Source organism: Paenibacillus sp. FW104-T2 (assembly GCF_058789975.1).
This window is the reverse complement of record NZ_JBYTCE010000005.1, coordinates 57672-115342: the sequence shown is the minus strand read 5'-3', so window position 1 is coordinate 115342 and position 57671 is coordinate 57672. Positions and strand designations below refer to the sequence as shown.

The following is a 57671-nucleotide window of genomic DNA, read 5'->3' as shown; positions in this document are numbered from 1 at the left end:
AAGGCACTGGGTGAGGTTCATGATCCAGGGCACCTTACGATCCGCACCTCCATAATTGGGCCGGAAATCCGGAAGGGCGGCATCGGACTGATGCATTGGTTTATGTCACGCACAGGTGAAGTGGGTGGATATACGCGTGTGTTCTGGAACGGTGTAACTACACTGGAGCTGGCAAAATGGGTGGATCATTATCTGGCGTCACCTGTCAGCGGCCTGATTCATCTGGCGCATCCTGAACCGGTTAGCAAGCACGATCTGCTGCTTCTTTTCCAGCAGACCTGGAATAAGCAAGATGTGAATATTGTGCCTGATGACAGTCTTGTGCAGGATCGCACCCTCGTTTCCACACGCGAGGATGTGAAGACAGACCTTCCGGATTATTCTACGATGCTGAAGGAGCTGGCATTATGGATGGAGCAGAGCTAACGGGCAAGAAGGTGTTGATTACAGGTGCCTCCGGTTTTACCGGACGGCATGCTGTAGCATATTTTAAGAGCATCGGTGCTAAGGTTGCCGCCGTGGTCCGGCGAGCAGGCGTGCATTCGTTTGGTGAAGGCGTAGCTGTGCATGTGTGTGATCTTAATGATAAACAGCAGGTGCGTCAACTGATTGATGAGGTGCAGCCGGATTACGCGCTGCATCTCGCAGGGAAAAACTCAGTCCCTGACTCTTGGTCAGACCCGCTGCTTGTACTGGAAACGAATGTGATGGCTGTCCTGTATTTACTGGATGCTCTTCGAAGCTGTCCATCAGCACGGACAGTTATCGTGGGATCCCGGTTGAAATACACCGTCGAACCAGGCCGAAAACCAGAGCCTCCTCATCCTTACAGTCTCAGCAAGGCGCTGGAAGAAATGGTGTCATTGTCATGGATGTCCCTGTTTGGGCAGCAGATCATGCTGGCTGAGCCGGGGAATTTGATCGGGGCCGGTCCTTCTACAGGGATCTGTTCGCTGCTCGCACGGCATGTGGTTGCCTGTGAGCAAGAGGGCAAACGCGAAGCTTTCCGTCTATCCGGGCGGGATAATACACGGGATTTCCTGGATGTACGGGATGCGGTCAGAGCCTATGCCACACTTCTTGTGCATGGAACTACGGGAACTGTCTATCCGGTGGTTTCCGGGACGGAGCGCAGTCTGGGCGAAATCGCAGATACCTTGCTCTCCATGTCAGAAGCAGAAGTGCCTGTCCGCTGGGACGGAGCCTCTTCAGGACCGGATGGGGCTGGCAAGGAGGAGGAACTATCGCTGCTGCGTAAACTGGGATGGCAGCCTCAGATTCCATTTGCCCAATCCCTTCAGGATATTCTGAGCGATGTTCGGAAGCAAGGGGGAGGGGCCAAATGAATCCAAAAGTATCCGTGGTCATTCCATTCTACAATTGCCCTTATGTGCAGCAGGCGATTCAAAGCGCGATAAACCAGACGTATACCAACGTGGAGATCATTGTGGTGGACGACGGCTCGACAAGGTATGCGGAGCTTCTCCAGCCTTACCTGCCTCATATCTATGTGCTTGGCAAAAGCAACGGCGGCACAGCCTCGGCTCTTAATCACGGCATTCGTCATGCTTCGGGTGATTATGTGGTCTGGCTAAGCTCGGATGATCTTCTCTATCCGGATAAAATACGTTACCAGGTCGAGTTCATGCAGCGGGAAAATGTGCTTGCCTCACATACCAACTTTCATTACATCAATGAACATTCGGCGGTTACCAAGCTGCATGGTGGAGCAGAACCGATGGCTGACGTTGAATGGCTGCGCCGTTTTGTGGGTGGCAATCCTGTCAATGGTTGTACCGTCATGATTCGCAAGGATCTGTTCGGAGCTGTAGGCCTCTTCGATGAGCTGCTTCCATATACGCATGATCTGGATCTCTGGCTGCGTATCCTGCTGAATGGATATCGTTTTCCATACCTGAATGAACCCCTTACGGCATATCGCTGGCACGGCGGGATGGGGTCGGTGCGTCATGCGGAGACGATTGGCAGGGAAGCCTCCATGGTCTGGTCCAGATATCGTGAACCTTTGCTGCAGCGAATTGCTGCCATGGGTGGTTGAACCTTATGAAGGGATTGAGGGGTTATGGGAGCAAGTCGCCATAATACCCTCTTTCTATGTATCCGCTCATGAGTAATTCTTAATCTTTCCCTCACAGATGCCCGCGAACCGGAGACAGTTCCATCATATGATAAGGGTAGGAGTTTTATAGAGACAGGCGAGGAAAGGGGAGGCCCGAATGGAACCCAAAGTTTCAATTGTCATCCCGTTTTACAACTGTGCTTATATTGAGCAGGCTGTTCACAGTGCTCTGAACCAGACATATCCTCATATCGAGGTTATCGTGGTGGATGACGGCTCTACGAAGCACGTGGAGAAGCTGAAACCATTTATGGATCGTATCACCTATGTTCGAAAGGAGAATGGGGGGACGGCTACAGCTCTGAATGAAGGGATCAAGCGTTCGTCGGGGGACTATTTCGTCTGGCTCAGCTCGGATGACGTAATGCTGCTGGACCGTGTGGAAAAACAGCTGAAATTTATGCTGAAAGTTAAGGCATCGTTCTGTCATGGAGCCTACCACTATGTGAATGAAAACAGTGAATGGATGGATACGGTGCGGCCGGAAGTAGGCAGCCGTCTCGAAATGCTGCAGGTGCTGCTCGAAGGCTGTCCCATTAACGGCTGTACCGTGATGCTGGAGATGGATGCATTTCGGAAGTTCGGCATGTTTGACACCGAGTTCCGCTATACCCATGACTATGAGATGTGGCTGAGATTATTTCCGGTCTATGAGCTTTTTTATTTCAACGAGCCTTTGATGTGTTACCGGGTTCATGATTCAATGGGAACCAAAAAACACTTTGAGGCCTTAAAAGCCGAGATGGAAATGGTTCAGGCCAAACATCGGCCCATTTTGCTGAATTTGCTTCAGATCGGCGGTTATTGGCAGTAATTATGGGTACAATCCGACGTTTGAAAGATAAAAAGCACGTAAAGAGAGGGCAATTCTTCTGGTTCTCCTGAGTTGTGGACCAGTGGGATGCTCTCTTTTTTGCTTTTTCATGATTCAGATCGTCTTTCAATGGAAATAACCCTCTTGCAGCAAGAGGGTCAGCATCCCCAATATGATTAATCATTAGAGCACATAATAGCCATTGCCTCCGGATCAGGCAGGGTATACTCCTTGGGGAGTGTTTCTACCAAGGCATTCATAATCTCGTAACTCACTTCAATGTGGGGGGTAGAGACAGGGACGGAAAACCAGCCATTATATAAATCACTCGGTACGAGCAGGGTCATATCGGGTGCCCTCCTTTTTGAATTGCTTCCTGATACACCTGTAGTGTGCGCATACCCATTTCCTCCAGAGAGCGGTGCTTCTCTGCCCAAGCCTTAGCCTGTGCGCCAACCCGCAGACGAGTGGCGTCATCCTGCAGCAGGGCGTTCAATAGTGCGCTCAGGGAATCCACATCCTGCGGGGGAACGACCCAACCGGTATGTGCAGGCTCCACCATCTCTGGCATACCTGCCGTACCGCTTACGATGACGGGGAGTCCGGCAAGCTGGGCTTCCGTAACCGAGAAGGGCTGCGTGTCCTGCAGGCTGGGCTGTACATAAATATCGGCACGGCGCAGGAACGAAGGGATGTTGTCCAATTTGCCCCAAAATACGATATCTCCTCCAACACCAAGATCTTTAGCCTGGGAACGCAGGTCTTCCATCAGATTGCCTTCTCCCGCAATCCAGCAGACCCAATCGGAACGTACTTGTTTCAGGCTGGCCAAAGCCTTGATCAGAACATGAACCCCTTTGATAAACTCCAGTCTGCCTGTGAAGGCAATGACTTTTTTGCCTGACGGCGGGCGCTGACGGAACTTGACCGCGGCCTGAGCGCGGTAGGCAGGAAGGTCGACTGCATAAGGAATAAGGCGGAACTTCTCTTCAGGAACCTGCAGTGATGTCAGTGTACTCTTGATCCAGCGGCTGGAGACCAGAATCAGCTCGGACTGTGCGGCGCTGCGCTGCTCCAATGAGAGGAAATAGCGTCCGCGTCTGGACTGCAAATACGCTGGAAGAGTGAGCTGCGGATTGGAATTCTGCTCATCATAAAAGGCTTCTCGTGCAAGTGCACCGTGATAGCTGGTTATCAGGGGGGTGTTATTCTTCAGAATCCGTTTCATCGCCACCGCTGCAACGGGATCCTGTGCGTGAATGATATCGTACTGATCTACACCCAGACAGGCAGCAGCCATTTCAAATGCATATCGGTTCAGTTCGTAGTACGCCAAAAGAGAGTCGGCTGTGAATTGCGGCAGAGCGGTTGGATTGAGCTTGGCTTGCAGCATAGGCCATACGTTTTCTTTGGAAAAGGTCCGATTCAGGTTACGGATGTAAACCTCATTTTTCGCGCCGTTTGTTCCCATAATATCGACTTCGACGCCAAGTGCCATCAACCTGTCAGCGAGCTGTTTTACATAGGTCCAGATACCTCCCATATGTGTAAGCTCCCAGTAGGTAACGAGCAGAACTTTCATAAGTACCTCCTTGTCACGGCCTGCACAGGCGGTTCTGCTATCCTTGTATTCTATGAAATAATCTGTGCCAAAGGCCGGGCAAGGCGGTACATCTGTCAAAAATGGGTGAATACAACTGGCATAGGATAGGAGAAAGCATAAACTACATACAGGTGTACAGAGCAGAAGGAGGCGCTAGCTGTGGGTGCATATGTAATGGAAGTTCATGAGGGCATGCTTCAAACTGCTGTTCCGATTAAGTACGTAGATGTGGAGGTCGCATTTGTAGGGAACGACGGGGCGGATGTATATGTGGGCGGGATCAGCCCAACCAATGGAGAATTATATCGGCATATCTTTCATATTGGAGCTGAGTCAACCGGTAGCAGCCGTAACCACATCATTCATAACCTGGACGTTTCATCCTCCATGTGGGAACTGCGAATTATCAGCAATAAGAGCAGGCCCTATCATCTGGAGATTAGGGTGTATTGCAGAAGTGCTTGTGGACAGACATTGGGTGTGCTCTCTGAACACCAGATGATTAAGCTGGCAGATTAGTTAGGCAAAACGCATGATGGAAAACTAGCCAAATCGGCGGAGCAGGAGAGAGCCTGTTCCCTTTTTTTGTGTTTGCTTATAGTGAATTTTACATAAGAAAATAGCTTGACAGCAAAGGTATTTTCATTAGAATAAAACCATGGTTAAAACAAAAGTTTAAAACGATGGTTTAAAACAAATGTTTGAATCTGTCATGATTATAAGGCTGTACGTGAGGGTAAATTCCTCCAAGCCGGAAAAGAGAGTGGTCAATGAAACAACAAACAGCAGTTAACCAGAATCCGGAGGAGTTCTCGATCAAAACGATTATTTTTCCGCTCTTAGCCATCATCGTTGGTATGATTATGGTCATTCTGGACAGTACGGTCGTGAACGTCGCCATTCCGAATCTGGTACAGTACTTCGAGACGGATTTGAAGACAATCCAATGGACCGTAACGGGTTATACCTTGGCTTTATCTGCAGTTATCCCATTAGCCGGATGGCTCACGGATCGTTTCGGTGCCAAAAGAGTCTTTCTGTTCACAATAGCGATGTTTACCCTCGGATCGGTATTATGCTCGATTGCACAGTCTCCTGAGCAATTGATTGTATATCGGATTATCCAGGGACTTGGCGGAGGAATGGTGGCTCCTATTGGGATGGCTATGGTTTTTCGTCTGGCTCCACCCGAAAGAAGGGGCTCCATCATGGGCATGCTCGGGATTCCAATGCTGCTGGCTCCTGCGCTAGGACCGGTATTGTCCGGCTGGTTTATTCAGTCCCTCAGCTGGCACTGGATCTTTCTGATCAATCTGCCAATAGGTATTGCTGCTTTTATTCTATGTATCAAATTTCTGCCTGATACGGACCGTGGAAGAACACCCGCGCTTGACCTGCTTGGCATGATTCTCGCACCGATCGCATTCTCTATGCTCGCCTATGGTGTAAGTGAGGGAGGCACAAGCTGGACCTCCACTTCAACACTGACAGGTGTAATCGTTGGAGGAGTAGCGTTGATCCTGTTCATCATTGTGGAGCTGCGTCACCAAAATCCATTGCTGGAACTGCGGGTCTTCAAATCTTCTGATTTCACACGAGGCATTATTTTGGCGTGGGTTTCACAAATCGCTTTGTTTGGGGCCATGATTTTGATTCCGCTCTACCTGCAGCAGATCAAAGGCTACACAGCTTTGGAAACAGGGTTAATCCTACTACCACAAGCCTTGGCATCCGGTGTAGGCATGCCGCTTGGTGGCCGTTTGTTTGATAGAATCGGGGCGAGACCCCTCGCATTCGTGGGTCTGGGTATCATCTCGGGGGCACTCTTTATCCTGTCTTCCATTACATCCGAGACGGGTCTGGGTCTAATTATTCTTAGTCTCGTGATGATGGGACTCGGTATGGGTCTATCCATGATGCCGCTGAATACGCATGTGCTAAACGCTGCTCCGCGCAAATTGGTTGGTCGGGTCACACCGCTTACCGCTGCTGCGCAACAAGTCGTTGTATCTTTTGCGGTTGCTGGTTTGACCGGGTTCCTGACTTCCCGAATTGCGATCAATACAAGTGGTACGGACGTTGCATCTGTCATTAAGGGTCTCGTGTCTGGTTTCAACGACACGTTTTTCCTGGCCGCGTGTATTGCATTGTTCGGTTGTTTACTGAGTCTTATCCTCCGTAAACCAAAACGAATGCAGGTAGAAACGCTCCAGAGCGGGGATGAACCTGATCCAGCCATGATGATGGGGCACTAATGGAGCATCCTATTGAATGGATAGGTGCTTAATCTCTTTAATCCGAGGCAGTTCAGATATGTTCTGAACTGCCTTTTTGCATTGCTCATGAGAAGATGCTCAGGGCGGTCATCATTTCCCGGAAGGAAATAGCGTACCGATCCGGAGAGAAAGAGGCTGTCATATGCTCTCTGCCCTGTTCACGGATATATTTACGCAACTTTTGGTTACGCATGAGTTCGACCGCTTCATCTACTGCTGCATTTACATTGCCCAGAGGATAGAATTTGCCTGTCTTGTTATGGGTTATGAACGAACGTACACCATCCGAATCGGTGCTGAGTACCGGGCAGCCGCAGCTGATGGCTTCGGCAACCGCATAACCAAACCCTTCAAGAAGGGATGTCGAGAGCATGATTCCTCCAGAAGCTGCAATCATGGAATAGAACGTAGGCATCTGCGAGTGAGGAACATTGACAAAGATGCCGATGCGGTCCTCCAAACCATATTCAGCCAGCATATGACGGAACATCACTTCGTCTTCGGGATTGGCCAAGCTGGGATCATGAAACAGCCATAGTCTGGCTTTGGGAATTTTTTTGATGATTTGGCTGGATATGCTCAAGTATTCTCGCCAGTTTTTGTTGTGTTCCAGCCGCCCGACCCAAGCCAGAACGGGGTAGGGTGGAGTGTCTACGGGAACTGGAGCAAACGTATCGGTGTCCAGCATATTGGGGATAACAAACCGGTGCAGCCAAGGGCAGATATGAATAAACATATCCAGCAAGTGATCGGTAGGAGGCAGAACAGCAGCGTCACAATGTGCCTGGAGGTAAGGAATTGCCATCTGGATCGTTTCCAGTGCCTGATCTCTCGTTCCGAGACCCTGGGCTTCAAATATAATTCGTCCTGTATAGCCGAGTCCTCTCAATCTACCAGGCATGGAAATATCCGAAGTCACAATAATGGCGTCATAACGCTGGCTGTGAATCAAAAAACGTATTTCTTCATCATTGGACGCGGTGAAGACCGGAGTGCCGGTGCTGTTCTGCAAACCCGATCCTGTATAAAGGTACAATAGATGCGCTTCAATGCCATGACGTTGCAGAACTGCTGTCCGCAATCGGTTCAAGGTATCCACGCCACCGCTTGGTACAAAAAACGTGAATAATACTTTCACACGGTTCACCCTCTGACTTTTGTGCAGGATCTCATACTCCTGAGCATTTTGCATAAATCCAATAAGCGACTTCCAATCCTCAATATATAGATCGAAATGGTCCTATTCGTCTATAATATTGTCCCTTGGAGCGAGTGAAATCGAATGATGCAAAATGCTGACTCCTGTACTGTATGGTACGTTTCCCCAATGCACAGGGTGTGGGTGAAACCCAAGTTGTTCACATTTTGGACATATATTTTTAATCTTTCTTTTAAGTGTCATTAAGCTGGATTTAGGATAGACCCCGTAAGATACAAGGAACTTCCCGTGTAGACCATCTGGATTGCTTGATGGCACACGGGTATTTTAACGGGAAAGGATGAATGATGTGCTCGAAGTGAAACAGGTCAGCAAAGTGTATGATGGACGGCGCGGCGTGCATCAACTGGATTTCACAATGGAGCGCGGTGAGATTGTTGGTTTTCTGGGGCCCAATGGTGCCGGTAAAACGACAACGATGCGCATGATCACCGGTTACCTGCAACCCACCGCCGGTTCGATTGTGGTTGATGGACAATCTGTGCATGATCAGGGCAGAGCTGTTCGTTCCAAAATCGGTTATCTTCCGGAAACACCGCCGCTATATCCGGACATGACGGTTCAGTCCTATTTGAAATTCGTCGCGAACCTGAGGGATGTTCCGGCACGCGAGATTAAACTGCGGGTCAGTGAGATGGTCAGCAGGCTGGGGCTTCAGGAACGGGAAAAACAACTGGTGCGTGGACTATCCAAAGGTTATAAACAGCGTCTGGGACTGGCGGGAGCCATTATCCACAAGCCTGATCTGCTCGTCCTTGATGAACCTACATCGGGGCTGGACCCGAATCAGATTATGGAGATTCGTGATCTGATCCGGGAACTCGGCGAAAATCATACGGTGCTGCTCAGTACGCATATTTTGCCTGAAGTGAGCACGCTATGTAACCGGATGTTGATTATTAACCAGGGACAGCTCGTACTCGACGGTTCACCACAACACTTTGGTTCTTCGATGGGTGATCAGTTTAAGGTGTCCATTGAAGTTAAGGCAACCGAGCAGCAGCTACATAACTTGCTCACACCTTGGGAGAAGGTGCGGAGTGAAGTCATACAACCAACGGATGGAAATCGCGGTACGGAGCAGCAGGACACGGTTAAAATGCTGCTTACCGGAGAATCATCCGAAGATTTCCGGGAAGAGCTGTTTTATCTTTTATCTGGAGCGGGTCTGCCCATCCTGGAAATGAAGAAGGAAAATCTCAGTCTGGAGCAGATCTTCCTGAAGCTGACTACAACGGAACTAGACAATGAGTCATCTGATAAAGGTACACCTGACCTGGTTAGTGAAGACTCTGCGGATTCGCCAACAGAGGAGGAATCCAAATGAGACGAATGATGGCTATTTGCAATAAGGAACTTCAGGCGTATTTTTTGTCACCCACATCCTATTTCGCCTTCGCGGTCTATGTGCTGATGACAAGTTTATTGTTTTACTCCAGTTTCGTGTATTACCAGCCCAGTATTGTGGATTATCGCCTTGTGCTCGGTGATACCTTATCCATGCTGCTGTTTGTGGTGCCTTTATTAACCATGAGACTGGTTGCTGAGGAATTCAGGCAGGGTACAGATGAGCTGCTGCTGACCTCCCCGGCACGGGTAACGGAAGTTATATTTGGTAAGTATCTGGCCTCTCTGGCCATTCTGATCGTGCTTATTCTGTGCAGTCTGGTCTATCCGTTCATCATGTCGTTCTTTGGAACGTTGGATGTGACTTCGGTTTGGCTGTCGGCGCTGGGACTCTTCTTCCTGGGCGGCAGTATGATGGCGATCGGATTGTTTGCTTCTACATTATCTCAGCATCAGATGGTGTCTGCGGTGGCCGGGTTTATTATTTTGCTCGTATTGTGGATGCTTGATTCATTCGCAGGCAATACCGGTTCTGCGCTGCAGAACTGGCTTGATCCCTTTGCGCTGACGAACCGTTTTGACAGCTTCACGAAGGGTGTGCTCAGTGGACCGGATATCTTGTATTATGTGACGTTATCGGGCGTATTTCTGCTACTGAGCATTCAAATCGTGGAACGGAAGCGGTGGAGGTGAGAAGATGAAAAAATGGTTAAGTCATACGAATAGTACGGTGCTGTCTGTAGCGGTCATCGGCATTTTTATTTTACTTACGCTGTTTCTGAATTCACTTGGCGGATTCCAGCTGGATCTGACGGCAAACAAACAATACACCTTATCGGACCAGTCACTGACCGCGATCAAAAATGTAAAGAATGATGTGAGCATTAAGGTATTAACGGTGGAGAACGCCAACAATACCGTCTTGAATCGCGAAGTGACGGACATGGTTCAAGAGTATACCAAGCGAAACAGCAAGCTGAAGATGGAACAGTATAATCTGACACAGGAACCAACGCTGGCCTCCAAATACGGCATCACAGGCAGTTCCATCGTCCTGGAGCAGGGGGATCAATATAAAGTGATTGATATCGCCAGTCTGTTTACAGCAGTCGGGGATGGCAGTGATGGGTCAGGGTCATACCAGTTCACGGGGGAGGAAAAATTAACGCAGGCTCTGATGAATCTGTCTTCCACCGAAAAGAAGAAAATGGTATTCCTGACAGGGCATGAGGAACTTGGTCTGGATCAGTTGACCACACTTCGTTCGTCCCTGGAGCAAAACAACATTACAACAGAAGAACTGCAGCTCAATCAGGCCGGAGTGGTTCCCGAAGATGCGGACGTACTCGCGATTATTGGCCCGCAGCGTGATCTCAGTGATGCTGAATTAAAAGCCATTCGAACCTATCTGAGCAATGGTGGCAAACTGATGCTGTCCCTTGGTTTTGTGGAAAAGAATATGAAATCCAGTTGGAAAAATATCGACAAGCTCATGTCCGATTATGGAGTGGTTGATGAGCATGCCGTGATGGTGGACAACCAGCAGGCCAGCACGATGGGGCCGCTATGGGTCGTCCCGGAATACGGTACACATGCAATAACGGACAAACTGGCTGACAGCAAGCTGTACCCGATGTTATCCCTGTCCATTGCCCTGACAAGCAAGGAACAGGAGAAATATGCACTGTCGCCTCTCATTCAATCTTCGGATGATAGTTACGGCGAGACGAATATTGAAGGCTTGCTGCAAAACGAAACAGCGAATGATCCGGATCAGGATATCCAGGGACCTGTCGAGCTAGGATATGCAGCAGATACAACCGAAGGCAAACCAAAAGCCGTGATCCTTGGATCTTCCATCTTCATGCAGGATTCGGAAATCGGGAATGGCGGCAACCGTGACTTCATTTTGAATACCATCAATTATTTAAGTGAAAAAGAGGACGGGTTAACCATTCGCCCGCGGGTGCAGGCTGGTTATGAAGTGGCTTACCTGAATGGTGAGCAGGCCAGAACGATTTTCTTCGTTGCGATTGTGGGTTTCCCGCTTATCTTTGTTATCATAGGTGTATTCTTATGGTGGAGGCGCAGACGCGTATGAAGAAATGGATTCCGACGATTCTGGTCGTGTTGGTACTGATTGTGGGCTGGATTTATGCGGCCAATCAGAATTATTTTCGCGAAGAAGAAGCGGTGAAGGTCCAGCTGCTTGGCATTCAGTCTGATGATATCCAGTCCATCACCATTCATGACCCGAGTACAGTTAAGACGGAAGGCGAGGCTTCTTCCTCTGTATCTGCTCAATTGGAGCTGAAAGACGGTGTGTGGAGCATGGTGGAACCCAAAGGGTATCCGCTTAACGGTTACACGATCAGCAGCTGGCTTGACGCGCTAAGTGGAGCAGAACAGGAATTGGTTGTGGAAGAGACGCCGACGGATCTGGAGAAGTATGGACTGGGTTCGACTGCTTCCCGTCTGGATATCAAAACCAAGGACAGCCGTGACATCACATTAAAGATCGGCGGACAGCTTCCGGCAGATGACGCCCGTTATGTGCAGGTGAATTCCGGGCCCATTGTTGCTGTGCAGTCTGAGTCGATCAGCAATATGGAGCTGACAAGGCATGATCTGCTCGATACGACACCGTTTAATCTCGATGATACGAATGTGGCTTCTCTGGATTGGGAAGGAGAAGCAGCGACATGGGTATTGAAGTCGGCATCGGAAGACGGTGCGTCCGAGCGGACATGGACGCTAAATGGTGAGACGGTTGAATCCACGGATGCTGTATCTCTCATCGGCAAGATTAAAAATCTCTCCACTGCGGACGACGTTCGCAAAGCTTCCGAGCTCAAGCATGCTGTGCCACGATTCACACTTTCTGTTGAGCAGAAGGTAAATGGAGAGAATGTAACCGACGTCTACCGGGGGCTTACCGTTGCATCGGAACCCGGTATCATCTACGTGATTACACCCGATGGTCAGTGGGCATATTCCCTTCAGGCAGATGCCTTGCAGGATGCGGAGAAATTTCCTGATACGGTGAAAGCAGCTGACGTATCGACGGATGCAGGAAGTGGAAGTGAAGATTCAACCTCATCCGCTGAGTAGTCTTGGAAATGTGAATATAACTGGTTTAGGTAAACCCAACCCATATGCTATTTTTGGAAAGAAGCGGTGTCGCACATAACGTGCTGGCGCCGCTCTTTTGTTGTGCAGGACAGGTTCCATATCCTTTCAGCATATCGGGTCCACCAGAAGCGCATCCTATCCTTGTGACCTAAACCATACACATTGGAGGATGAGACATGCCAGCAGCCAAAAAGGCGAAAGCAATCAGCTTATCATTGTCTACTGCAATTTTTGTAATGGCCGGACTGACAGGGTGTGGTGATGGCCGGGATAACAACAATATGCAAACCAATAATGCGGGTCAGGAAGTTCGAGGGCTCAACCGTTATGGTGTGGAGACCAATGGAATGGATGGCATTCGTGCCAAGAGTTATCGCATGCACAATGTCACTGACCTGAAATCCAGTGATGAACTGGCAAAACGCATTACCGAAATGAAAGAGATCAAGTCGGCCAATGTACTGTTAACCGATCGCAATGCATATGTTGCTGTCCGTTTGACAGATGGTCATGCCGGCAAGATGGATAGCCAGGCGAATGGTAACGGTAACGGTGGTCGCAACAGCACAATGAATGGTAACCTGCGTAATCGTGCGAGCGGAACCATGCGCAGCGAGAGCATGAATCAGGATCTGGGTGGTATGCGTGTGCATGCAGGCGACGGAACGATGTCTCCGTACACGACGAGCGGTATTGCGCCAGGGTTGAACACCGGTTCCGCTACAGACCGCAGCCATATGGGGAATGACCGCAGCATTTACGGAACGATGGGTACCGGAACCTTCGGCATGATGCGTGGGCTCACGAACACGGGCAGAGAACGTACGATGAGTGATGGTCATTACGGAATGCAAAGCGAAGGGCAAGGCGTAGGACAACGTCAGGACAGCTCGGACGATAATACTTCTGAAGAGATCAAAGGGAAAGTTGCTGCAAAAATCAAGCAATTTGCTCCAAACGTGGAGAATGTCTATGTATCGGCAAACCCGGATTTCGTTGATCATGTGCAGACATATGCCGACGATATTCGTAACGGCAAGCCGGTTAGCGGCATGATCGACACATTCCAGTCCATGGTTGAGCGCATCTTCCCGACGAATGCCATGGATCAGCGTCGTGATGGAATCCTCGGCGATGGCATGATGAACCGCAACAATAATAATAATGATGGCATTATGAATCCTAATCGTCGGTAGAAACAGCTAAACAAATATGCCTTTGCGCGGATGGGTACATCAGTGGCAAAGGCATATTTTTTTATCGCAACATCTAAGAAAAAGCAGAACTACATAACGGTGTGTATCTTCCATTACCAAGGATCAACAAATGACTGCCCATTTTTTTCATAAAACTGAACCATCGCCCTTGACCTGACATAAGATGAGTTGACTGTATCCCCTTAACCTTGTTACACCAACACAACCCGAGCAAGGAGGGGTGAACATTGAAGGGTATCGATCATAAAAGCAAATTTTTGTTGACCCACCGTGAACGCGAAGTATTCGAATTGCTGGTTCAGGACAAAACGACGCGTGACATCGCAGGGCAGTTATTCATCAGCGAGAAAACGGTGCGTAACCATATTTCGAATGTGATGCAGAAACTCAATGTTAAGGGTCGTTCGCAAGCAGTTGTAGAGCTGATTAAGCTCGGAGAACTGAAGATCTGACGCGAATAACAGTTAGGAAGTTGAAGCAGCATGAAAGCCTTTCTCTATTCTTTAAATGATGAAGAATGGGGCAAGGCTTTTTTGCTTTTTAGCCGAGGAAAGCAAGCATAAAGTAACAAGTCAAAGTCAGTGAGAACAGTTGCTCCTAATGTTAAAATCAACCATAATAAGCTTATAGATCATGATTACATAAGAAATGAGAGGAAAGAAAAATGAATCACTTCTTAAAGGAATTTGAGGACAAGTTTAGAGCCGGCTTTCTTCCCGATCTGGAGCAAACACTGCAAGAGATGCAGCATGAAAAGGTATATGCTTGCGCGTTTGGAACAGACAGTGACTGGATTACCCTGTTTATGGCGGCAAATACGGAGGAATCGCTAGCGAGGCATATTGCCAGGATGAAAAAAGAAGGACTGTGTGACAGTGAGCAGGACGAAATCTACTATCGATGGGGCTGCTCCGAATATCAGTATGGCGAAGATACACATTTTAATCATATTAGCCGATTGTTGTATGCAACGGAAGATGTTCAGCATTATAAGGATGAGATGATTAATATTATTGCCAAGGTTGTGAGTGAAACACCGAATGAAGTTTTTGCCCGGTACGGACAATCCAAAGCAGACATTACGTTCTTCATGTCGATGACCGATGATGATGAGGCTGAAGAACTGGAGAATCAATCGGTTATATTGATGACAGAAAGTAGCCTGGCCAGTGAGTTTTTGAAGCGGTATGATGGTCTGGAGTAGTTTGTTGATTGGAGACAAGATAGCCTTGCCACACAATGTATAAGATGAGTTAACGGAATGGAATGAAGTATATTTGAGTTCATTTCAAAGTCTTTCCCTGTTCTTCATCGGATTAGGGAGAGGCTTTTTTTGTTATATCCTGAAAAGAAATGAACTCCCTACATAACGCTGTTTTCTCGAATAAACAATCTCCATGAGCTCTTCGAAAAAGGCTGATAAAAGAGCTGCTCCAACGCCTCGTACCGGGCCTCATCCAGATGTAGATAGAGCGCCTTTTTGGCGATTTTGGCAGCTGGTTGCGAAGCAGACTTCCGACTTCCCGCTTTTCGCCTGACCGGAATATGAAACTGCAACAAATCCTCCAGGCGGTCCCAGCCTTCCCAGCTCATTCTTCCGCCACGTTTCCAGTCGACTGCATACAGGGCATAATAGTCCCGACCACCGCTTTGCTTGACAGCAATAACCCAGAAGGAAGGGATTATCTTTTGTTGTTGTCGTTGATTCACTTGAGGGTGCTCCTTCGTTGATCCATAGACTGCATTCTCTTTACTATAAGCCTTATGTCTTGTCTGCTTCAAGAAGCGTTGATGTAAACTTTCATTTTGAACATGGAGTAAATTCCCTTGATTTGCAGATGGAGCTTGATTAAAATGAAATTATAAAAATTATTTTCTTTATTTCTTTTAAAAATATAAAAATTATTTTCAGAGGAGAAGACTTATGGCAGCCATCATACATGCGTTACAGCAAGAGCTGGATGGACTTCCATCGCAGGAACGGCGGATTGCAGAGGTTATTTTGCAATCTCCGTCGGATATCCCCGGCTGGACGATTAATTATCTTGCTGAACAAAGCGGAACCAGTCCGGCAACGGTCACCCGCTTCTGTAAGTCCTTTCACTTCAAGGGTTTCCCGGATTTCAAAATGAAGCTGGCCGCAGAGCTGTCTCATTCGACGGACAAAACGGCTTATCAGGATATCGTGGCAGGCAATCCGTTGTCCAAAATTGTGGAGGCCATCGAAGCCAACCACCTTGCCTCCATTGCGGATACCACCCGGCTGCTGGATTTGGGCAGATTGGAGCATGCAGTTCAGCTATTATGCCATGCTCGTCGCATTGACCTGTACGGTGTTGCGACCTCATCCATCGTGACACAGGATTTCTATCAGAAACTCGTGCGAATTGGCAAAAGCTGTACGGCCTTTTCGGATTCACATATGCAGATTACGTCAGCTTCCTCGCTAAGTGAAGGAGATGTGGCCATGGCCGTGTCCTACTCGGGGGAAACGCCAGAGACCATCGATGCCCTGCATTGCGCCAAACAGGCGGGAGCTGCAACAATCTCACTTACTTCCTACGGTAACAACAAGCTGGCCGGCGTATCCGATATTCCTTTATTTACGTCTTCACTGGAAGAGGGCATGAGACGGGGAGATATGGCTTCCCGGATTGCGCTGCTGCATGTCATTGATATTTTGTTTACAGGCATGATGAGTGCCGATTTTGACCGCTTTATCCCCAAACTGGAACAATCGTATCACAATGTGCAGTCCTATCGAGTTCAAAAACATGGAGGTGCGTGAGATGAATATACGTATTTTTGAAAATGAAGAAGACCTTAATGCTACAGGTGCTGGCCTGATTGCCAGCTTGCTGCAAACGAAACCACGGGCTGTGCTCGGACTCGCAACGGGAAGTTCTCCGGTGGGCATTTATAAACAGCTCATTAGCTTGTATCAGAAGGGTCTGGTGAGCTTCGCGCAGGCTTCTTCCTTCAATCTGGATGAGTATGTCGGGCTTCCGGTGGAGCATCAGGAGAGCTATCGCAGCTTCATGAATGAGCAGCTCTTTCATCATATTGATATCGATCTGGCGAAAACGCATGTACCAAACGGGCAAGCAGCCGACCTGGACCAGGAATGTGCCATGTATGAACAGCGGCTGGATGACCTGGGACCTGTAGATCTTCAGCTGCTGGGTATCGGACATAATGGACACATTGGCTTTAACGAACCGGGGAATGAGTTGACCGGACGCACGCATGTGGTGGATCTGAAAGAAGAGACTCGCAAGGCCAATGCCCGTTTTTTTGCAAGTATCGATGAAGTCCCGGCTCAGGCCATAACGATGGGTGTAGGTACGATTCTGAAAGCCAAACAAATTTTGCTGATCGCCCGCGGTGAGGAAAAGGCCGAAATCATTCGCGAAGCCTTCATGGGGCCGATTACAACCCAGTGTCCTGCGTCCTTGCTGCAATGCCATCCGAATGTGGTTGTCCTGCTGGATCGTGCTGCCGGGAGGTTGGTAAAATGAACGGAAATGACATAGCCCAATCCAAAAAAGAGAACGGCAGCCCCATTTATCTTCTTCGCGGTAAAATGGTACTGCCTGAAGGTCTGGCGCAGGATGGCCTGCTCGCCTGGACCGAAGGGAAAATCATATATGCCGGGTCACCGGAAGGTCTGCCGGCATCTATTCGTAATCAGGCGGTCTCCGTGCCTGTACCCGCTGGGGGCGTTATCGTCCCCGGGTTTATTGATATCCATGTCCACGGTGGCTATGGAGAGGATTTCATGGATGCGAGCCAAGAAGTGTTGGACAAGATTACTTTATTTCACAGTACGCAGGGTACGACTGCCATGCTTGCAACATCCATGACTGCTCCGAAGGACAGACTGGATCGGGTGCTCGCTGAAGTGGACCGTTATCGTTCCAAGCCCATGCCATACGCCCAGCTTGAGGGGGTGCATCTGGAAGGACCGTTTTTCAGTCCAAAATGGCCTGGTGCGCAGAATCCGGAACATATTGTACTGCCCAATGTATCCTGGCTCGCAGAATGGGAAAAAGAGTATCCCGGCCTGATTCGCCAGGTCACGCTGGCGCCGGAACGGGAAGGGGCACTTGAAGTCATTGCATGGCTGCGTCAGCAGCGGATTACAGCAGCGCTCGGTCACACGGATGCGACCTACGAAGAGGTGGAGCGAGCGGTTGAAGCCGGGCTGCATCACGCCGTACATACCTACAATGCAATGACTCCGCTGCATCATCGTAATCCCGGAGCTGCGGGAGCCGTGCTGAGTGATCCAAGAATCAGTGCTGAAGTGATTGCTGATGGCATTCATGTGCACCCTGCGGCGATCTCCATCCTTGCCCAGCTGAAGCAGTCTGACGATCAGCTCGTGCTGATCACAGATGCCATGTCCGCTGCCGGGTTGGAAGACGGGGAATACAAAATCGGCGACCTGCCCGTGATTGTGAAGGAGAGCGTAGCCAGATTGAAGGACGGCGGTGCCCTCGCTGGAAGTACACTGACGATGATTCGTGGCTTCCGCTATTTGGTACAGGACGTGGGCATGAGCCTGAACGCTGGATCTCGCGCAGCCAGTCTCACCCCGGCACGCCTGCTCGGAATCGACCATCGCACCGGTTCCCTGGCTGCAGGGAAACAGGCAGATATCGTTTTGCTTAACCAGAAATTGGGTATTGAGGGTGTATGGATTAAAGGCAGAGCGATTGACGGTTAGGCAGCAAGGTGAAAGGTTTTGGTCAATGAATGATTCGAAAATTTAGAAAGATGGATATCGTGCTAATTGTTGCCGTTGTTGCTGCATTAATAGTTAGCATCGGGTACTGGATCAAAGCTAACAAATCGATTAATAAAGCAGATGTAGAGGCATTTATTCAGGATCAAAATCTGGATCAGGTCCTCATACATCAGGTCGATAAGTCCCTATACTATATCTTCGGTGAGGACGTCATTTATGCGTTCAAAGACAAACAGCACTTTTCCAAATCGGGATATGATCACAAGGATGACGTGGTGTTTGGTGGGCTAACCAAGGGGGCTATGGGACTTGTAATTAACGATCCGGAGATTATGAAGCAGGCCAACTTGTATACACTTACGATAGACGGGACGACCCGCAAGTATAATTATGGTGGTGAGAAGTATGTGGTCATCGCCGATGAACGCATATGGAATCCTTCTCCGCAATTTCAGTTGAGCTTTTATGATGCAGAGGGTACAGAACTTTATCATCAGGAGTAAGATCAGAAGCATGACGGTTTTCCGCTGGAGAGGCAATCGGGTGAGTAATGTGTTAAAATAGTCTCAAAAAAAGACGGGATCTGCGGATCACGCATAACGGAGGCGTGAAACATGGAACGTAACGCTATGCTCGAGTTCGATCCATTCCTCACAGAGCTGGCGGAAAAACTGCACGTGCACGGATATTATGCCTTTTATGGTGAGCATTACAATGAAGCCGATATGGAGCAGTACCGCAGACACCTGTTTAACTCATTCCGCAATATCGTATGGGTAGAGCTGGATGCACGCAAAAAATATATGATTGTCGATCATCGTGGACGAAACACCGTCATGAAATTGATCGATGGCATGCTGAATACCCGTAGAACACTGCGGGCCAATCAGGCGATGGCGGGGACGGATACGTCCAATGTTCAGCAGGAGATTACCCATCTGACGCAGATGGTGCACAAGCTAAGATTTACGACGTTTAGAACATAAGTGATGTAAACCAAGAGAGACTTCCCTAAGGGGAGTCTCTTTTCCTGTATTCCACCACTTCTAACGAATCCATACCACCTTATCGCAAGGCTCCGTACAGAATGCCAAAGATAACGAACTCCAGTCATCTTAATGCAACGTTTACCTATTCGAGATACGTCCACAGCCAGGAATAACACGTCTCTGATTCGTTAAACCAACCATTTCATAGTAATCAGCCTAATAACGCTCGCTCAGTTCGTTAAATGGTCCAGGTGTCAGATTAAACATTAACTTCTAACCTCGCGCTACTAATTCAACGACAAAAAGAGTGTCCCGTCATAAAACAAACGGGACACTCTTCTTTTTAAATTGCACTTTACCTCTATCCACATGTAAAGGTAGCCTCAATCGTAAAATAAGTTTGGGCAATTGCTGCAAAAGTAGTGAAGGGAACGAAATCGACTCAAATAAAAGCGACAGCCGTTAGGGCCATCGCTTTTATTTGTTATTCCTCTATCTATACTTAAGTTGGATAACTATTTACACGATTAACGGAGCGGGGAGAAAAAAGCTGAAGAAGCGGAGCGTTTGTGTTTATCACCGGGATTTCTCCCTTTAACAAAGGGAATCAAAGAAATCCGGGGATAACAGCGATCGGAAGCTTATTCTCCCAGCGTAGTGTCCTCGTGTAACGAGTTTTTTAACTTTACAAGCTCTTCAAAAATTGTACAATCGTCAACAACCCTTTATCAAAGTTCTCCAGGTTGAAGTGTTCATTTGGTGCGTGCAGGTTCTCGTCCGGCAAACCAAAGCCCATCATCACGGCAGGAACGCCGAGAACACGGGAGAGCTTCTCAACGATCGGGATGGAACCGCCATCTTTGGTAAACAGGGCACGAACGCCATACACCTGCTCGTAAGCGTCAGCCGCTTTTTGAAGGATCGGATCGGTCGGATCGGTATTGAACGCAAAGGCTTTCTCAATTTGTTTCACATGCAGCGTGGCACCTGGCTGTACGTGTGCACGCAGGTGTGCTTCAATGCGATCCAGCACCTGTTGCGGGTCTTGGTCGGCAACTAGGCGGCAGGTAATTTTGGCATGAGCCTCTTTTGGGATGACGGTTTTGGTACCTTCACCCTGGAAGCCTCCCCATACACCGTTAAGCTCCAGTGTTGGGCGTGCGCCAACACGTTCCACGAACGAGTAGCCTTCCTCGCCATACAATTGCTCCAGTCCAAGATCCTGGCGAAGCTGCTCTTCATTGAAGCCTTGCTTCACGAACTCTTCTCTCATTTCCGGAGAGAGGGGGAGAACGCCATCATAGAAACCATCCACGCTTACGCGGCCTTGCTCATCATGCAGTGAAGCGAGCAGGGATACGAGCGCATGCAGTGCGTTCGGTACACCACCGCCGAAGGAGCCGGAGTGCAGGTCGGTGTTAGCTGTGTTCAGATCCACTTCAAGCGAGCAAAGGCCGCGCAGACCTGTGGAGATCGCCGGTTTTCCTTTTTCGAGCAGGGAAGTATCGGAGATCAATACCATGTCTGCACGAAGCTTGTCCGTATTGTCATTCAGGTAGATCGGCAGGTTCGGGCTGGAGATTTCCTCTTCGCCTTCGATGCAGAACTTCACGTTAACCGGAAGTTCCTTGTTTTCAGCCAGCAGGGCTTCTACGGCTTTGATATGTAAGAAGATCTGTCCTTTGTCATCTGTCGCTCCACGTGCGAACAGTTTTCCGTCCCGAACAGTAGGTTCGAAGGGAGGCGTTTCCCATAGGTTAAGCGGATCGACAGGTTGTACATCATAGTGTCCATAGATCAGTGCTGTTGGTTTGCCAGGAGCATGCAGGTGGTCTGCATAGACAATCGGATGTCCAGCGGTTTGAATAACCTCTACATTTTCCATGCCTGCACGTGTCAGTGCATCTGCCGCCCATTGTGCAGCACGGTTAATATCCTCTTTATGAGCCGAAATGGCCGAAATGCTGGGAATGGACAGCCATTCATTCAGTTCTGCCAGATGTTTTTCTCTATTCTCTTGAAAATAAGTCTGTTCTTTCATTAAAAAAGCCTCCTTCATGTTTTGCTTTATCCTATTGTAATCCATTTTGGCATCTTAATAAAACATTGGTTAAAAAATGATCGGCTGTGTACCGTTCCATTCCGCCGGAAATTGTGAGTATAATACAGGAAACGGATTTCATCCATATTTTCTCAGCAGGGGAGTTGGGGAAGTTCCCATGATAGTCAGACCACATGCAAGCAGGCAGGTGAATGATGATGGAAACGACTAAAAGAGAGAGAGCGCCAGGTCGATTGGTGCGTTTACCGAGGTTTACTCCTGGACGCCATAAAGGACGTTTTTACCGGAATAGCCTGATGATTATTTTGCTCATTGCCAGCATCCCCGGATTGATTACAGGTATCGTGATGTACCAGCTGGTGGTTGGCAGAATGGAAAATGAATTCAATCGCATGCATCAAAGCCAGATCGAGAATCGGGCACGCAATGTGGACGACCAGCTGGCTTACCTGGAGATGACCCTGTCGCATTGGGCCTTTGAACCAAGGTTTGGCAATGCACTGCGAACCCTGGACTTTGTCTATTATTTTAATGAAACGCAGGAGATCGTTACCACATTATATGTACTGGAAGGGTCACATCCCCTGATTAAGTCTGCACAGCTGTATTTGCAGGAACCGAAGCCGATCCTGTTTAACCGGGAGTATAACGAATTATTAGATGATGCGAAAATAAAAGCCTATGACCGCTACCTAGCCATGGGCAATCATGTGTACTGGACAGACTGGGTATCAAATGCAAGCATTGAACCAGCAGCTGCCATGAATAGCAGCCTGCTGCATACCGATGCAGGCAACGCGCTGGTTCTGGTACATAAAATCCCGGGCGAACATAATAACCCGTTTGGTGCACTCATCATTACTCTGGACAACGAGAAAGTCGCCAGTTTATTGAAAACGCTTACTCCTTATGACGAAGGCCTAACCTTTCTTATGGATCAGGAAGGCAATACGCTGGTCACCGGTAATCCGGGAGGGGGTCAGCAGAATTCCACCTTTGAACAGCAGCTTAAGGAAGAGGTTGCACAGCATGCTGACAGCGCGTCTTTTTTGTTCAAATATGAAGATCAGACCTACTCCGTATCCTACGGCTCCTTAAGCCGAATTGATTCCGACTGGACCTACGTCTCCGCTGCACCGCTGACATCTGTGACATCACCGGTGAAGCTGGTATCCAAAATTATTGTCATTGCGAGCGCAGGTAGCCTGCTGCTGGGGCTCATGTTATCCTGGCTTGCTTCCCGGCGGATTTACTCCCCTGTGGCGAGAATGCTTCATCTTCTGACACCAGGCAAACATGAGGCTCATGCCAATCCGAGGCTGGACGAATTCCAGCTGCTGGAACAGCAGTGGAATGAGCTGACTTCCCGGAGCCTTACCGCACATCGTCAATTGCAGGAGCAGCTGCCGCATTTGCGTGACAGCTTTGTATTGCAGCTGGTTCAAGGACACTTATATGCCTACAACGAGGAAGACCTCCAGAAGCGCATGAAGAATCTCGGATTCGAAGTGGAGGGCCAGCAGTTTTTGCTGCTGCAAATGTATTTTACGGGTTATGCCCGGCTGCAGGGACGATTTGGAAGCCAGGATACCGGCCTGGTGACCTTTGCAGCTGTAAACATCATTGAAGAGGTGGCCAAAAGCTATTTTAACCAAGTCAGTATGATGAACTTTCATGACCTCTCTTCAGCCATGCTTGTCATTGCACCGAAGAATGAACAGCTCAAGCCGCAGGCATTGCTCTGGGGTCAGGAACTGGTAGAGGTTATCGGGAAGACGCTAAAAATGAATGTCACGGTCATGATTAGTCACTCCGCTGATTCCTTGCATGAGCTGCCCGGCATCTTTGTTGAGATGGAACAGGCGGTTGCTTATCGCAGCATAGAGGAAGGGAGTCAGATACTCGATCTGGAAGATGAGCAGTGTTTCCGCAGAGCGGAAGAAGCAGCTTATCCGCTGGGCTTGGAACGTGAGATGATTCAGGCAATCAGGCTCGGTAAGCAGGAGGAAGCGGATCGGGTGCTGGAACAATTTATGGGCGAAATCGCCCGGACGGGCAGTACCGAGTTTCAGGTACAGCAGATGATGCTGCAGCTGCTCGGAAGTGTTCAGCATATGATGCTGCAGACGGGGGTAACACCTTATAAGCTGTTCGGAGGCAGCAATATGTACGAACGATTGTCTGCAATTCGCGAACCTGCACAGATGAAGCAGTGGATGATGAGTAAAGTACTGGTGCCATATATACAGGAAATCGAGATGAGATCGCAGGAGCCGTTGAAACAGGTGGTGGAACGGACGATGCTGTATATGGATGAGCATTATCGTAACGAAATCTCACTGGAAGGCTGCGCAGATGCAGAACAGATGACTCCCTATGCCCTTAGCAAAGCCTTCAAGCAAGTATCGGGCATGAACTTTATTGATTATTTGACAAAGGTCCGAATGGAGGCGGCCAAACAGCTGCTGCGTGAGACAACGATGAAAATTAATGACATCGCAGCTGCTGTTGGCTATCAGCACAGTTATTTTAATCGCATCTTCAAAAAACAGGAGGGGGTAACGCCAAGCCAGTATCGGGATCAGTGGTTTGGTAAATGACCTGTGTACCACCTTGCTGTCTCACCGGGATCCGAACCATCGGATTCCGGTTTTTCTTGTTGAGAAGAATGCAAACAAAGAAGGATAAGGCTGCAAAAATGTGCAATGGAGTACAATGCAAAATGTCCAAATAGAAGCGAAAGTGGCGTCATAGCGGGCTTTGTGGCCTCGCCCAGTATGTAAGCAAAAAATGAAGGTTACCGGAAAAGGGGGCTCTGTATAGTCTGAATTACAAGCTCAATTGATAACGCTTACATAAATGAGGGAGGGGAGAGATTATGAACGGGAAGACCAAATGGAATGGAAGTACCACAGCGGCAGCCCAGGCGGAAATGGCCACCATGCCGATGAAGCGGGAGTCCAACTGGAAGAGGCAGATCAAGCGCAACAAATGGCTGTACGTGCTTGTGCTTCCCGGATTTCTGTACTTTGTTATCTTTAAATATTTGCCCATGTGGGGAATCGTCATTGCCTTTCAGGACTATCAGCCTTTTCTCGGTATCAAGGACAGTGAATGGGTGGGCATGGAGAACTTTACGACCTTTTTCTCCAATCCAGACTTTTTCCGGTTATTGCGTAACACGCTGGTCCTTGCCATATATGATCTCATATTCTTTTTCCCGGCACCGATCATTATTGCCCTTTTATTAAATGAAATTAGGGTGGCGTTCTTCAAAAGAACGATTCAAACGCTGGTGTATGTACCCCATTTCGTGTCCATGGTGATTATCGCCAGTATCACTTACGTCTTCCTGACCCCTCAAGGCGGGGTGCTGTACGACCTGATTGCCTGGATAACGGGAAAGCCAATTGATGTATTATCCAGTCCGGGTTCAATTCGTCCACTGATTATCATTCAGATGATGTGGAAGGAGATGGGCTGGGGAACAATCATCTTCCTGGCCGCACTCGCAGGCGTGGACACCGAGCAGTATGAAGCCTCTATTGTGGATGGTGCGGGACGATTACGACGCATGTGGCACATTACGCTGCCGGCGATTCGCACAACCATTGTCATTTTGCTAATCCTTAGACTGGGGAACTTTTTGGATACGGGATTCGAACAGATTTATCTGATGACCAATTCGCTTAACCGCGACGTGGCCGATGTATTTGATACCTATGTCTATACGGTAGGGATTACGCAAGGGGCATTCAGCTACAGTACTGCGGTAGGATTATTCAAATCGGTCGTGGGTATCATCCTAGTGCTCGGCAGCAATAAACTTGCCAAAAAATTTGGCCATCCGGGGATTTATTAAGCAGGCATTCTGCATGAATTCATAAGGAGGAAAGCCCATGAACAGCCGTCTCTACAACAGCCCTGCCGGCAAAGTATTTGATATTTTCAATTACATCATGCTGGGTATCCTGGGCATACTGACTGTCCTTCCTTTCCTGTATATTATAGGAAATTCGTTCGCGACCGAAGCCGAGATTACGGAACGAAGTTTCTTTCTCATTCCGAAAGTCTTCTCCTTCAGCGCGTATGAGTATATTTTTTCTTCGTCTACCATCTTCCGCAGCATTGGCGTCTCCGTATTTGTGACGGTAGCAGGCACGCTGGTCAATCTGTTCTTCACGCTGACGATGGCTTATCCGCTATCCAGAAGCGACTTCTGGGGACGCAACGTCATGATGAACATGGTGATCTTCTCCATGCTGTTCGGCGGAGGAATGATCCCGACGTATCTTGTCATCCGTGGACTGGGATTGCTCGATTCTTACTGGGCCCTTATGCTTCCTGGCGCAATCAGCGCTTTTAATTTAATCGTTGTCAAAAACTTTTTTCAGCAAATGCCGCCCGGGCTGGAGGAAGCGGCCCGTATCGACGGCTGCTCGGATCTCGGGGTACTCTGGCGAATTGTCCTGCCATTATCCAAACCGGTGATTGCCACGTTTGCGTTATTTTATGCCGTAGGGCATTGGAATAACTTCTTCTCGGCACTCCTGTACATTTCCGACAGTGGCAAATGGCCGCTGCAGGTGATGCTGAGGCAGATTGTTCTGCTCTCGCAGGCAAGCGTTGGGGATATGGCCAATATGGATCCCAATTTCGTACAGCCACCGGAACAGTCCATTAAAATGGCCGTCATCGTGGTAGGTACCATTCCGATTTTGCTCGTGTATCCGTTTTTGCAAAAGCATTTTGCCAAAGGTGTCATGTTAGGCTCAATCAAAGGCTAAAAGCCAAGGGGGAGAACGTATGGGACAAAAAGCAGGAATCAAAAAAACAGCACTTGTACTTTCGGCAGCATTGTTACTGAGCACGGCTCTGGGAGCTTGCTCCACGGACAAAACCAACGATACGGGCGAAGCGGCTGCAGGTGGAACTGATCAGATTACCATCATGCTTCCGAACTTTGAAGCCGAAAATCCGCCTGAAAACAGCCCGGTCATCCAGAAGCTTGAGGAATTAACCAAAGTGGATGTGAATCTGCAGTGGGTGCCGAGCAGCTCCTATGAGGACAAATTCAACATTACTCTGGCCTCCGGCAAGCTGCCCGACGTGATGGTCGTGCTTGGCAAATCCCCAAGCTTCATTAACGCTGCACGTACCGGGGCTTTCTGGGAGCTGGGGCCTTATCTGAAAGACTACCCGAATTTGAGCCAGATGAATGAAATTATTACGAACAATGCCTCCATTGACGGCAAAACCTACGGCATCTACCGGGGAAGACCGCTGGGACGTAACGGGATAACGATCCGGAAGGATTGGCTGGAAAATCTGGGTCTGGAAGCACCCAAAAATCTGGACGATCTTTATAATGTGCTAAAAGCATTCACTACAGATGATCCGGATGGCAACGGCAAGGATGATACGTACGGTTTGGTAGCGAGCAAATTTAACGGGCCATGGGACAATATGCAGATCTGGTTTGGTGCGCCCAACAAATGGGGCGATGATGGCAGCGGTAATTTGATTCCGGCACACGAAACACCCGAGTATATGGAAGCACTGAAGTTTTTCCGTCAGATCTACAGTGAAGGTTTGGTGAACAAGGACTTTGCCGTGATGGATGCGACCAAGCTGCCTGATCCGTTTGTCAACGGGCAGGCGGGTGCCATGATCGATGTAGCGGATAACGCACAGCGGATGGATCAGAAAATTCTGGAGAAGGACCCATCGGCCACAGGGCGGGTGGATGTGCTTCAGGCGGTGGAAGGGCCCAAAGGGCTGCGTGACATGCCTACCTCAGGCTACTCCGGTATGATTGCCGTCTCCAAAAGTGGTGTGAAAACGGAAGAAGATCTGAAAAAGGTGCTCGCATTCCTGGATCAATTGAACGAGCCGGAGCTCCAGGCTTTGCTGTCCAATGGTCTGGAAGGTAAACAATATGAGAAAAAAGGGGAATATGTTGTTCCAACCACCGACAAGCTTGCACTGCGAGATCTGCAGGGTCTGAACCAAATTTTGATGTTCCTTCCGGAAGACCGCGCCTTCCGGGTTGAGCCGACGCCGGTGCGTGAGAAGGTAGCAGAGGTACAAAAGGCCAACGAGGAGATCGTTGTTCCGAATCCGGGTGAACCCTTGATCTCTGATGTTTATGCACAGAAAGGGCCCCAGCTGGATAACATCATCAACGATGCCCGTATCAAATTCATTGTGGGACAGATTGATGAGAAGGGATTCCAGGACGCAATCGCACTGTGGAAGAGCAGCGGCGGTGATGAGTACGTGAAGGAAGTCAACGAATTGTACGCTGCATTGAAGTAGTCAAAATCCAGAGCCCGGCAGCCGTACGTAAGTACAACAGAAGCTGTCGGGCATTTCCATCTATATCAATTTTTTAAAACATTTTGTATTTACAGGCTCCCTAACCGCTTTTTTTAAGGTATAATCTTAGCCAAACAAACGTACATGAACATAAATGAACCGTAATGGAAGAAGAAAAGACTCTTTTTAACAGGGAGGAAAGCGACATGTGGAACGGGGAGGCATTTGCGAATCCCGCCGCGCAGTACCGGATTCATCCGTTCTGGTTTTGGAATGGGGATATGGAGGAAGAGCAGATCCAACGGCAAGTGAAAGAAATGTCAGCACAAGGTGTGGGCGGTTTTTTCATTTGTCCGCGTCAGGGGCTGCAGATCCCCTATCTGTCGGATGCTTGGTTTGATAAGGTTCGGATTGCGGTGGAAGCAGCCGAGACCTGCGGCATGGAAGTCTGGCTGTATGACGAATACCCTTATCCTAGCGGCATGGCAGGCGGTGAGGTCACCCTGGATTTCCCTGAAGCCAAGCAGCGCCAGCTCGTGCATCAGCGGTTACATGTGCAGGGCGGAGAAGCTGTGAACCATGAGTTACCGTGGGGGCGAATTTTGGTCGCCAAAGCCATACCAAAAGACGCAGAGGGTAGACGGTTATGGGATAAGTCTATCGATCTGCGGCACCACATCGGTAATATCCAGACCGATCAGGTATATCAGGAGACGGGTCTCACGTCGTATAATCGCAAGCGATTTTTTACATATCGGACGGCTTTCCGCCTGGTTTGGGACCCCCCGGCAGGGAATTGGGATGTAATCCTGTTTCAGGAAGTGGAGATGGATGATTTCAAATATTACGGCCATTTTGTTGACCCGTGCCACAGGGAAGCGATGAGCCGTTTTATTGAACTTACCCATGACCGATATGCGGCGGCTGTTGGAACACATTTTGACAGCGTTATCAAAGGCATGTTTTCGGATGAAATTGCACCGCTCGGACGTATTCCCTGGTCTCCTCAGCTGCCTGCATATTTCCGTGAACGCTGCGGATACAGTCTCGTTGATTCGCTTCCTGCCCTGTTATACGGTGATGTTCCGGACTCGGCCCGTATTCGGTATGACTATTATCAATCGCTGCATCTGCTTCTCAGGGAGTCATACCATCAGCAGGTGCATGACTGGTGCGAGGATGCGGGAATCCAGTATGCCGCAGAGGTTCCTGGCGTACGGATGACGACTCAGTTGTTCAGCCATATGCCCGGGGGAGACTCCGCACATGAGAAGATCGGACGCCCCTTATCCTGGATTCTGGAACGGTACGGCAAGAGAATGCGTGATAATCCGAAGATGGTGAGCTCCCTGGCGAGACAGCTGGGACGCAGCCGCAATTTGATCGAGTGTTTTCATAGTGTGGGCTGGTCGATGACGCTTCAGGATGCGAAATGGATGATTGACCGGATGGCAGCCATGGGCACGAATTTCTATAATTTCCACGCTTTTTTCTATACAATTGGCGGGTTAACGAAGCATGATGCACCGCCATCCCAGTTTCTGCAAAATCCATACTGGAAGCATTTCCGCAAGCTTGGAGATTACACGGGACGAATAAGTTATCTCATGAGCACGGGGACAGCCGATATTCGGATTGCTGTTCTTGATCCGACGACCACTTTCTGGAGCCTGATGGGAAATCCGCTGCATGGGTTTGAATACAGCGGTGAGGATGAAGCCGAACGGGCGAGACTGGAGCGGCTTACGAATGATTGGATGCGAATTGGTGTACATCTGCTAGAGAACAGACGTGACTATGACCATCTGGACCCTGAGCTGCTGGCCGAAGCCGAACTTGCGGATGGAACGATTCGGATTGGTGCTGCCAGATACGAAGTACTTATCCTTCCGCCGATGCTAAACCTGGAGGCAGATGCCTGGAAGCAGGTTAGACGTTTTGCTGAGCAAGGAGGAACCGTCATATCAGTCGGACTGCCTCCGTACATCTCGATTCAGGAAGGAAGTCCAGAAGGCAATGAAGCAGCAGACTTCTTCGGTGCAGGGGATCAACCCGAGGAAGAGTATTGGGGTCATGCCGGGGATTTCAGACAAGGCAGCTGTGAATTAATGTGGCAGCAAGGGGAGGGAGAAGCCTACTTCCTTCCGGTTGGTGCAGGTCAGGGGGATGATTCAACGCTTGAATTAATCTCGCTGCTGCTGGACCAGGTGCTGCCAGAGCCTATCTGTTGGATTATGGAGGAAGAGAGTGCCTCCTTGTTAATGCAGACCCGTCAATTATCGGATGGTGAATATATGGTGTTCCTGTCCAATCAGGAGGGTAGGCAATTAAAGGGACAATTGAAGGTTGTTGCCAAGCAGTTATGGAGCAGTACGGATGTCTCATCGGATAAACGTGTGCTGGCAGAGCGGCTTAATCTGGAGACAGGAGAACGGGAAGTCTTGCCGCTGACCAGCAGCGGGGGCGAATGGTGTATTTCACTCGGGTTTGCCGGGTATGAAGCACACGCTGTGCGGCTGACTCTGCAAGCAAAATCTTCTGAGGATATACCGGGTAACATCGCTCAGACCGAAGTGGCTGCACCATTCAAGCCTGATGCTGCACATATGCCATCTGCGCCCCTTATTTTACCTGTAGAAGGGCCATGGCGACTGGAGACCATTCAGCCCAATACCCTTCGGATTGGACAGTTCCATCTTACGGCAACGAATGACAATGGCGTGATCTTGGAAAACAAGCATGCAGGCGTTAAGCCTTTTATCGATCAAGCGGCTGAATTGTCAGGACATCATCACTTGCCTGTTCAGTTTAATCAGGTATTTGGCACGCCCAAGAAAGCGGCAATTGCCTATCCGATTCAATGCCGGTACACCACAGCTTTTGAACTGGGAACGGCTTTGCCGGAGTGCAGCCTATTTATGGATCAGGCAGCCATTGCAGGGGCATGGATCATGGAGATCAACGGCAAAACAATTGGGCCTGATCAATTCGAGTCCGTGGAGATCACAGATTATACCAACATTAGCTGTGATATCAATGAGTGGCTGCGCACAGGCTTGAATGAAATAACGATTACGGTACAGGTCACGAAGGATGAGGAAGGAATCCTCGATCCACTGTATCTGCAGGGACGGTTTGGCGTGGAGTTTCATCACGAAGGGATGGTCTCCTTGGTCCGTGAGCTGGATACGGCCATTCGGATCACGCCTGAGCCACAGCCCCTGTACCCGTATTATGCAGGAGAGATGAGCTATAAACGCAGCTTCTGGCTGGATCAGCCTGATGCGGATGCCGAATCCTTTGAACTCGAATTCAGTGAATGGCTTGTGCAGGATGTGGCGGAGGTTCTGGTCAACGGTCATAGCCTTGGCGTGCGCTGCTGGTCTCCGTATCGCTGGAGTGGAGATACTTCATGGCTCCGTTCAGGAGACAACGAGATCGAAGTACGCATCACCAATACGTTGATTGGTCTGCTCGAAGGTACCTATTTTGATTCGGATAGCCATAGTTTGCAAGAGGCTGGTATTGGATTAGTTGAAGAATAAATTTGGAAATGTGGAGGAGACGCATATGAGTACAACCCATTCAGAACAGGAAAAAATGGCTGCCGTCTGGGTCGCGGATCAGGGAGACGGGACGTATCGCAACCCCATATTGCATGCCGATTATTCTGACCCTGACGTCATTCGTGTCGGCGATGATTTTTATATGACTGCTTCAAGTTTCTCGCACATACCCGGGCTGCCCATTTTGCATTCGAAGGATCTGGTGAACTGGAAGCTGGTGCAGTACGCCATTCAGCGGCTGGATCTGGAAGGGTATGATGTACCGCTTCATGGCAAGGGCGTATGGGCACCAAGCATCCGGTATCATGACGGGAAGTACTGGATTTTCTTCAGCACGCCGGATGATGGCATCTTCATGACAACAGCCGATCACCCCGAGGGCGAATGGTCGCCTCTTCATCTGGTCCATGAGGTGAAGGGCTGGATTGATCCTTGCCCGTTATGGGATGAAGATGGTCAAGCCTATTTGGTTCACGCCTTTGCTAAGAGCCGCGCTGGCATAAAAAGCAAGATTAAGGTGTGCCGCATGGCTCCGGATGGAAGCAGGCTCCTGGATGAAGGGCTGATTGTTTTTGACGGTACAGCTCATCACCCTACGATTGAGGGGCCGAAGTTTTATAAGCGGGACGGGTACTACTACATCTTTGCCCCTGCCGGGGGTGTGAAGCCTGGATGGCAGACCGTTTTGCGTTCCAAGCAGGTGTTTGGTCCCTATGAGGATCGGATCGTGATGCATCAGGGAGCTTCCAATGTTAATGGTCCTCATCAGGGGGGATACGTGGAACTGGAATCAGGAGAGTCATGGTTCATTCATTTTCAGGATCGGGATGCATATGGCCGAATCGTTCATCTTCAGCCCATGAAGTGGAACGAGGACGGATGGCCTGTCATTGGCGTAGATCGTGAAGGAAATGGAACAGGTGAGCCTGTGGATGCGTACACCAAACCCGATGTGGGTGCTGCCTACCCGATTGTTGTGCCTGATGTTTCAGATGATTTCCAAAATGAACGCATAGGAGTTCAGTGGCAGTGGCAGGCCAACTCCCGTCCCGAATGGGCAGAGGTTGTTCCGGACAAGGGACTTGTATTACATATGCATCCTTACCCGGAAGGCATACAATCCTTATTTGGCGTTCCGCAGCTGCTTATGCAGAAGCTTCCTGCCTCCGCCTTTGAAGCAACAACCAAGCTGACCTTTTTGCCGAAGCAGGAGGGTGACCGCGCGGGACTCATTGTATTTGGTGATGATTATGCTTGCCTGAGTCTCTATCAGACTGACACTGGAGCGGTCAGGTTGTCCCTGCTCCGCGGAGCCAAACAGCCAGACAACCATTTGCATGCGGATGAATCGGAAGAAGCCGGAATGGATTGGAGTGAGCATGGTTCACCGGAAACCGGTTGGACCATTCATCTCCGCTTTTCGCTGGAGGAACCTGCTCGCTGCCAGTTTAGCTGGAGTAAGAACGGAAAAGACTTCCAGCCCATTGGTGCACCGTTTACGGCGACAACTGCACTTTGGGTTGGTGCGAAGATGGGGGTATTTGCTCTAAACACGCAATCTGCGAATCGTGGAGGCCAAGGCGTTTTTCGATATTTTAAGGTGAACGAAACGGTGGAAGAACAGGGTAAGGAGGAGGTCCAAGATGGGACATCGCATTCAGTTTGATCGGTATCCTGGCGGTGTGATGAAGGCATTGACGCTCAGTTATGACGACGGTGTGGTTCACGACCGCAGGCTGGTGGAGATTTTTAATCGCTATGGGCTGCGAGGAACATTCAATCTGAACTCAGGGACGCTCGGGAAACCGGGGCGAATTGAGCCGGAGGAAGTCGCTGAACTGTATGCCGGGCATGAAGTGGCTGTGCATACGGTTACTCATCCTACATTGCCTTATGTACCGGATGAGCTATTGAACGAAGAAATTATGGAGGATCGCCGTGCACTGGAGCAGCTTGTTGGTTATCCAGTGAGGGGAATGGCCTATCCCAATGGAGGGTTTGATCGTGCACTGAGTACCAAACTGGAGTGGTTAGGCTTGGACTATGCCCGGACGGTTGAATCCCACGGCAGATATACGCTGCCTGAACGCCCGCTAGAATGGCACCCGACCTGTCATCATAAAAATGACCTGGCAGCGCATGCCGAGCGTTTTATCCAGCATTCCAAAACGGGTACACCGCTCCTGCTCTATGTTTGGGGACACAGTTATGAATTCAATGATAACGACAATTGGGAGATCATTGAGCAGTTTGGCGAGCAGATTGGTGGAAGAGACGATATCTGGTATGCGACGAATTTCGAGATCATTGCCTATTGGAAAGCGGTCAAACGACTCGAATGTTCAGCAGACCGATCCATTATCCATAATCCGTCGGCCATATCCGTCTGGTTCACGGCAGATCAGCAGGTCATTGAAGTGCGTGCAGGGGAGACATTGCGTTTAACCGAACGAATCAAGGTATAGGGAAGGGGCTGATGATCATTCGTTATTTTCATGCAAACGAGTCGATTGCAGGTAAGGTGCATCATTCAATTCCGGATATTCTGACGACGGTGGCCCAGCGTTATATCGGCGATCATCCCAAACATTCTTTTCTGTTCCGGGCCTACCACCGTGGAGGTTTCCGCAGACTGGGGGATTACCGTTACGATCTGAACCTGGACGACAAGTGGCCGGAAGCGAGTGCAGGGCAGTACGTATACGTATGGGGAAAATTATGGAGCCAGCAGGAGACTACGCTGAACACTGGCCTGAACTGCTACAGTCCAGTAACGATCTATGTCAACGGGGTAGAGACCTTCAAATCCGAGCTGCTGCAGGAGTTATTTCCCGAGCGAAGAACCCAGATTCCAATTCACGTAAAGGTTGGCTGGAATGACGTCTTGCTTTGTTTTGTCAAAACCGAGGTTGGATTCGGCGGCATTTATGGTACCGCTTCCTTCAAGAACTTCCCGCTTCATTTCCTCACTCCGGGAGTGGATCGGCAAGGTCAGGAAGGCTGGCTGTATTCCAAGCCTCTTGATGTACCTGTAACTTCGATTCCCCATGACGGAATGACGGAAGAAGAAACAGGGCTTTCCTGGTACCCACGAAGAGAATGGACAGAAGAAGAACGGAAGGCCGGCTCTTTCGCGAGGATCTTTGGTACAGAGCAACCGGGTGTTGCCTACGCGTGGACCAAGCTGGATGTAACATTGTCGGGATCATCTCCTGTAGTATTGCAAGGTCAGCATGAAGGTGCCCTTCATTTGTACCTGGACGGTAAGGAAGTATATACCTCAGACAAAAGTGGACCTTATCGCGTGGAACTGCCGCGCCGCTATGGATTATCCGATCTCGTGGCACGAGGGGAAACCAAGGCCGGGGAGGGCCATTGGGGGTTCACGCTGGAATCGCCCGGGCTCTCGGGTTCAGCTGGCTGGAGATTAAGCTCTCCGCATCCGGTTGCTGGCAGTTCTGACGTATGGTTGTATACCGGGAAATTTACTCCGGGTTCTGTACCTTCACCCACAGATATTGTCGTGACCGATACTGTGTTTGATGATGGATCGAAAGGTGTTTACTGGCAGGTAGATCAGCCGGATACAAGCGTTCGCCCATATCTCGAAAATACACATTACGGAAAATGGAACTATCCATTAGGGGTTACGCTGCTTGGACTTCTGCGTATCGGACAGGAGCTGAAACGTGACGATTACATCCAGTATGTTCGGGAGCATATTGGCCTGAGTACTTCATTCGACCGTTATGGTCTATGGGATCGGGAAACCTACGGTGCAGCGGGAATTAACAACCAGTTGTCTGCGATCGACAGTCTGGATGATTGTGGTTCGTTCGGATCAACGCTGCTGGCTGCGATGGAACTGGGTGACATTCGCGGGGGCCGAGATACGGCAGATCGGATTGCCCGTTACATTACGGATAAGCAGGAACGACTGGAGGATGGAGCCTTTTATCGTGTTCGCGGAAGCGGAGAGATGCGTCACGAAACGATGTGGTGTGATGATCTGTACATGAGTACACCATTCCTGATGCGTTATGGACAACTGACGGGCAATACGGCGTATTGGGATGATGCCATTAACCAGTTCCTGTTGTTCCGTCAGTATCTCTATATTCCTGAGCAGCAGATCATGTCGCATGTGTATGATTTTGTACGTGGACGGGCAACAGGCATCCCGTGGGGGCGTGGAAACGGTTGGGTTCTCTTCTCCCTGACCGAGCTATTAAGCATTCTGCCTCCGGATCATGCAAGGCGTTCGGAATTGCTGAGTTTCTACCGTGATCTGTGTCAGGGATATTTGGCGCTGCAAGGGGAAAATGGTCTGTGGCATCAGGTGCTGAACCGTCCGGACTCCTATGAGGAAACCTCATGCACGTCGATGTTCATCTACGCTTATGCCCGTGGAATTCGCGAGGGATGGCTTGAGACACCTGCGCCATATCTGGAAGCTGTCCGCAAAGGATGGGAAGGCATGACAAGGCTGTCCATTGACTACAAAGGCAATATATATGGTGTATGCCGTGGGTCGGGTTATTCCTTTACCGCGCTCTATTATCGTGACGATCTGGGCTGGATTCTGAACGATACTCACGGGATCGGAATTGTACTCCTGGCAGGAATTGAAGCGCATAAAATGAACCTGCAGCTGAGCGAGATGGACGTTACTGAAGAAGAGGGTACGATGCAGAAGGCTTGAGGAGTTAACATAAGCTTCAGAGTGGATGGAGGCTATTTTAGGGATTTCCTAAAATAGTCTTTTTCTTTCTCAACTATTAAACATTCAGCTATGTGAATTTTTGAAACGAATAGAGGGGATTTGATTATAAGCTCACAGAATATATGTAGAAATACTTACAGTACCCTGGACTAAGGTGCTTGAAGGGTAGAAGGAGGGATTTTTATAGAACTAAAGAAGAAGATGAGTGCTTTAATTCAAGAGTTGAACTTTGAAAAGGTTATTGTAAATGGTAGCACATTGTTATTTCACTCTGGTATCTATTACAAAATAACCCTCGTTAAAGGACTGAACTCTTATGTCCTGGAATTCGCAACTAGTTACGATGAGGCGGTAAAGAATATGTTTGAGGATGGTGACGTCTATCCTATTTCATTAGGTGAAGATCAACTAATCAATGAGTTACGTCATGATTTATTAAAATATTATATAAACATGTGGTTTACTGCGTAATTATATTTTGTGAAAGTTCCAAAGCGGCTGGGGCTCAATATAAAGAGAATGGTTCCAGAGAGCACATATCATTAATTTGGAGGGGATCCGCATGTCTATTTCATCCTCTATAGAGATAGCTTTATCAAAGCCAGTCGCGAGAATGATCATTCTCCAAAAACTCGAAGAATTCGGCTGGTCATATAACGATCATGGAAAAGTAACCTTTCTGCCGGTTGGGGACGTAGATGACTTTGATTGGCAGCATGAATGTATTCCTTTAGAAGAACTGTTTAAGATATTAGCCGAAAAGGATAATCAAAAAGAGTTAATTGGAGTGGTTATGACTTGGAGAGATACAAATATAGGGGGGACATTTTTAGTTAGAGAGAATGGTACCATAATTATAAGTCCTGATATCAATCGAAGAATCCTTAATGTAGAGAGTTGCAACAGAATCACGGATATAAACTGGTATATGACTAAACTAGTACCTGTATTTGGTTCATTACTTGAGTCCATTTCTTACGAAGAACATGTTTAGAGATCAGGGGGATCAAAATATGGCTAGATTTCAGTGTAAATGTGGCGTAACGCTCTCTAACTCAAAAGCCCCAAATGATGTTGAGTTGACAGTATACACAGATAAGGAATGGGACGACATTATTAATCAAGGTGACTTCATTGATCCTATTTATATACCATTCCCTCGGTATGATGTGTGGAGATGTAATAGTTGTGAAAGGATTTATGTTTTTGATGGAAATACAGTAGTTAAAACCTATATTTTAGAACAGTAATCTAAAATAGTTTCACCTCCAATCTATATGTCACTGTATATAATGGTCGTGCCCAGATTTTTTAAAATAGCTCCAGCTGCTCAGGCCCATCCTCTTCCTCGTCAGGTGTGCGATCAGGGAATGGTCGGATCGGCATATCCAGCAGCTCCATCATCATTTGTGCATTGGCTGCTGCATCGCCACCTGAATTGTTATTGAAAATCACATAGACATCCTTACTCTGCTCGTGCAGCTGTTCCAGATATCCTTTCCATTCCATCAATTCTTCCTTGTTGTACCGGTACAAATAGCGGGTCTCCCGCCAGTTGGGTGCACCGTTCTGGTGCCAACCAGACACATTGCGTCCGTGCATCCGCACGAGCGTCATCTCCGAATCCGTCGCCTGCGGTACAATTGGAATGGAGCCTGAGCCCGCTTGCGGCTCGTCACAGACACTGTGAATCCAGCCTTGTTCCCGCAGAAAAGCAAGTGTCCGCTCACGCATGCCATCCTCGTACCAACTGCGATGGCGAAACTCAAGCGCACACGGAATGCCTTCCATTCGTAATCTCACCTCACGCAGCTCGTTAACATTATCACGATTGCAGTCAAACCACGGCGGATATTGGAACAGGGCCGCCTGCATTTTGCCGGCTTCCATTACCGGCTCCAACGACTCCCGAAAAGCCTTGTACATGTCTGAGGTACTGGTGAAATAAGGTTTGCCCCTTAGATGCCCGGTCATCCCCTGATATGCTTTGACGATAAACGAAAAGTCATCCGGTGTCTCAGCTGCCCAGCGTGCCATCCGGTCCCGAGGCTGTACAGCATAGAAGGAACTGTCGACCTCTACGGTTGAAAAGTACTGTCCATATAAATGAAGCTTGTCCTTGGCTTTGGTACGATCAGGATACAGATCATCATGATCTCCCCATCCTGTGAGTCCAATATGAATCATAAATAACACCTCCTGCTGTTCTGTCTCTAAAGCTTATATATAGTTAACCGGTTTGCGGGCACGTGACTATGTTTAACATTATATAGGGCGAATTCAGGTCGTTCAATGAACGGAAGCCGCTGGAAATCTTTGAGTTTGAAGAATAAAGAAGATACAATTACTACAAGCTTAGGTATGATCAGCCCTATATCAAGTACGTTACAGAGAGAACAGGGCCATTGACCATGTGGAGGGCGATACGAATGACGGAATGGTATGAAGATAGCTTTGGAGAAGACTACCTTCTCGTATACAAGCACAGGGATGTGCAGGGAGCATATGAAGAAGTACATAAAATGATCAATTGGTTAAAACTGGAGCCGCAGGCACGGGTCCTTGATCTATGCTGCGGTATGGGACGGCATTCCTTGGCTCTGGCAGACGCAGGCTTCCGGGTCACCGGAATTGACCTGTCGGATGTGCTTCTGCGTGAAGCGCGCCAGATGGACACCGAGAATCGGGTGGAATGGATTCATGCCGACATGCGTAATCTGCCGCTCCAAGGTGGATTTGATGCGGTAGTCAACCTGTTTACATCGTTCGGTTATTTTCGTGAGGATGGTGAGCAGCTCAAAGTGCTTCAGGGCATCCGTCATATGCTGAAGCCTGGCGGCAGCTACATTATTGATTTTATGAACACGGCTTACGTAACCCGTCATTTGGTTCCGCATTCCAAACGAGAGACGGAAGGGCATCGTATTGAGGAGTTCCGCCAGATCAAGGACGGATTTGTGCAGAAGGAAATTCATATTACCGATTCAGGGTCCAGTCAGAAACCCCGGATTCATGAGGAACGTGTCAAGCTATACACCCGTGAACAATTGAGTGACATGCTGCAGGAGGCGGGGCTTGTGGTAGATCAGGTTCATGGAGGTTATGACGAAGAGGAATATGAGGAGCAGGATTCCCCGCGCATGATTTTTGTTGGTCATCGGCCTGTGGAGTAAGACCAGCAGGGAGGAGAAGAAAATGAAACGAACGGAAGCAATCAGCATGCCAGAGGGCATGCATCGGCTTCAGATCACGATGTCTTTCCCGCTGCGATGGGTGAACAGTTATGTACTCTTTGAAGCCGATGGAAGGATAACCGTAGTTGATCCAGGCCCGCGCAACCAGGGAACAGAACAGGAATGGCAGGAAGCTCTAACCAATCTGGGATTGTCTTTTCAGGACATTTGCCAAATAGTATTGACCCACCATCATCCTGATCATCTTGGCTTGTCAGGCTGGATGCAGCAGAAGTCGGGCGCGCCTGTACGCATGTCTGCCAGGGCACGTCAAGAGGCAGATTACATGTGGGGCCCGAGTGCAACCATTGATGTGGTAATGCCTGAATATTATCGCCAACATGGAATGCCGGATGAGAAGACCATACAGATCCGTGAACATATGAAGGGATTTATCTCTCAGATCACCCCCTTGCCGGAAGTGACGTTCATTGAAGATGGGGACTGGCTGGATATGGGCGGCAAAAGGTGGATAGCCATCGAGACAGGTGGACATGCCCCAGGGCATCTATCCTTTTATGCACCAGAATCCAGAGAGATATTGTGCGGTGATGCCATACTGCCACAGATTTCGCCCAATATCAGCTTGCAGCCGGGAAGTGATGACCAGCCATTGTTATCTTATCTTCAGGGGCTGCAGCGTCTAGGGAGTTTGGCTGTCGAGAAGGCATATCCGGGGCATCGAAATCCATTCAGCCAATTTACGGAACGAACCTCTCATCTGCTAGCCCACCATGAGGAGCGGCTTCAGAAGATGGCTGAGCATATTGCTCAGCGCCCGTCGAACGGGTATGACGTTTGTGTTTCCTTGTTTGGTGATCGATTGGGCACACATCAGCTGCGCTTTGCCATGAGTGAAACGCTCGCTCATCTTCAGGAGTTGATTCGGCGGGGGCAAATTACGCAGGAACAGAGTGCGGATGGATCATTTTTTTTCAGAAAAGCATAACGGAGTTCGTTCGAAAATAGGAAAGCAAAAGCAATTATTCATAAGGCTAAGGCTCTGTAATGGGAGAACATTTCCCGTTCAGGGCCTATTTTGTGTATATGGAATCGGAGGAAATGGAAAGCTTTAGTCTTTCTTAACGGTTCATTCATCTGCTTTTAATCCAGGACCCCTAAGATAAGTGCATGAACTTCGCTAGAGAAAGTAGGGAAGAGCGATGAACAGAAAGAAACGAAATCAATGGAGAAAATGGCAAGCCTCAGCGATGGCAACTTTAACGGTGGCTGCACTCTTTCAATATGTAAGATCCTCTGATGCCTTTGATGTTGCATATGCAGCAGCAAATGGAATAGATACCAATAGTTTACCTGCAAGTCAGTCGAATCCCCGGGACGATGTGATGGATGAATGGACAGGCAGATTTGTCCCAAATCAGGAAGAGAAACAGCACGAACGGAGCAGATCCTATAGCCGGGATTTCAGTCAGTCTGATCGGGTATCTGACTCCGGAACCGGCAGTGGCAGTTACCAGTCACGCACAGGTGCATCATGAGCCCCGCTGCAGAGACTACGTGTCCTTTTAAGTTCAGATTTCGTGCCATGAATACGGATGTGGAGGTTCAGCTGGTAACTGCCGGACATGAGGGAGCTGAGCATGCAGCAGCACTTGTAAAAAACTGGTTTGAAACACAAGAACAGCGCTTCAGTCGGTTTATATTCAATAGTGAATTGAATCGTCTGAATCGTTCTGTGGGATGGATCCCAGTTTCCGCTGCCATGGATGAGGTATTGAGTTTGGCATACGGATATATAGGTCAGACGGAAGGGATTTTTCAACCGGGCATTTCAAAAGCTCTTCGGCAACAGGGATATGATGTCAGCTTCGAACAGATCGGGCAGCAGGAGCGAGGCATGACGCAGTCCCTGCAGCATACCTCAACCACGGTTGCTGCACTAATTTCGGAAGAGGAGCACGATTATACCTGTCCAGGATGGATGCACAGAGAGGGCAGCCGGATGGTACGTCTGGATCCCGGTATTGAACTGGATTTGGGCGGCATTGTGAAAGGCTGGGCAACGGAACGCATTGCCGATTGGCTGCAGCGCACGCTTCACATTCCTGCAGGCATGATTAATGCGGGAGGAGATATTCAGATGTGGGGTACACCTGCGTCTTCTGCATGGACTGTTTATATAAAGGACCCTTTGCTGGATAAACGCAATTTGATAGGAAGCATTCAGTTAGACTCTGGGGCAGTTGCGACTTCAGGAATTGCACGCAGACAGTGGCGGCAGGCTGATGGAAGCCTGTCCCATCATTTGATTGATCCGCGGACAATGAAGCCGGCTGATACGGATGTGGTACAATGCACCGCTGTAGGCCAGCATGTCTCGCAATGCGAGATTATCGCGAAGACCGTCTGTATCCTGGGAAGTGCTGAAGCGATGGGCTGGTTGAACAGGCATTATGACAGGCATGATGTTTTATGGATAACCCGGGAAGGCAAGCTCTGGTTCAGAGGGGATATGGACGCACTGGAAAAGCGGTGGCCAGGCTTTGAACCGGATCACTGCTTCAGCCTTATTTAAAGATGAGTATCCTGCATCCAGTTTTTTTATATTGACGCAAAGTGATGAAACGATAAGTCTATCAGATATGGGGGAGCCGGCTATGGCACAATGGATTGTTGATCATGTACCGACGTGGAATATTATTCGTATTAGCGGGATAGCCGCTTATCTGCTGCTCTTTGCAGGTGTCTTTCTGGGAATTGCCCAAGGGATGCCTACCGCCAAAGGCAAACCCAGAGCCACCATGTACCAGTGGCATACCCGGACGACCTGGCTTGCCTTTGGACTTGGTATCCTGCATGCACTAACCCTGTATATCGACCATTACAGTCCGTTTACCTGGAGTGAACTGCTTATTCCATTTAGTGCCTCAGTACATCCGGTTGGCAGTGGGCTTGGGACATTATCCTTTTACGCTTTGCTGATTGTGCTGCTCTCCAGTGATCTGCGTAATAAACTGGGCCGCAAATGGTGGTTTGCGTTCCACATGCTGTCTTATCCTGCTTTTATCGGTTTGCTGATGCATGGCATGATTACAGGTTCTGACTCGGGGAATGTACTGATGCGTTTAATGTACGTCTTTACCGGCTTGTCCATCCTTGGCATTACGGTGCTGCGGGGGCTTCTGCGTGAACGCAAAGGACCGCAAATCACGATTGGACCCAATCGTTCACAGTCACAGCCAACCATGGAACGGAACTGGGGCGAAGCATACGGACTTGTTGGAGCGGGAAGACAGGAAGGGTTAAAATAGATGTGATAACATCTGGTGTATATACGAAAAAGAAGCGGCCCAAGGGGCCGCTTTTTTCCATGAGCTCGTCCTGAATAGACATGTCTCATTTCCATATGACAAATGGGGGTTAAACGACATCATCACTGACCGGTTTCTCACCTAACGCTTCTTCCAGCTCCGACTGTTTGCGGTGCGCGATTCGGCTGCTTGCTGCCGAGGCTATGGCCCCGACAATATCATCCAGAAACGTATGTACAGGTCCCAGACTTTTATCGTTCAGCCGTTCAAGTACACCAGGCTTAAGCTTGTCTACATAACCGTAATTTGTGAACCCGATGCTGCCATATACATTGACGATGGAAAAGGCAAGAATCTCATCCACGCCGTACAGCCCTTCATCATTTTCGATCATCTCCTGCAGAGGCGAAATGAGTTGACCCTGCTCTGCGAGCAGATCCAGCTGAATGCCTGTCAGAACGGCGTTCTGCACTTCCCGCTTGCGAAGAACCTTCTCCACGTTATCGATACATTCTTCCATCGTAAGATCTGGATAGTACTTTTTCTGCAATAACATGACCAGTTCTGCGATCTCTGGGATCGTGACGCCCCGCTTGTGCAGCCACTCCCTTGTAGCGTCCGCGACTTTGCGGCTGTTCAGGCTGTAAGGGATTTTTTCTTGTTCTGGATGTTCCATGGGCGATTCCTCCTCTGAAGTTAGCAATGTCCCTACACTTGATTCCTAATACGTATTAACCCGTTTTGTGTTTCTTTCTTTCAATATTGTTTTTGCTTGGTGTATCAGGGCTTGTTTAAAAAGTAGTTATTTTTTGGACGAAGGCTCGTATACATGGTAGTACAAACTGTAAAAATGATGAGGGGGAACGTGATCATGAGTAAGATCCGATATATGCGTACAGCATCAGCAGCAGCGCTGCTGAGCATTCCGATGGTGTTGTCCGGCTGCGGCATGTTTAATGCACAGTCATCCGAGGCTATCGATCCACCGCCGCCCATTCAGGAGGCAGCCATGATTCAGGCTGCCGAGGGCAACGGGACACTCGCAACCCTTCCGCTCACAACAGTCTATTTGCAGGATCAGCAAGGATTGCTCGCTCCGGTATCACTGACGCTTCCGGCAGGTTCGGACGTTAGTAGTCCGAAGACTGCCCTGGATACACTAGTTACAGGTGGTGCTTATGCAGGTATGCTGCCTGAAGGATTCCAAGGTGTTCTTCCACAGGGCACGGTAGTACAGAATGTAACGGTTCATCCGGACGACAAGCTTGCAGTCGTGGAGTTCTCAGGTAACTTTGCCAAATACGACGCCAAGGATGAGCGCAAAATGTTGGAAGCCGTCACGTGGACGCTGACAGGTACACCGGATGTGGAGAACGTGCAGATTTGGGTGGATGGCAAAAAGCTGACGCAAATGCCGGTGAACAGCACGCCGCTGCCTGAACCGCTGAATCGGGCGGTAGGTATCAATCTTGATTTGGGAGACACGTTCACCACCAACAGCAGTCCAGTCACTGTGTATTTCTCAGCTGCTTCGCCTGCGGGCATTCAATATTATGTTCCTGTTACGCGCCTGGTCACACCAGGTACGGACCGGGTGCAAGCCGCACTCAATGAGCTGATTAAGGGGCCAGCCAAGGGTGGTGAACTGGAAGAGGTCATGACAGGCGGCACCGAACTGCAATCCGTCAAAACGGCAGAGGATGGAACTGTTACGGTCGCACTCAAAGACGATATGTTCGTCGAAGGAGACGCCGTGCCAAGCGAGCTGCTGCAATCGGTCGTATTGACAACGACAGAAAATACAGCGAGCAAGGATGCCAAGGTTCAAATCGAGTGGAACGGCCAAAAAACTGTCATGGGTGACGATAACCGGGATTATAGTTCGCCGGTCTCCAAGCCCGAGTATATCAATGAAATTCCGATCTAGGACTGGGACAAAATTGGGGACGGGTAACAGAGTCTTTGGCGGATAGATGCTTTTAACAGAACTCTTTGGTAAAATAAAAAGGATTAGTAAAGTGTGACTCAGTTCAACAATTACAGGATGCTTAAGTCGTAGGAGGCAGAAATGATGAGATCAAACGGACGAACCAGCGAACAGCTGCGGCCGATGAATTTAACAATTAACACAAATAAATACGCCGAAGGTTCTGTACTGATTGAAGTCGGGGATACCAAGGTTATCTGTACCGCAACGGTGGAGGAACGCGTTCCTCCTTTCATGAAAGGACAAGGCAAGGGATGGGTTACCGCAGAATATTCCATGCTTCCTCGTGCAACACATACTCGGAATCAGCGTGAAGCGAACCGCGGGAAGCTGACTGGACGTACGATGGAAATCCAGCGTCTGATCGGCCGTGCACTTCGCTCTGTGGTGAATCTGCAGGCGCTTGGCGAGCGGACCATTACCCTGGACTGTGACGTCATTCAAGCGGACGGAGGGACTCGTACAACGTCCATTACCGGCTCGTTTGTTGCGCTGGCACTGGCTGTGAACAAAATTGCCCAGCAGCACCGCCTGCAAACCTTCCCCATCACGGATTTCATTGCAGCTGTGAGTGTAGGTGTAGTCGGAGAACAGCCTGTTCTGGATCTGAATTATGATGAGGATTCCAAGGCAAAAGTAGACATGAACCTCGTCATGACAGGTGGCGGAAAATATGTAGAGCTGCAAGGAACAGGTGAAGAGGCCCCATTTGACCGCCGTGAGCTGAATGCCATGCTGGAACTGGGTGAGCAGGGAATTCTGGAGATGATTGAGCGGCAAAAAGAAGTGCTTGGACCAATTGCGCTCAAGATCGGCGCTAGTGGATTAGGAGAAGCCTAAGATGCATCTGGACAGCCCAATCATCATTGTTGCAACCCGGAATCAGGGTAAAGTAAGAGAGTTTGCCCATGCATTTGCACCTCTTGGCAAAGAGGTCAAAAGCATGTTCGATTACCCCGAACTTCCGGATGTCGTGGAGGACGGGGTAACCTTTGCCGAGAATGCATGGAAGAAAGCAAAAGCGGTAGGAGATGCTCTTGGTCTTCCTGTGCTGGCCGATGATTCAGGACTTTGTGTGGACCTACTGGATGGGGAGCCGGGTGTGTATTCGGCAAGATATGCTGGCGAAGGAGCAACGGATGCCCTGAATAATGCCAAGCTGCTTGCAGCGCTGGAATCCATCAAATCCGGTGAGGATACGCAGCAGCCGCTGCTCAGTCCGGCACGCTTTGTATGTGCCCTGGTTTTGTATGACCCGGCAACAGGGGACAAGTTTGAAGCGGAGGGTACAGCAGAAGGCTGGATTACGAGTGAGGCTGCCGGTGGTGGCGGCTTCGGGTACGATCCTCTGTTCTATGTACCTGAATACGAGATGACGATGGCCGAGCTTACGTTGGAACAAAAGCAGGCCATCAGTCATCGTGGTCATGCACTGCGAGCACTTGTATCCCGGCTTGAAGGCTGAATCCTGGTTAACAGGAGCCTTATGAATCAGGTATAACAACCTGAACAAATAAGAAGGCGTTAATAGAAGGAGTATCATTCCCGAGAATTGTGGAATGGACTCCGGCTAATAACGCCTTTTTTGATATTATCCAGACGGTCACAGAATCGAAGTGTATAGATCCAAGGTATACATTGGTGACCTTAATTTATATCCATCCATATACCTAACCGGAATCCCCCTTTCGAAACAATCCGAAAGAACATGTGTTCTCTTTCCTGGTTAATGAAGTATAGCCGTTTCGCGTTTGAGAATCATCTTGGGACTGGAGTTGGAAGAAGTTGCAAGCCCCGTGCAGGATGGGGTAACATTCAAATTAACGAATCAAGAATGAATTCAATCGGAGGGATTAACCAATGCAGGAAGTGAAGCTTACGGTATCTTTTGATGACTATGAGAATGGTATCCGTATGGAGAATTTGATCAGGGAATTGGCTGCCAAACCCGAAGCGGGTTCACTGGAAAGTCTGGTTATTGGAGACTGGGGACAAGCTTACGAGAGTTCTCCGGACGAATTCATGAAGGTTCTTATTGAATTGGCGCCAAGTTTTCCGTCATTAAAAAAGCTGTTCATTGGAGATATGGGCTTTGAAGAGTGTGAAGTTTCCTGGATTATTCAGACTGATCTGACCCCACTTTTGAAGGCTTTTCCAGAACTGAAGTCCTTTACGGTGAAAGGCAGTAGCGGATTAAGTCTCGAACCCTTGCAGCATGCCAAGCTTGAAGAGCTGGTCATTATCTGTGGTGGACTGCCTCAGGAGGTGCTCGCTTCCATTACCAATGCTCATTTGCCTGAGCTGCGCAAGCTCGAATTGTACCTGGGTGTAGATGATTATGGTTTTGACGGTTCACTTGAAGATGTGCTTCCGCTGCTGGAACAGGGACGATTCCCCAAGCTAGTGTACCTTGGCCTAAAAGACAGTGATATTCAAGATGACATCGCCAAAGCCGTGGCACAGGCTCCCATTGTAGATCAACTGGAAGTACTGGACCTTTCCCAAGGTACATTGTCGGATGAAGGGGCTGAGGCTCTGCTTGCCAGCGACAAGATTAAGAAGTTGAAGCATCTCGATCTCAGCTACCACTACATGACAGACGAAATGCTCATTCGCTGGAAACGTTCAGGCTTATCCGTTGATGTCAGCGATCAGCAGCAGAGTGATGAAGATGACTGGCGTTATCCGTCATTAACGGAATAAGAGATGTCAGGGGTTAGAGCGAACCAGACAGATCAGAGACTACAAATCCAGAGCAATGAGCGGCACATAGAACGGCCGTTTTGGTTGATCGGAAACCCGGATAATCGCAGAACCAAAGGCCTGCAGCAGGCAAGGCTGCAATGTGGCATGAGCCCTGCTGAAGTGATCCCCTATGCCGACGTGCTCAAGACCTGGAGACAGGGTGGATCCTTGGCTGACGTGGTCAATCCAGGTTTACAACGCAAACTTACATCGGAAGTGGCACCCCTGATTCGAATTGATGCACCTGGAGAGCAATGGGATGTGGAGCGTGAATTGTTATCTCTTGGGGCGAAGGATGGCGATCCCAGCACTGAACCACTGAGCAGAGAGTCGTTTACAGCAGAGGAGGCGCTTGAGCTGCGGCAGGATTGGGGGCGCATCTATGCCCCTGCTCAGTGGTTTAATGGCTGGAAAGGCTGTCTGAAGCGAATTGGAAGGGAAGCGGGTGAATTGTGGCCTTCTGCCAGATTCCTGAACGAACCAGAAGATATTGCTACCATGTTTGACAAAAGGAAGTGCCAACAGCATTTATCGGCTCATAGAGTTGATGTTCCTCCCGTTCTCCAGTCTCTTGAGCGAATCCTGGGTTATTCGGAACTGCGCGCGGCCATGCAGGCTTCAGGCATGTACCGGGTATTTGTTAAGCTTGCCTGTGGATCGGCGGCATCTGGTGTTGTTGCTTATCAGATTAACCCGCGAACGGGTGCCGAGATTGCTGTTACCACTGTGGGGATGGCAGTGGTTAAGGGCAGGCCGGTTTTCTACAACGAAGGCCGCATGCAGAGGTATACCCGCAGTGAGGAAATTAAGACTCTGCTGGACTGGTTATGTACAGAAGGGGCTCAAATTGAACGGTGGATGACCAAGGCCTCATATGGCTCGCGTGTATTTGATATTCGTCAGCTTGTAGCTGGAGGTCATGCAGGTCATGCCATTGTAAGGCTGAGCCAGACGCCTATAACAAATTTGCATTTACGCAACGAGCGGATGCTGCCAGAGGAAGCAGGGTTGGACGACTACAGGCTGGGTCTGGTCCAAACCGCTGCTCAAACAGCAATGGCAGCATTTCCGAAATCATGGTCTGCCGGCATTGATGTCATGCTCAGCGGCGGGGATAACCCGCGTGCCTATGTTCTGGATGTGAATCCGTTCGGTGATCTGCTGTACCACGTACAGTACAACGGACTTGGAACATATGAGTGGGAGATGGATATTCTGCGAAAGGAGCCTTACGAACATGCCTGATATGAACACCATTGTTGGCTCCCATGATCTGTTAATGATTACCCTTGATACGTTAAGATATGACGTAGCGAAGCAGGAGGAAGCGAATTGTCCCAATCTGTGCGGATCGGGTCCCTGGGAGAAACGCCATACCCCAGGAAGTTTTACATATGCAGCACATCATGCCTTCTTTGGTGGCTTCATGCCTACGCCCGCCAATACGGACAAGGCCTCGCATGTCCGGCTGTTTCATTCCCGTAATACGGGATTGAAGACTCATCCGCATACCTGGCTGTTTGATACACCGGATATCGTATCCGGTTTGGCGGAGGAAGGATACCGCACAATCTGTATAGGCGGAGTCATATTTTTTACGAAAAAAAATCCGCTGGCCAAAGTGCTGCCTGGTTACTTTCAGCAGAGTTATTGGCGAATGACCTTTGGCGTTACCAATCCTCGCTCGACAGAACATCAGGTCCAGCACGCATTGAAGCTGCTTGAACAGATACCACAGGATGAGAAAGTATTTCTATTTTTGAATGTGTCGGCCATTCATGGTCCCAATCGCTATTTTGTGGAAGGGGCAAGGGAGGACTCTGTTGAGACTCAACGGGCTGCCCTTCGGTATGTGGATCAGGCGCTGGGGCCGTTGTTTGATGCCATGCGAGAGCGTTCGCGGCCAACGTTCTGTCTTGCATTTTCGGATCATGGAACAGCTTATGGCGAAGATGGGTATCAGGGACACAGATTGGCGCATGAGGTTGTCTGGAATGTACCTTATCGTGAATTTGTTTTATAGCGTGCATTGCAACCATTTTATTGTAAGTGAAAACAACCGGAGACAGGAGGCAACCGATGGATCATCCGTCTGAGTTTACAACAACAGGTCATTCCGCAGCGTCCGGATCCAATACGACCACAGGTCTTAGGGAAATACTGACTTTACCTTATCGCTCTTATCTATACTCTTATCCGCATAAGACGGCATACCGGGAATTGGACCCCCCGCTGCCCTTGGGGCCGCTCTGGGAACGTGAAAATACAGACACGTATTTTTTATATATGCATATTCCGTTCTGCGCTGCCCGCTGCGGATTCTGCAATCTGTTCACTTTGCCTGACCGGCGTGACGATACACATGAACGTTATGTGGATGCACTGGAACGCCAGGCAAAGCAATGGGCTCCCCTGACCTCACGCAGACCGTATTCGAGGTTTGCCATTGGTGGCGGAACGCCAACCTTATTGAATGAGGTTCAGTTAAACCGTTTGTTTGACATTGCGGAAAATGTGATGGGACTTGATCCCGCCCATGCTTCCATCTCAATAGAAACCTCGCCTGACACCGTGACTGAAGGGAAGCTTGCGTTACTGAAGGAACGCATCGTGGACCGTGTCAGTATGGGGATTCAGAGCTTTATTGAAGCGGAGGCTGCAGCAATTTATCGCCCGCAGAAACCACAGGAAGTAGAGCGCGCACTGGAGAAGCTTACGCGGTACGACTTTCCTTTGCTGAACCTGGATTTGATCTATGGTCTTCCCGGCCAAACGGTGGAGTCATGGCTGTATTCGCTTGAACGTGTCCTGTCTTATGAGCCGGGAGAGATTTTCATTTATCCGCTGTATACCCGCGAGAATACAATCGTGAAGCCAGAGGATATTCAGCGTCAAGGGCCGGATATTCGCATGGAGCTGTACACTGCGGCAAGAGAAACATTAAAAAGCAGGGGATATGTTCAGTATTCCATGCGCAGGTTTGCAAAAGAGTCATCCTCACATGCAAACAAAGAGCTGCTGCCGTACAGCTGTCAGGAGGAAGGCATGGTTGGCCTTGGATGCGGTGCCCGTTCCTATACCAGCGAAGTACATTATGCATCAAAATACGGAGTGAGCTATAAGGCTACCCAGAGCATCATCGCCGATTATGTAGCTACCGAGCGATATGATGTTGCTGATTATGGCATTGTGCTGAGCAGGGAAGAGCAGAAACGCAGATTTATTTTAAAAGCACTGCTGCATCGGGAAGGTCTGACTTTGGATGATTATTTCCAGCGGTTCGGAACTGAAGTTATGACGGATTACCCCTGGCTCTCAGAACTGCTGACAGAGGGAATGGCTGTGATTGAGCAGGAGAATGGACAGCAGGTGCTGCGTTTAACCGAAGAAGGTCTGGGATATTCCGATGCTATTGGAGATTGGTTAATATCTGCCGAGATTCGCGAGCAAATGGAAGGGTTTGTGTTCTCATGAGAGCAACCTTGTATTATCGTGGGAAGCTGTCGTCCTGTAATTATGATTGTCCCTATTGTCCGTTTAGCAAAACTGTGGATTCCAAGGAGACGCTGGAAACAGACGAACAACAATTACGTCAGTTCGTGGATTGGGTGAAGGCTCAGGAAGAGGCTGGACACCAATTGTCCATTTTCTTCAATCCATATGGCGAGGCGCTGGTACGGCGTTGGTACAGGGAAGCCATGATTGAGCTGTCACATATGCGTCACGTCCATAAGATTGCTGTGCAGACCAACCTTTCCGCGAAGCTGGATTGGGCCCGTGAATTGAATTCCGGGACAGCTGCGTTCTGGGCAACCTATCATCCTCGTGAGACCAAGAAATCTTCTTTTATTAAACAATGCCTTACTTTGCGTGAAATGGGTCTCGAATTCAGCGTGGGCACGGTGGGACTCCGCAGTGCATTTCCTGCCATTCAGTCCATGAGAGAGGTGCTGCCGGACGATATCTACATGTGGATCAATGCCTTTAAGGATAAGCCTAATTATTACGAACCTGAAGAGGTTGCCTATTTGCGGTCGATCGATCCGCTGTTTGAGGGGAACTTACGGGATTATGATAGTTATGGCAAAGGCTGTGCGGCCGGCTCGGAGGTATTTTATGTGCAGGGTTCGGGACATGTAAAAAGGTGTTATAAGGATCGCCGGATTATTGGCCATTTGTACCGTGACGGGTTGGAAAAGCTGTCTGCGGATCGGCCCTGCAGGATGAAAAAGTGCGGCTGTTATATTGGATACGTTCATATGACGGACTCTCCATTCAAGGAGATTTATGGCCGTGGCTTGCTTGAACGAAACCCGGAATCCGTTGTGATGACTCGATGATCTACTAATAGTAAGCTGGAGATCATGAAGACTTCTGATTAATGCTTATGGCTATACTAAGACGCGACAATAAATTAGAGGGGTGCCCAGGTGAATGCATAAATGCTGTTCACCTGGCACCCCTCTTTTGAAACTACATTCTGTTAACGAATGGCAACCTTATATGTGCGCAACCAGGAATTAATCTGTGTCAAGTAAGCAAACAGCTGTGGACCGGACATCAGCTGCCCAAACCAGGGCAGATTAGACGAAGCATCAGGTGAAGATGCGAGCTTGCGAATCTGGGCCTTGTCAATTAAAGGCAGAATCGGCGAAGATGCATCATCAAGGATATCCAGCACCTGCTGCTTAACGGCCGCCAAATATTCTGGATTATGTGTTTTGGGATAAGGACTCTTTTTACGATATAAAACATCGTCAGGCAATACACCCTCTAACGCTTTTCTCAGGATTCCCTTCTCGCGGCCGCCCGTTATTTTCATTTCCCAGGGAATGTTAAATACATATTGAATCAGGCGATGATCACAGTAAGGAACTCGAACTTCGAGCCCTGCCCCCATACTCATCCGGTCCTTCCGATCAAGCAGGGTAGGCATAAAGCGGGTGATGTTCAAATAGGACATGACACGCATTTGTGCTGCCTTTCCGGTCTCCCCATCCAGCATAGGAACCTCAGCCACAGCATCCGAATATCGGTCTGCAAGATAGTCCAGTGGTCTGATCCACTCCCGAATGTCTGCAGATAACAAAGCTGCCCGCATGTCAGGTGCTACCGACCAAGGGAACGTTCCCGAATTCAGCATCTCGTCCCGATGGAACCAGGGATACCCTCCAAACACCTCATCGGCTGCCTCTCCCGAGATGGCGACGGTTGCCCCTTTCTTGATTTCCTTACAGAACAAATAGAGAGAAGAATCTACATCGGCCATCCCGGGCAAATCCCGAACTAACATGGCCTGATTCAAGGCATGAACCAACTCTCCGTTCTCAATCTCAATCCAGTGATGATCTGTCTTCAGTTCATCCACCATACGCTGGATCCAGGGGCCATCTGCACCAGGCTGGAAGGAGTGCGCCTGAAAGTGCTTGGCATTATCCACGTAGTCGACAGAATACGTACTGACTTGACCTTGACCCGTTCGGTTGTAATAGTCTACGGCCAGTGCAGACAGGGCACTGGAATCAAGGCCTCCTGACAGAAGGGAACAGACTGGAACATCGGAAGCGAGCTGACGCTCAAGCGTATCCTGCAGCAGACGCCGTACCTCGGCGGCAGTCTCATCCAGATCATGCTCGTGAGGCTGGCTTTCCAGCTTCCAATATGCGTAGGTTCGGATTCCATTCCGGTTGAAGATGAGCGCATGTGCTGGTTTAAGTTCATTCAACGAGGAATAGACACCGTGTCCAGGCGTCCTGGCTGGACCTACGATAAATACTTCTGCCAGGCCCTCGGGGCCAACTGCAGCTTCAACATCCGGGTGAAGCAAAAGGGATTTGGGTTCGGAGCCGAATACGAGAGCGTCTTTTGCATTGCTGTAAAACAATGGTTTGACGCCAAGGCGGTCACGTGCCATGAAGACCTGTTCGCGTCCTCCATCCCAGATGGCAAAAGCAAAAATGCCATTAAAACGGTCTACACATGCCGGTCCCCATTCGATATAAGAGGCGAGCAAAACTTCCGTATCACATTGCGTACGGAAATGGTGCCCCCGTTGAAGCAGCTCTTTTTTCAATTCGGGTGCATTGTATAGTTCTCCGTTATACACGACGGTATAGGAGGTGTCTCCCTGTATCGCATGCATGGGCTGAGCCCCGTTCTCCGGGTCCATTACGCTGAGCCGGCGATGTCCAAATGCACAAGGATTGGAGATCCATGTACCTGAAGCGTCGGGCCCCCGGTTCGACAAACTGTCCGTCATTCGGAGCAGCAGTTCCGATTCCTGGGTCAAATCCCGATTCCACTGTATGAAGCCGGTTATACCGCACATGGTTGTTCATCCTTTCTTAGTCGATTCGTTGATCCTGTAGAGTGTTGCATGGCATGTAGCCAGCGAATGTTGTCTTTTTCGTCAGAAGTCGTAACAAATATATGCCGAAAGCAGGCATAAAATGTCTGTCCTCTTCGGAAACTATATCTAGGAACAACGGCCTCAGCATGCCTGTGAAGGAGAGAATGGACTGTGGACAAAACAACCTATTATGTTTCTGTGGGTGGACGTTCCGTTTTGCAGGATCAGCACGCAGCTGCTTATGAATGGGTTATTCAGGCGACACCTCAGGAAGTAGACCATTTAATGGGACTCCTCAACCTGATGCAGGAAAAAGAGGAAGAGGCCTTTCCAGGAATGGTATTCCCATGGCCGGATACACCTGAAGAATCGGTGAATCGGGCATATGAAGCTGCTATACAGCAGGTTTATCAAGAGATTTATCGTATGGGAACACCGGAGACAAGACGAGAGATCGAACAAAGTACATGAAACGATAAGGAGCGATAACAATGTATGCAATTCAGGATGCCAAGATCCGTAGATTAACCGAGGTGGATGGATTGTCTTGTGCAGAAGTGGAGGTACAACCAGCGAACGCGGGAGATCCTTCTTTATTAGTATATGTAGCAGCAACTCAGCCTGGAAGCACATTGGAAGTAGTAAGGATTGTACGCAACCATTCGGATGCTGTTCTGGATTGGTACAACAACAATATGCACACTGCCTTTGAGGATGCAACGGAGACAGCGTTTCAGAACAGCGAAGGTATAACCGCTGGAGAAGATAAAGCCCGGTTCCAAAGTGAATTGTTTGCGTTTGGGCTGCTCGGTCCAACCCTTCAACGTTACCTAGTTGGTCAGGCGTAATCATCTTCCAGCATGGATAATGGAGCTAACCCGGAGCATACTACAACCAAGTTCCGGGGAGGTGATAGCAATGGCTTCCAAGTTCAAGAAAAACAAAGGAAACCTTTACGCGCATCATACCGAGTTTGCCGGGGAAGTGCTCGCCGTTAACAGCAAGCGTCCTACGCTTAGAAATCCATGGCGTAAGGGAAACAAGTAACCGGAATGAAGAACCCGCCTTTCCCTTTGGAAACGGCGGGTTTCTGCATGTAATCTGATGGTGAAGACGGTGGGAGGTCAGGCATACTCACGAAGGACTTGAATTCCTTTGACGATATTGTAAATAAAGCTTAATCCATAAATCACAAAGAACAGAATGACATACCCGATGGCACCACCGATGCTCTGGGAGGTAACGAAGAAATAAAAGAGGGGGATGGCAGCGAGAAACGGGAAAACGTGTGAAAACAAGGCCCGTTTGGCATGTCCCTCAATATAATTATCCCGCGCAACAATCCAAATGATAATCGGGAACAGAAAAGGAGCGAAGAAAATACTGAAATAGGATAAGGCGGACAAAAGCTGTCTCATAACAATTCTCTCCTTCTTTGAATGAATTCTGGTGTAAAGGTATGTATGCAAAAGATTACCCAGCCACGCTGACAATGAATAGTCTATGTTCCACATGGGGGATATACCCTGCCATCAACAATATTGCCTGCGAATCCAGATCATATTCGATCGGTTGAGCAGCGTATGAAATTATACGTAAATGAATGTAACTGGATGCAACTTATTAATTTTTTTATAAAAGTATTGAAAAATATAGAAAACCGAGTATAATAGAAATCGCGCCAAAAATTTTATTTATACATACTTGTCTCAGTAGCTCAGCAGGATAGAGCAACGGCCTTCTAAGCCGTCGGTCGGGGGTTCGAATCCCTCCTGGGACGTTAAAAAGAAGCTTCCTTCGGGAAGCTTTTTTTACGTTCAGGGGATGAGAACCCCAGTGGTTCGTCGGAGCATAAGCATCGGGAGGATTACTTCGCAGTCTCGACTGCAAGGAGAGTATCCCTCCTGGGCCGGAATCATATAGGTTTTACCTATTAATGAGATAGAAATTATATATTTAAATAATAAGTTCGGGTATGCCACAATAAACTTATCATTATGAAAGCGACGGTGGTGCAGATGAAATCAATTAATCAATGGCAGGCAGAGGAATATGATCACAAATTGGCCTTTGTATCGGGATACGGAAAAAGTTTAATTTCATGGCTTCAACCTCAAAAGGGAGAACGGATTCTCGATTTAGGCTGTGGGACAGGTGATTTGACACACGAAATCGCCATGTCACAAGCAGAGGTGGTTGGCATGGATGCCTCTCCGGAGATGATACAGCGTGCCAGAGAGAAGTTCCCAGAAATCACATTCGTGGAAGGGGACGGACACCGATTCGAGGCGAGCAAATCCTATGATGCAATCTTCTCCAATGCGGCATTACACTGGATGAAGTCTCCTGAACTTGTCGTAGAAAGCATGTGGAATGCACTAAAGCCTGGCGGACGCCTGGTCGTGGAGTTTGGTGGAAAGGGTAACGTTCAGACCATAGTAACTGCACTGGAGGCAGTGCTTGAACAAAAAACAGGAATTCATGCTGCAGATCGCAATCCCTGGTACTTTCCAACAATCGGTGAGTACAGCTCCCTCCTGGAAGAGAAGGGATTCCTGGTTCGGCAGGCCTATCATTACGATCGTCCTACCCAGCTTCAAGATGGGGAGAAGGGTATTGAGGGGTGGTTAGCTCATTTTGGAGGGGACTATTTTGCGGGTCTAAGCAAGGAACAAATGGAGGGAATTTGTCTTGAAACGAGTAAAATAGTAGTACCCAAGCTTTGGAAAGAAGATGCCGTCTATGCGGATTATAAGCGTTTGCGAGTGGAGGCTGTAAAACCTGATAAGTAAAATAAATGTATTATTTTCTATGTTAAATGAAATTTAAAGGGTCATCACTCTTTAATTTGGAGGATCATGATTCTCATGCTTCTATGAGGATTGTGGTCTTTTTTCCTATGAACTCGTTCAAAATTTCAATATCTTCATCGACAAATAAATACATTTTCGTTATTTTCCTCTTACTCAAGAACCATATAAGTAATTTTTATATCATATCTGTAATTATTTAGAAGGGAAATGTGATGATTTAGTAGAATAATTTACCATGGGTCAAACTCCTTGTGGAAGGGATGGTGACATTATACAAGTATTGCAGTACTTGTTCGGACAAGACCCCAGGGATTGGTGAGGTATTCATATTAAGAAGGAGGGGCATCGCCTTGAATAAACGATTGATATCCATATTATTAAGTGTCCTTATGATTTTTTCCATCATCATGCCTGCGGCTGGAGCCGCTCCAGCAGAAGTACAGCTTGACAGGAATTTGCCTACCAAGGCTGAAGCCGAGCAGTGGAGAGAGATTCTCGACCAGCGGGAAGAGAAACTTGCTGCAGAGCCTTATTTGGATCAGAGGCTGGAAGGTCTAGGTGGAGAGAAAACAAGAGTCATCGTTGAACTCTCAAACAAACCCGTAGCTGTAGCGCAAGGCGAATCAACCCTCTCAGGAAAGTCATTTACCTCCTCTATGGAAACAAATGCTGTGACGAAGGTCGAACAACAACAACAGTCATTTGTACATAGCCTCACTCAGAATAAAATCAATCACGAAGTATTGGAAAAGTACGCATACGCCCTGAATGGTGTAGCCATTGAAGTGAATGGAAGCCAAATGGGACAGTTGCTTCGCATACCAGGTGTGGTCAGTGTGTATCCTGACCTTGAAATCGCGTTAACGCCAGAGAATGATGAAGTTAATCCCTATATGAAGGATACAGCTCCTTTTATCGGGGCCCCGGAAGTATGGGATTTGGGATACAAAGGAAATGGTATCAAAGTCGGCGTTATTGATACAGGGATCGACTACGAGCACCCTAATCTGACCGAAGGTTATAAGGGTGGATGGGATTTTGTGGATAACGATGAAGATCCTTATGAAGCAACAAGAGAAGAGTGGAAGGTGTCAGGACAGCCCGAGTTTAACGAAA

At 48.9% G+C, this 57671-nt stretch carries 56 protein-coding genes and 1 tRNA gene (2 of these 57 cut by a window edge); 48 read left to right on the top strand and 9 right to left on the bottom strand.

Annotated features, from left to right (window positions below):
- From AC3WQ3_RS08400 to AC3WQ3_RS08385, 4 genes are all read left to right on the top strand, one after another.
- A protein-coding gene (locus AC3WQ3_RS08400) for a dTDP-4-dehydrorhamnose reductase family protein (RefSeq protein WP_095291943.1) crosses the window boundary here: on the top strand, nucleotides 1-426 show its 3' portion. 402 nt of this gene lie to the left of the window's left edge; only the last 426 of its 828 coding nucleotides appear in the window; the start codon falls outside the window, past its left edge; the stop codon is at nucleotides 424-426.
- Nucleotides 408-1346, top strand: coding sequence for an NAD-dependent epimerase/dehydratase family protein (locus tag AC3WQ3_RS08395; RefSeq protein ID WP_492471972.1), 939 nt, complete (start codon nucleotides 408-410; stop codon nucleotides 1344-1346). Before AC3WQ3_RS08400 ends, AC3WQ3_RS08395 begins: the two co-directional genes overlap by 19 nt.
- The gene (locus tag AC3WQ3_RS08390) at nucleotides 1343-2059 is read left to right on the top strand and encodes a glycosyltransferase (RefSeq protein ID WP_492471971.1); all 717 of its coding nucleotides are present in this window, start codon (nucleotides 1343-1345) and stop codon (nucleotides 2057-2059) included. The genes AC3WQ3_RS08395 and AC3WQ3_RS08390 overlap by 4 nt, the downstream gene beginning before the upstream one ends.
- Nucleotides 2060-2237: 178 nt before the next feature.
- Nucleotides 2238-2954, top strand: coding sequence for a glycosyltransferase (locus AC3WQ3_RS08385; protein WP_492471970.1), 717 nt, complete (start codon nucleotides 2238-2240; stop codon nucleotides 2952-2954).
- Between the two features lie 176 nt (nucleotides 2955-3130).
- Here the strand turns inward: AC3WQ3_RS08385 and AC3WQ3_RS08380 are convergent, their stop codons facing one another.
- Both AC3WQ3_RS08380 and AC3WQ3_RS08375 read right to left on the bottom strand, forming a co-directional pair.
- Nucleotides 3131-3301 carry a hypothetical protein gene (locus AC3WQ3_RS08380; protein WP_164764285.1) on the bottom strand — a complete coding sequence of 57 codons (171 nt, stop codon included), beginning with the start codon at nucleotides 3299-3301 and terminating at the stop codon, nucleotides 3131-3133.
- Nucleotides 3298-4536, bottom strand: a complete 1239-nt coding sequence (locus tag AC3WQ3_RS08375) for a glycosyltransferase family 4 protein (protein ID WP_492471969.1) — start codon at nucleotides 4534-4536, stop codon at nucleotides 3298-3300. Before AC3WQ3_RS08375 ends, AC3WQ3_RS08380 begins: the two co-directional genes overlap by 4 nt.
- A gap of 180 nt (nucleotides 4537-4716) precedes the next feature.
- Between AC3WQ3_RS08375 and AC3WQ3_RS08370 the strand changes: the two genes are divergently transcribed.
- Both AC3WQ3_RS08370 and AC3WQ3_RS08365 read left to right on the top strand, forming a co-directional pair.
- Nucleotides 4717-5076, top strand: coding sequence for a hypothetical protein (locus AC3WQ3_RS08370; RefSeq protein WP_492471968.1), 360 nt, complete (start codon nucleotides 4717-4719; stop codon nucleotides 5074-5076).
- Between the two features lie 251 nt (nucleotides 5077-5327).
- Nucleotides 5328-6812: a DHA2 family efflux MFS transporter permease subunit gene (locus AC3WQ3_RS08365; protein ID WP_492471967.1), complete on the top strand. Its 1485-nt coding sequence runs from the start codon at nucleotides 5328-5330 to the stop codon at nucleotides 6810-6812.
- 85 nt (nucleotides 6813-6897) lie between these two features.
- On the opposite strand, the gene AC3WQ3_RS08360 is transcribed toward AC3WQ3_RS08365, so the two are convergent.
- Nucleotides 6898-7971, bottom strand: coding sequence for a glycosyltransferase family 4 protein (locus AC3WQ3_RS08360; protein WP_261780110.1), 1074 nt, complete (start codon nucleotides 7969-7971; stop codon nucleotides 6898-6900).
- Nucleotides 7972-8341: 370 nt separating this feature from the next.
- On the opposite strand from AC3WQ3_RS08360, the gene AC3WQ3_RS08355 reads away from it, so the two are divergent.
- The 7 genes from AC3WQ3_RS08355 (at nucleotide 8342) to AC3WQ3_RS08325 (ending at nucleotide 14952) form a co-directional block, all read left to right on the top strand.
- The gene (locus tag AC3WQ3_RS08355) at nucleotides 8342-9379 is read left to right on the top strand and encodes an ABC transporter ATP-binding protein (RefSeq protein WP_261780109.1); all 1038 of its coding nucleotides are present in this window, start codon (nucleotides 8342-8344) and stop codon (nucleotides 9377-9379) included.
- A complete protein-coding gene (locus AC3WQ3_RS08350; protein ID WP_492471966.1) occupies nucleotides 9376-10092 on the top strand; it encodes an ABC transporter permease subunit in 717 nt (238 codons plus the stop codon). Before AC3WQ3_RS08355 ends, AC3WQ3_RS08350 begins: the two co-directional genes overlap by 4 nt.
- Nucleotides 10093-10096: 4 nt before the next feature.
- On the top strand, nucleotides 10097-11500 hold the full coding sequence (locus AC3WQ3_RS08345) for a GldG family protein (protein WP_492471965.1): 1404 nt from the start codon (nucleotides 10097-10099) through the stop codon (nucleotides 11498-11500).
- Complete coding sequence (locus AC3WQ3_RS08340) at nucleotides 11497-12510, top strand: DUF4340 domain-containing protein (RefSeq protein ID WP_492471964.1); 1014 nt, start codon at nucleotides 11497-11499, stop codon at nucleotides 12508-12510. Before AC3WQ3_RS08345 ends, AC3WQ3_RS08340 begins: the two co-directional genes overlap by 4 nt.
- A gap of 197 nt (nucleotides 12511-12707) precedes the next feature.
- Nucleotides 12708-13727: a YhcN/YlaJ family sporulation lipoprotein gene (locus tag AC3WQ3_RS08335; RefSeq protein ID WP_154896327.1), complete on the top strand. Its 1020-nt coding sequence runs from the start codon at nucleotides 12708-12710 to the stop codon at nucleotides 13725-13727.
- Nucleotides 13728-13975: 248 nt separating this feature from the next.
- A complete protein-coding gene (locus AC3WQ3_RS08330) occupies nucleotides 13976-14200 on the top strand; it encodes a helix-turn-helix domain-containing protein (RefSeq protein ID WP_017692532.1) in 225 nt (74 codons plus the stop codon).
- Between the two features lie 212 nt (nucleotides 14201-14412).
- Nucleotides 14413-14952: a DUF4303 domain-containing protein gene (locus tag AC3WQ3_RS08325; protein WP_492471963.1), complete on the top strand. Its 540-nt coding sequence runs from the start codon at nucleotides 14413-14415 to the stop codon at nucleotides 14950-14952.
- Nucleotides 14953-15110: 158 nt separating this feature from the next.
- Here AC3WQ3_RS08325 and AC3WQ3_RS08320 read toward each other — a convergent pair whose 3' ends face one another.
- Entirely contained in the window at nucleotides 15111-15458 is a 348-nt protein-coding gene (locus AC3WQ3_RS08320; protein ID WP_492471962.1) for a hypothetical protein, read from the bottom strand.
- A 214-nt stretch (nucleotides 15459-15672) separates the two neighbouring features.
- Between AC3WQ3_RS08320 and AC3WQ3_RS08315 the strand changes: the two genes are divergently transcribed.
- From AC3WQ3_RS08315 to AC3WQ3_RS08295, 5 genes are all read left to right on the top strand, one after another.
- Nucleotides 15673-16536, top strand: coding sequence for a MurR/RpiR family transcriptional regulator (locus AC3WQ3_RS08315; RefSeq protein WP_127539010.1), 864 nt, complete (start codon nucleotides 15673-15675; stop codon nucleotides 16534-16536).
- Between the two features lies 1 nt (nucleotide 16537).
- A complete protein-coding gene (nagB, locus tag AC3WQ3_RS08310) occupies nucleotides 16538-17266 on the top strand; it encodes a glucosamine-6-phosphate deaminase (RefSeq protein ID WP_492471961.1) in 729 nt (242 codons plus the stop codon).
- Nucleotides 17263-18477 carry an N-acetylglucosamine-6-phosphate deacetylase gene (gene nagA, locus AC3WQ3_RS08305; RefSeq protein WP_492471960.1) on the top strand — a complete coding sequence of 405 codons (1215 nt, stop codon included), beginning with the start codon at nucleotides 17263-17265 and terminating at the stop codon, nucleotides 18475-18477. The genes nagB and nagA overlap by 4 nt, the downstream gene beginning before the upstream one ends.
- A gap of 50 nt (nucleotides 18478-18527) precedes the next feature.
- The gene (locus AC3WQ3_RS08300; protein ID WP_492471959.1) at nucleotides 18528-19001 is read left to right on the top strand and encodes a hypothetical protein; all 474 of its coding nucleotides are present in this window, start codon (nucleotides 18528-18530) and stop codon (nucleotides 18999-19001) included.
- A 111-nt stretch (nucleotides 19002-19112) separates the two neighbouring features.
- On the top strand, nucleotides 19113-19484 hold the full coding sequence (locus AC3WQ3_RS08295; protein ID WP_336782827.1) for a hypothetical protein: 372 nt from the start codon (nucleotides 19113-19115) through the stop codon (nucleotides 19482-19484).
- A gap of 688 nt (nucleotides 19485-20172) precedes the next feature.
- Here the strand turns inward: AC3WQ3_RS08295 and AC3WQ3_RS08290 are convergent.
- Nucleotides 20173-21528: a dipeptidase gene (locus AC3WQ3_RS08290; protein ID WP_336782825.1), complete on the bottom strand. Its 1356-nt coding sequence runs from the start codon at nucleotides 21526-21528 to the stop codon at nucleotides 20173-20175.
- A gap of 218 nt (nucleotides 21529-21746) precedes the next feature.
- Between AC3WQ3_RS08290 and AC3WQ3_RS08285 the strand changes: the two genes are divergently transcribed.
- From AC3WQ3_RS08285 to AC3WQ3_RS08235, 11 genes are all read left to right on the top strand, one after another.
- On the top strand, nucleotides 21747-24149 hold the full coding sequence (locus AC3WQ3_RS08285; protein WP_492471958.1) for an AraC family transcriptional regulator: 2403 nt from the start codon (nucleotides 21747-21749) through the stop codon (nucleotides 24147-24149).
- Nucleotides 24150-24481: 332 nt separating this feature from the next.
- Nucleotides 24482-25411 (top strand): ABC transporter permease, encoded by a 930-nt coding sequence (locus AC3WQ3_RS08280; RefSeq protein WP_492472054.1) that lies wholly within the window; start codon nucleotides 24482-24484, stop codon nucleotides 25409-25411.
- A 37-nt stretch (nucleotides 25412-25448) separates the two neighbouring features.
- Complete coding sequence (locus tag AC3WQ3_RS08275) at nucleotides 25449-26336, top strand: carbohydrate ABC transporter permease (RefSeq protein WP_492471957.1); 888 nt, start codon at nucleotides 25449-25451, stop codon at nucleotides 26334-26336.
- Nucleotides 26337-26355: 19 nt separating this feature from the next.
- The gene (locus AC3WQ3_RS08270) at nucleotides 26356-27867 is read left to right on the top strand and encodes an extracellular solute-binding protein (protein ID WP_492471956.1); all 1512 of its coding nucleotides are present in this window, start codon (nucleotides 26356-26358) and stop codon (nucleotides 27865-27867) included.
- A 206-nt stretch (nucleotides 27868-28073) separates the two neighbouring features.
- Nucleotides 28074-31412, top strand: a complete 3339-nt coding sequence (locus tag AC3WQ3_RS08265; protein ID WP_492471955.1) for a glycosyl hydrolase — start codon at nucleotides 28074-28076, stop codon at nucleotides 31410-31412.
- Nucleotides 31413-31437: 25 nt separating this feature from the next.
- On the top strand, nucleotides 31438-33099 hold the full coding sequence (locus AC3WQ3_RS08260) for a glycoside hydrolase family 43 protein (protein WP_492471954.1): 1662 nt from the start codon (nucleotides 31438-31440) through the stop codon (nucleotides 33097-33099).
- Entirely contained in the window at nucleotides 33077-33898 is an 822-nt protein-coding gene (locus AC3WQ3_RS08255) for a polysaccharide deacetylase family protein (protein ID WP_492471953.1), read from the top strand. Before AC3WQ3_RS08260 ends, AC3WQ3_RS08255 begins: the two co-directional genes overlap by 23 nt.
- Before the next feature lie 11 nt (nucleotides 33899-33909).
- Complete coding sequence (locus AC3WQ3_RS08250; RefSeq protein ID WP_492471952.1) at nucleotides 33910-36135, top strand: glycoside hydrolase family 88/105 protein; 2226 nt, start codon at nucleotides 33910-33912, stop codon at nucleotides 36133-36135.
- Between the two features lie 222 nt (nucleotides 36136-36357).
- On the top strand, nucleotides 36358-36627 hold the full coding sequence (locus tag AC3WQ3_RS08245) for a hypothetical protein (RefSeq protein ID WP_492471951.1): 270 nt from the start codon (nucleotides 36358-36360) through the stop codon (nucleotides 36625-36627).
- A 91-nt stretch (nucleotides 36628-36718) separates the two neighbouring features.
- Nucleotides 36719-37150 carry a hypothetical protein gene (locus AC3WQ3_RS08240; RefSeq protein WP_492471950.1) on the top strand — a complete coding sequence of 144 codons (432 nt, stop codon included), beginning with the start codon at nucleotides 36719-36721 and terminating at the stop codon, nucleotides 37148-37150.
- A gap of 19 nt (nucleotides 37151-37169) precedes the next feature.
- A complete protein-coding gene (locus AC3WQ3_RS08235) occupies nucleotides 37170-37406 on the top strand; it encodes a DUF8617 domain-containing protein (protein ID WP_154896312.1) in 237 nt (78 codons plus the stop codon).
- A gap of 61 nt (nucleotides 37407-37467) precedes the next feature.
- On the opposite strand, the gene AC3WQ3_RS08230 is transcribed toward AC3WQ3_RS08235, so the two are convergent.
- Nucleotides 37468-38343 (bottom strand): DUF72 domain-containing protein, encoded by an 876-nt coding sequence (locus tag AC3WQ3_RS08230; RefSeq protein WP_336782806.1) that lies wholly within the window; start codon nucleotides 38341-38343, stop codon nucleotides 37468-37470.
- Nucleotides 38344-38585: 242 nt separating this feature from the next.
- Between AC3WQ3_RS08230 and AC3WQ3_RS08225 the strand changes: the two genes are divergently transcribed.
- From AC3WQ3_RS08225 to AC3WQ3_RS08205, 5 genes are all read left to right on the top strand, one after another.
- Entirely contained in the window at nucleotides 38586-39329 is a 744-nt protein-coding gene (locus AC3WQ3_RS08225; RefSeq protein ID WP_492471949.1) for a class I SAM-dependent methyltransferase, read from the top strand.
- 22 nt (nucleotides 39330-39351) lie between these two features.
- Nucleotides 39352-40338 carry an MBL fold metallo-hydrolase gene (locus tag AC3WQ3_RS08220; RefSeq protein ID WP_492471948.1) on the top strand — a complete coding sequence of 329 codons (987 nt, stop codon included), beginning with the start codon at nucleotides 39352-39354 and terminating at the stop codon, nucleotides 40336-40338.
- 262 nt (nucleotides 40339-40600) lie between these two features.
- Complete coding sequence (locus AC3WQ3_RS08215; RefSeq protein ID WP_492471947.1) at nucleotides 40601-40888, top strand: hypothetical protein; 288 nt, start codon at nucleotides 40601-40603, stop codon at nucleotides 40886-40888.
- A gap of 47 nt (nucleotides 40889-40935) precedes the next feature.
- A complete protein-coding gene (locus AC3WQ3_RS08210) occupies nucleotides 40936-41925 on the top strand; it encodes an FAD:protein FMN transferase (RefSeq protein ID WP_336782798.1) in 990 nt (329 codons plus the stop codon).
- Nucleotides 41926-42007: 82 nt separating this feature from the next.
- Entirely contained in the window at nucleotides 42008-42661 is a 654-nt protein-coding gene (locus AC3WQ3_RS08205; protein ID WP_492471946.1) for a ferric reductase-like transmembrane domain-containing protein, read from the top strand.
- A gap of 109 nt (nucleotides 42662-42770) precedes the next feature.
- Here AC3WQ3_RS08205 and AC3WQ3_RS08200 read toward each other — a convergent pair whose 3' ends face one another.
- Nucleotides 42771-43337, bottom strand: coding sequence for a phosphatidylglycerophosphatase A family protein (locus AC3WQ3_RS08200; RefSeq protein ID WP_175394425.1), 567 nt, complete (start codon nucleotides 43335-43337; stop codon nucleotides 42771-42773).
- 195 nt (nucleotides 43338-43532) lie between these two features.
- Here AC3WQ3_RS08200 and AC3WQ3_RS08195 point away from each other — a divergent pair, with 195 nt between their 5' ends.
- From AC3WQ3_RS08195 to AC3WQ3_RS08160, 8 genes are all read left to right on the top strand, one after another.
- Nucleotides 43533-44588, top strand: a complete 1056-nt coding sequence (locus AC3WQ3_RS08195; RefSeq protein WP_127539030.1) for a GerMN domain-containing protein — start codon at nucleotides 43533-43535, stop codon at nucleotides 44586-44588.
- A 141-nt stretch (nucleotides 44589-44729) separates the two neighbouring features.
- Nucleotides 44730-45488 carry a ribonuclease PH gene (gene rph / locus AC3WQ3_RS08190; RefSeq protein WP_095293274.1) on the top strand — a complete coding sequence of 253 codons (759 nt, stop codon included), beginning with the start codon at nucleotides 44730-44732 and terminating at the stop codon, nucleotides 45486-45488.
- A 1-nt stretch (nucleotide 45489) separates the two neighbouring features.
- The gene (locus AC3WQ3_RS08185; RefSeq protein WP_095293275.1) at nucleotides 45490-46113 is read left to right on the top strand and encodes an XTP/dITP diphosphatase; all 624 of its coding nucleotides are present in this window, start codon (nucleotides 45490-45492) and stop codon (nucleotides 46111-46113) included.
- 395 nt (nucleotides 46114-46508) lie between these two features.
- Nucleotides 46509-47351 (top strand): STM4015 family protein, encoded by an 843-nt coding sequence (locus tag AC3WQ3_RS08180; RefSeq protein ID WP_492471945.1) that lies wholly within the window; start codon nucleotides 46509-46511, stop codon nucleotides 47349-47351.
- A gap of 84 nt (nucleotides 47352-47435) precedes the next feature.
- Nucleotides 47436-48638 carry an STM4014 family protein gene (locus AC3WQ3_RS08175; RefSeq protein WP_492471944.1) on the top strand — a complete coding sequence of 401 codons (1203 nt, stop codon included), beginning with the start codon at nucleotides 47436-47438 and terminating at the stop codon, nucleotides 48636-48638.
- Nucleotides 48631-49416: an STM4013/SEN3800 family hydrolase gene (locus AC3WQ3_RS08170; protein WP_492471943.1), complete on the top strand. Its 786-nt coding sequence runs from the start codon at nucleotides 48631-48633 to the stop codon at nucleotides 49414-49416. Before AC3WQ3_RS08175 ends, AC3WQ3_RS08170 begins: the two co-directional genes overlap by 8 nt.
- Before the next feature lie 56 nt (nucleotides 49417-49472).
- Entirely contained in the window at nucleotides 49473-50867 is a 1395-nt protein-coding gene (locus tag AC3WQ3_RS08165) for an STM4012 family radical SAM protein (RefSeq protein ID WP_492471942.1), read from the top strand.
- Nucleotides 50864-51733 carry an STM4011 family radical SAM protein gene (locus AC3WQ3_RS08160; RefSeq protein WP_492471941.1) on the top strand — a complete coding sequence of 290 codons (870 nt, stop codon included), beginning with the start codon at nucleotides 50864-50866 and terminating at the stop codon, nucleotides 51731-51733. Before AC3WQ3_RS08165 ends, AC3WQ3_RS08160 begins: the two co-directional genes overlap by 4 nt.
- 143 nt (nucleotides 51734-51876) lie before the next feature.
- Here AC3WQ3_RS08160 and asnB read toward each other — a convergent pair whose 3' ends face one another.
- On the bottom strand, nucleotides 51877-53721 hold the full coding sequence (asnB, locus tag AC3WQ3_RS08155; protein WP_492471940.1) for an asparagine synthase (glutamine-hydrolyzing): 1845 nt from the start codon (nucleotides 53719-53721) through the stop codon (nucleotides 51877-51879).
- Between the two features lie 192 nt (nucleotides 53722-53913).
- Here asnB and AC3WQ3_RS08150 point away from each other — a divergent pair, with 192 nt between their 5' ends.
- The 3 genes from AC3WQ3_RS08150 to AC3WQ3_RS08140 all read left to right on the top strand — a co-directional run bounded on the left by AC3WQ3_RS08150 (nucleotide 53914) and on the right by AC3WQ3_RS08140 (nucleotide 54789).
- The gene (locus AC3WQ3_RS08150) at nucleotides 53914-54213 is read left to right on the top strand and encodes a hypothetical protein (RefSeq protein WP_336782779.1); all 300 of its coding nucleotides are present in this window, start codon (nucleotides 53914-53916) and stop codon (nucleotides 54211-54213) included.
- A 20-nt stretch (nucleotides 54214-54233) separates the two neighbouring features.
- Entirely contained in the window at nucleotides 54234-54590 is a 357-nt protein-coding gene (locus AC3WQ3_RS08145) for a hypothetical protein (protein WP_095361407.1), read from the top strand.
- A 70-nt stretch (nucleotides 54591-54660) separates the two neighbouring features.
- Nucleotides 54661-54789 (top strand): hypothetical protein, encoded by a 129-nt coding sequence (locus tag AC3WQ3_RS08140; RefSeq protein ID WP_255248063.1) that lies wholly within the window; start codon nucleotides 54661-54663, stop codon nucleotides 54787-54789.
- Between the two features lie 77 nt (nucleotides 54790-54866).
- Here the strand turns inward: AC3WQ3_RS08140 and AC3WQ3_RS08135 are convergent, their stop codons facing one another.
- Nucleotides 54867-55160, bottom strand: coding sequence for a magnetosome magnetite crystal formation protein family (locus tag AC3WQ3_RS08135; RefSeq protein WP_095293284.1), 294 nt, complete (start codon nucleotides 55158-55160; stop codon nucleotides 54867-54869).
- 288 nt (nucleotides 55161-55448) lie between these two features.
- Between AC3WQ3_RS08135 and AC3WQ3_RS08130 the strand changes: the two genes are divergently transcribed.
- From AC3WQ3_RS08130 to AC3WQ3_RS08120, 3 genes are all read left to right on the top strand, one after another.
- Nucleotides 55449-55522 (top strand) — tRNA-Arg (locus AC3WQ3_RS08130).
- A gap of 217 nt (nucleotides 55523-55739) precedes the next feature.
- Nucleotides 55740-56534 (top strand): class I SAM-dependent methyltransferase, encoded by a 795-nt coding sequence (locus AC3WQ3_RS08125; RefSeq protein WP_492471939.1) that lies wholly within the window; start codon nucleotides 55740-55742, stop codon nucleotides 56532-56534.
- Between the two features lie 371 nt (nucleotides 56535-56905).
- Nucleotides 56906-57671: the beginning of a S8 family serine peptidase gene (locus AC3WQ3_RS08120; RefSeq protein WP_492471938.1), read on the top strand. Its footprint extends 3194 nt past the window's final position; 766 of the gene's 3960 nt are visible here — the first part of the coding sequence; it begins with the start codon at nucleotides 56906-56908; its stop codon lies beyond the right edge, outside the window.

Excerpts from the sequence above, each read along its gene's own strand:
- AC3WQ3_RS08185 (WP_095293275.1), top strand. The coding sequence starts at position 45,490 with ATGCATCTGGACAGCCCAATCATCATTGTTGCAACCCGGAATCAGGGT.
- AC3WQ3_RS08265 (WP_492471955.1), top strand. The coding sequence starts at position 28,074 with ATGTGGAACGGGGAGGCATTTGCGAATCCCGCCGCGCAGTACCGGATT.
- AC3WQ3_RS08395 (WP_492471972.1), top strand. The coding sequence starts at position 408 with ATGGATGGAGCAGAGCTAACGGGCAAGAAGGTGTTGATTACAGGTGCC.
- AC3WQ3_RS08195 (WP_127539030.1), top strand. The coding sequence starts at position 43,533 with ATGAGTAAGATCCGATATATGCGTACAGCATCAGCAGCAGCGCTGCTG.
- AC3WQ3_RS08270 (WP_492471956.1), top strand. The coding sequence starts at position 26,356 with ATGGGACAAAAAGCAGGAATCAAAAAAACAGCACTTGTACTTTCGGCA.
- AC3WQ3_RS08215 (WP_492471947.1), top strand. The coding sequence starts at position 40,601 with ATGGCAACTTTAACGGTGGCTGCACTCTTTCAATATGTAAGATCCTCT.
- AC3WQ3_RS08250 (WP_492471952.1), top strand. The coding sequence starts at position 33,910 with ATGATCATTCGTTATTTTCATGCAAACGAGTCGATTGCAGGTAAGGTG.
- AC3WQ3_RS08375 (WP_492471969.1), bottom strand. The coding sequence starts at position 4,536 with ATGAAAGTTCTGCTCGTTACCTACTGGGAGCTTACACATATGGGAGGT.
- AC3WQ3_RS08365 (WP_492471967.1), top strand. The coding sequence starts at position 5,328 with ATGAAACAACAAACAGCAGTTAACCAGAATCCGGAGGAGTTCTCGATC.
- AC3WQ3_RS08180 (WP_492471945.1), top strand. The coding sequence starts at position 46,509 with ATGCAGGAAGTGAAGCTTACGGTATCTTTTGATGACTATGAGAATGGT.
- AC3WQ3_RS08205 (WP_492471946.1), top strand. The coding sequence starts at position 42,008 with ATGGCACAATGGATTGTTGATCATGTACCGACGTGGAATATTATTCGT.
- AC3WQ3_RS08350 (WP_492471966.1), top strand. The coding sequence starts at position 9,376 with ATGAGACGAATGATGGCTATTTGCAATAAGGAACTTCAGGCGTATTTT.
- AC3WQ3_RS08235 (WP_154896312.1), top strand. The coding sequence starts at position 37,170 with ATGGCTAGATTTCAGTGTAAATGTGGCGTAACGCTCTCTAACTCAAAA.
- AC3WQ3_RS08220 (WP_492471948.1), top strand. The coding sequence starts at position 39,352 with ATGAAACGAACGGAAGCAATCAGCATGCCAGAGGGCATGCATCGGCTT.
- AC3WQ3_RS08240 (WP_492471950.1), top strand. The coding sequence starts at position 36,719 with ATGTCTATTTCATCCTCTATAGAGATAGCTTTATCAAAGCCAGTCGCG.
- AC3WQ3_RS08260 (WP_492471954.1), top strand. The coding sequence starts at position 31,438 with ATGAGTACAACCCATTCAGAACAGGAAAAAATGGCTGCCGTCTGGGTC.
- AC3WQ3_RS08210 (WP_336782798.1), top strand. The coding sequence starts at position 40,936 with ATGAATACGGATGTGGAGGTTCAGCTGGTAACTGCCGGACATGAGGGA.
- AC3WQ3_RS08280 (WP_492472054.1), top strand. The coding sequence starts at position 24,482 with ATGGCCACCATGCCGATGAAGCGGGAGTCCAACTGGAAGAGGCAGATC.
- AC3WQ3_RS08285 (WP_492471958.1), top strand. The coding sequence starts at position 21,747 with ATGGAAACGACTAAAAGAGAGAGAGCGCCAGGTCGATTGGTGCGTTTA.
- AC3WQ3_RS08230 (WP_336782806.1), bottom strand. The coding sequence starts at position 38,343 with ATGATTCATATTGGACTCACAGGATGGGGAGATCATGATGATCTGTAT.
- AC3WQ3_RS08255 (WP_492471953.1), top strand. The coding sequence starts at position 33,077 with ATGGGACATCGCATTCAGTTTGATCGGTATCCTGGCGGTGTGATGAAG.
- asnB (WP_492471940.1), bottom strand. The coding sequence starts at position 53,721 with ATGTGCGGTATAACCGGCTTCATACAGTGGAATCGGGATTTGACCCAG.
- AC3WQ3_RS08200 (WP_175394425.1), bottom strand. The coding sequence starts at position 43,337 with ATGGAACATCCAGAACAAGAAAAAATCCCTTACAGCCTGAACAGCCGC.
- AC3WQ3_RS08335 (WP_154896327.1), top strand. The coding sequence starts at position 12,708 with ATGCCAGCAGCCAAAAAGGCGAAAGCAATCAGCTTATCATTGTCTACT.
- AC3WQ3_RS08380 (WP_164764285.1), bottom strand. The coding sequence starts at position 3,301 with ATGACCCTGCTCGTACCGAGTGATTTATATAATGGCTGGTTTTCCGTC.
- AC3WQ3_RS08345 (WP_492471965.1), top strand. The coding sequence starts at position 10,097 with ATGAAAAAATGGTTAAGTCATACGAATAGTACGGTGCTGTCTGTAGCG.
- AC3WQ3_RS08385 (WP_492471970.1), top strand. The coding sequence starts at position 2,238 with ATGGAACCCAAAGTTTCAATTGTCATCCCGTTTTACAACTGTGCTTAT.
- AC3WQ3_RS08300 (WP_492471959.1), top strand. The coding sequence starts at position 18,528 with ATGGATATCGTGCTAATTGTTGCCGTTGTTGCTGCATTAATAGTTAGC.
- rph (WP_095293274.1), top strand. The coding sequence starts at position 44,730 with ATGATGAGATCAAACGGACGAACCAGCGAACAGCTGCGGCCGATGAAT.
- nagB (WP_492471961.1), top strand. The coding sequence starts at position 16,538 with ATGAATATACGTATTTTTGAAAATGAAGAAGACCTTAATGCTACAGGT.
- AC3WQ3_RS08290 (WP_336782825.1), bottom strand. The coding sequence starts at position 21,528 with ATGAAAGAACAGACTTATTTTCAAGAGAATAGAGAAAAACATCTGGCA.
- AC3WQ3_RS08245 (WP_492471951.1), top strand. The coding sequence starts at position 36,358 with ATGAGTGCTTTAATTCAAGAGTTGAACTTTGAAAAGGTTATTGTAAAT.
- AC3WQ3_RS08295 (WP_336782827.1), top strand. The coding sequence starts at position 19,113 with ATGGAACGTAACGCTATGCTCGAGTTCGATCCATTCCTCACAGAGCTG.
- AC3WQ3_RS08165 (WP_492471942.1), top strand. The coding sequence starts at position 49,473 with ATGGATCATCCGTCTGAGTTTACAACAACAGGTCATTCCGCAGCGTCC.
- AC3WQ3_RS08325 (WP_492471963.1), top strand. The coding sequence starts at position 14,413 with ATGAATCACTTCTTAAAGGAATTTGAGGACAAGTTTAGAGCCGGCTTT.
- AC3WQ3_RS08160 (WP_492471941.1), top strand. The coding sequence starts at position 50,864 with ATGAGAGCAACCTTGTATTATCGTGGGAAGCTGTCGTCCTGTAATTAT.
- nagA (WP_492471960.1), top strand. The coding sequence starts at position 17,263 with ATGAACGGAAATGACATAGCCCAATCCAAAAAAGAGAACGGCAGCCCC.
- AC3WQ3_RS08140 (WP_255248063.1), top strand. The coding sequence starts at position 54,661 with ATGGCTTCCAAGTTCAAGAAAAACAAAGGAAACCTTTACGCGCATCAT.
- AC3WQ3_RS08145 (WP_095361407.1), top strand. The coding sequence starts at position 54,234 with ATGTATGCAATTCAGGATGCCAAGATCCGTAGATTAACCGAGGTGGAT.
- AC3WQ3_RS08275 (WP_492471957.1), top strand. The coding sequence starts at position 25,449 with ATGAACAGCCGTCTCTACAACAGCCCTGCCGGCAAAGTATTTGATATT.
- AC3WQ3_RS08135 (WP_095293284.1), bottom strand. The coding sequence starts at position 55,160 with ATGAGACAGCTTTTGTCCGCCTTATCCTATTTCAGTATTTTCTTCGCT.
- AC3WQ3_RS08315 (WP_127539010.1), top strand. The coding sequence starts at position 15,673 with ATGGCAGCCATCATACATGCGTTACAGCAAGAGCTGGATGGACTTCCA.
- AC3WQ3_RS08225 (WP_492471949.1), top strand. The coding sequence starts at position 38,586 with ATGACGGAATGGTATGAAGATAGCTTTGGAGAAGACTACCTTCTCGTA.
- AC3WQ3_RS08170 (WP_492471943.1), top strand. The coding sequence starts at position 48,631 with ATGCCTGATATGAACACCATTGTTGGCTCCCATGATCTGTTAATGATT.
- AC3WQ3_RS08125 (WP_492471939.1), top strand. The coding sequence starts at position 55,740 with ATGAAAGCGACGGTGGTGCAGATGAAATCAATTAATCAATGGCAGGCA.
- AC3WQ3_RS08340 (WP_492471964.1), top strand. The coding sequence starts at position 11,497 with ATGAAGAAATGGATTCCGACGATTCTGGTCGTGTTGGTACTGATTGTG.
- AC3WQ3_RS08390 (WP_492471971.1), top strand. The coding sequence starts at position 1,343 with ATGAATCCAAAAGTATCCGTGGTCATTCCATTCTACAATTGCCCTTAT.